The sequence below is a fragment of the Belliella aquatica genome (genome assembly GCF_014637795.1).
GTDB lineage: Bacteria > Bacteroidota > Bacteroidia > Cytophagales > Cyclobacteriaceae > Belliella > Belliella aquatica.
Genome location: NZ_BMFD01000007.1, coordinates 113,513 through 171,183, shown reverse-complemented (window position 1 = coordinate 171,183; position 57,671 = coordinate 113,513). Strand labels below are relative to the sequence as shown.

At 38.0% G+C, this 57,671-nt stretch carries 47 protein-coding genes (2 of these 47 running past the window's edge); 26 read left to right on the top strand and 21 right to left on the bottom strand.

What is annotated here, in order from left to right; genetic code table 11:
* The 5 genes from IEV57_RS11865 to IEV57_RS11845 all read left to right on the top strand — a co-directional run.
* Positions 1 to 1,009: the 3' portion of a 4Fe-4S dicluster domain-containing protein gene (locus tag IEV57_RS11865; protein ID WP_188443053.1), read on the top strand. The gene continues 326 nt to the left of window position 1, outside the view; 1,009 of the gene's 1,335 nt are visible here — the last part of the coding sequence; the start codon falls outside the window, past its left edge; the stop codon is at positions 1,007 to 1,009.
* Positions 1,010 to 1,092: 83 nt separating this feature from the next.
* Positions 1,093 to 1,884 (top strand): (Fe-S)-binding protein, encoded by a 792-nt coding sequence (locus IEV57_RS11860; RefSeq protein WP_188443051.1) that lies wholly within the window; start codon positions 1,093 to 1,095, stop codon positions 1,882 to 1,884.
* Positions 1,885 to 2,592: 708 nt separating this feature from the next.
* Positions 2,593 to 3,948 (top strand): ATP-binding protein, encoded by a 1,356-nt coding sequence (locus IEV57_RS11855; protein ID WP_188443049.1) that lies wholly within the window; start codon positions 2,593 to 2,595, stop codon positions 3,946 to 3,948.
* Positions 3,949 to 4,059: 111 nt separating this feature from the next.
* Complete coding sequence (locus IEV57_RS11850) at positions 4,060 to 4,551, top strand: hypothetical protein (protein WP_188443047.1); 492 nt, start codon at positions 4,060 to 4,062, stop codon at positions 4,549 to 4,551.
* 55 nt (positions 4,552 to 4,606) lie between these two features.
* Entirely contained in the window at positions 4,607 to 6,529 is a 1,923-nt protein-coding gene (locus IEV57_RS11845) for a CHU_0125 family OmpA-like outer membrane integrity protein (protein WP_188443046.1), read from the top strand.
* 299 nt (positions 6,530 to 6,828) lie between these two features.
* Here the strand turns inward: IEV57_RS11845 and IEV57_RS11840 are convergent, their stop codons facing one another.
* Complete coding sequence (locus IEV57_RS11840; protein ID WP_188443044.1) at positions 6,829 to 7,458, bottom strand: class I SAM-dependent methyltransferase; 630 nt, start codon at positions 7,456 to 7,458, stop codon at positions 6,829 to 6,831.
* Positions 7,445 to 8,356: a patatin-like phospholipase family protein gene (locus tag IEV57_RS11835; RefSeq protein ID WP_188443042.1), complete on the bottom strand. Its 912-nt coding sequence runs from the start codon at positions 8,354 to 8,356 to the stop codon at positions 7,445 to 7,447. The genes IEV57_RS11840 and IEV57_RS11835 overlap by 14 nt, the downstream gene beginning before the upstream one ends.
* A 62-nt stretch (positions 8,357 to 8,418) precedes the next feature.
* Between IEV57_RS11835 and IEV57_RS11830 the strand changes: the two genes are divergently transcribed.
* From IEV57_RS11830 to IEV57_RS11800, 7 genes are all read left to right on the top strand, one after another.
* Complete coding sequence (locus IEV57_RS11830) at positions 8,419 to 8,841, top strand: VOC family protein (RefSeq protein WP_188443040.1); 423 nt, start codon at positions 8,419 to 8,421, stop codon at positions 8,839 to 8,841.
* A gap of 12 nt (positions 8,842 to 8,853) precedes the next feature.
* The gene (locus tag IEV57_RS11825; protein ID WP_188443038.1) at positions 8,854 to 9,051 is read left to right on the top strand and encodes a hypothetical protein; all 198 of its coding nucleotides are present in this window, start codon (positions 8,854 to 8,856) and stop codon (positions 9,049 to 9,051) included.
* Positions 9,052 to 9,300: 249 nt separating this feature from the next.
* On the top strand, positions 9,301 to 10,131 hold the full coding sequence (locus tag IEV57_RS11820) for an alpha/beta fold hydrolase (protein WP_188443036.1): 831 nt from the start codon (positions 9,301 to 9,303) through the stop codon (positions 10,129 to 10,131).
* Entirely contained in the window at positions 10,128 to 11,210 is a 1,083-nt protein-coding gene (locus IEV57_RS11815) for an efflux RND transporter periplasmic adaptor subunit (protein ID WP_188443034.1), read from the top strand. The genes IEV57_RS11820 and IEV57_RS11815 overlap by 4 nt, the downstream gene beginning before the upstream one ends.
* Before the next feature lie 2 nt (positions 11,211 to 11,212).
* Positions 11,213 to 14,275 (top strand): efflux RND transporter permease subunit, encoded by a 3,063-nt coding sequence (locus tag IEV57_RS11810; RefSeq protein ID WP_188443032.1) that lies wholly within the window; start codon positions 11,213 to 11,215, stop codon positions 14,273 to 14,275.
* Positions 14,275 to 15,621: a TolC family protein gene (locus IEV57_RS11805; RefSeq protein WP_188443030.1), complete on the top strand. Its 1,347-nt coding sequence runs from the start codon at positions 14,275 to 14,277 to the stop codon at positions 15,619 to 15,621. The genes IEV57_RS11810 and IEV57_RS11805 overlap by 1 nt, the downstream gene beginning before the upstream one ends.
* 174 nt (positions 15,622 to 15,795) lie before the next feature.
* Positions 15,796 to 17,193 (top strand): MltF family protein, encoded by a 1,398-nt coding sequence (locus IEV57_RS11800; RefSeq protein ID WP_188443028.1) that lies wholly within the window; start codon positions 15,796 to 15,798, stop codon positions 17,191 to 17,193.
* Between the two features lie 73 nt (positions 17,194 to 17,266).
* Here the strand turns inward: IEV57_RS11800 and IEV57_RS11795 are convergent, their stop codons facing one another.
* From IEV57_RS11795 to IEV57_RS11775, 5 genes are all read right to left on the bottom strand, one after another.
* Positions 17,267 to 17,689 carry an organic hydroperoxide resistance protein gene (locus IEV57_RS11795; RefSeq protein ID WP_188443027.1) on the bottom strand — a complete coding sequence of 141 codons (423 nt, stop codon included), beginning with the start codon at positions 17,687 to 17,689 and terminating at the stop codon, positions 17,267 to 17,269.
* The gene (locus tag IEV57_RS11790) at positions 17,689 to 18,135 is read right to left on the bottom strand and encodes a MarR family winged helix-turn-helix transcriptional regulator (protein WP_188443025.1); all 447 of its coding nucleotides are present in this window, start codon (positions 18,133 to 18,135) and stop codon (positions 17,689 to 17,691) included. The genes IEV57_RS11795 and IEV57_RS11790 overlap by 1 nt, the downstream gene beginning before the upstream one ends.
* A 73-nt stretch (positions 18,136 to 18,208) precedes the next feature.
* Complete coding sequence (locus IEV57_RS11785; protein ID WP_188443023.1) at positions 18,209 to 19,246, bottom strand: ABC transporter ATP-binding protein; 1,038 nt, start codon at positions 19,244 to 19,246, stop codon at positions 18,209 to 18,211.
* A gap of 18 nt (positions 19,247 to 19,264) precedes the next feature.
* Positions 19,265 to 20,902 carry an ABC transporter permease gene (locus tag IEV57_RS11780; protein ID WP_188443021.1) on the bottom strand — a complete coding sequence of 546 codons (1,638 nt, stop codon included), beginning with the start codon at positions 20,900 to 20,902 and terminating at the stop codon, positions 19,265 to 19,267.
* A 9-nt stretch (positions 20,903 to 20,911) separates the two neighbouring features.
* A complete protein-coding gene (locus tag IEV57_RS11775; protein WP_188443019.1) occupies positions 20,912 to 21,943 on the bottom strand; it encodes a Fe(3+) ABC transporter substrate-binding protein in 1,032 nt (343 codons plus the stop codon).
* Between the two features lie 142 nt (positions 21,944 to 22,085).
* Between IEV57_RS11775 and IEV57_RS11770 the strand changes: the two genes are divergently transcribed.
* Together IEV57_RS11770 and IEV57_RS11765 are read left to right on the top strand one after the other, a co-directional pair.
* Positions 22,086 to 23,018: a hydrogen peroxide-inducible genes activator gene (locus IEV57_RS11770; protein ID WP_188443017.1), complete on the top strand. Its 933-nt coding sequence runs from the start codon at positions 22,086 to 22,088 to the stop codon at positions 23,016 to 23,018.
* A 62-nt stretch (positions 23,019 to 23,080) separates the two neighbouring features.
* A complete protein-coding gene (locus tag IEV57_RS11765; protein ID WP_188443015.1) occupies positions 23,081 to 24,217 on the top strand; it encodes a BamA/TamA family outer membrane protein in 1,137 nt (378 codons plus the stop codon).
* 1 nt (position 24,218) lies between these two features.
* Here IEV57_RS11765 and IEV57_RS11760 read toward each other — a convergent pair whose 3' ends face one another.
* The 3 genes from IEV57_RS11760 to polA all read right to left on the bottom strand — a co-directional run bounded on the left by IEV57_RS11760 (position 24,219) and on the right by polA (position 30,065).
* The gene (locus tag IEV57_RS11760) at positions 24,219 to 25,529 is read right to left on the bottom strand and encodes an ATP-binding protein (RefSeq protein WP_188443013.1); all 1,311 of its coding nucleotides are present in this window, start codon (positions 25,527 to 25,529) and stop codon (positions 24,219 to 24,221) included.
* Positions 25,530 to 25,690: 161 nt separating this feature from the next.
* A complete protein-coding gene (radA, locus tag IEV57_RS11755; RefSeq protein WP_188443011.1) occupies positions 25,691 to 27,070 on the bottom strand; it encodes a DNA repair protein RadA in 1,380 nt (459 codons plus the stop codon).
* Between the two features lie 172 nt (positions 27,071 to 27,242).
* On the bottom strand, positions 27,243 to 30,065 hold the full coding sequence (gene polA, locus IEV57_RS11750) for a DNA polymerase I (protein WP_188443009.1): 2,823 nt from the start codon (positions 30,063 to 30,065) through the stop codon (positions 27,243 to 27,245).
* A gap of 236 nt (positions 30,066 to 30,301) precedes the next feature.
* Between polA and IEV57_RS11745 the strand changes: the two genes are divergently transcribed.
* Positions 30,302 to 30,613 (top strand): hypothetical protein, encoded by a 312-nt coding sequence (locus IEV57_RS11745; RefSeq protein WP_188443007.1) that lies wholly within the window; start codon positions 30,302 to 30,304, stop codon positions 30,611 to 30,613.
* A gap of 80 nt (positions 30,614 to 30,693) precedes the next feature.
* On the opposite strand, the gene IEV57_RS11740 is transcribed toward IEV57_RS11745, so the two are convergent.
* From IEV57_RS11740 to IEV57_RS11730, 3 genes are all read right to left on the bottom strand, one after another.
* Positions 30,694 to 31,293, bottom strand: a complete 600-nt coding sequence (locus IEV57_RS11740; RefSeq protein WP_188443005.1) for a hypothetical protein — start codon at positions 31,291 to 31,293, stop codon at positions 30,694 to 30,696.
* Between the two features lie 205 nt (positions 31,294 to 31,498).
* Positions 31,499 to 34,018 carry a M14 family zinc carboxypeptidase gene (locus IEV57_RS11735; protein WP_188443003.1) on the bottom strand — a complete coding sequence of 840 codons (2,520 nt, stop codon included), beginning with the start codon at positions 34,016 to 34,018 and terminating at the stop codon, positions 31,499 to 31,501.
* A gap of 151 nt (positions 34,019 to 34,169) precedes the next feature.
* Positions 34,170 to 34,772: a DUF2179 domain-containing protein gene (locus tag IEV57_RS11730; protein WP_188443001.1), complete on the bottom strand. Its 603-nt coding sequence runs from the start codon at positions 34,770 to 34,772 to the stop codon at positions 34,170 to 34,172.
* 159 nt (positions 34,773 to 34,931) lie between these two features.
* Here IEV57_RS11730 and IEV57_RS11725 point away from each other — a divergent pair, with 159 nt between their 5' ends.
* Entirely contained in the window at positions 34,932 to 36,125 is a 1,194-nt protein-coding gene (locus IEV57_RS11725) for a serine hydrolase (protein WP_188442999.1), read from the top strand.
* A gap of 55 nt (positions 36,126 to 36,180) precedes the next feature.
* Here IEV57_RS11725 and IEV57_RS11720 read toward each other — a convergent pair whose 3' ends face one another.
* The 3 genes from IEV57_RS11720 to IEV57_RS11710 form a co-directional block, all read right to left on the bottom strand.
* The gene (locus IEV57_RS11720; protein ID WP_188442998.1) at positions 36,181 to 36,921 is read right to left on the bottom strand and encodes a 1-(5-phosphoribosyl)-5-[(5-phosphoribosylamino)methylideneamino]imidazole-4-carboxamide isomerase; all 741 of its coding nucleotides are present in this window, start codon (positions 36,919 to 36,921) and stop codon (positions 36,181 to 36,183) included.
* Between the two features lie 181 nt (positions 36,922 to 37,102).
* Entirely contained in the window at positions 37,103 to 38,143 is a 1,041-nt protein-coding gene (locus IEV57_RS11715; protein ID WP_188442995.1) for a WD40/YVTN/BNR-like repeat-containing protein, read from the bottom strand.
* Positions 38,144 to 38,161: 18 nt separating this feature from the next.
* A complete protein-coding gene (locus tag IEV57_RS11710) occupies positions 38,162 to 38,815 on the bottom strand; it encodes a Tll0287-like domain-containing protein (RefSeq protein ID WP_188442993.1) in 654 nt (217 codons plus the stop codon).
* Between the two features lie 179 nt (positions 38,816 to 38,994).
* Between IEV57_RS11710 and IEV57_RS11705 the strand changes: the two genes are divergently transcribed.
* The 4 genes from IEV57_RS11705 to IEV57_RS11690 all read left to right on the top strand — a co-directional run bounded on the left by IEV57_RS11705 (position 38,995) and on the right by IEV57_RS11690 (position 44,462).
* A complete protein-coding gene (locus IEV57_RS11705; protein ID WP_188443109.1) occupies positions 38,995 to 41,802 on the top strand; it encodes a YCF48-related protein in 2,808 nt (935 codons plus the stop codon).
* A 235-nt stretch (positions 41,803 to 42,037) separates the two neighbouring features.
* The gene (locus IEV57_RS11700; RefSeq protein ID WP_188442991.1) at positions 42,038 to 43,282 is read left to right on the top strand and encodes a cystathionine gamma-synthase family protein; all 1,245 of its coding nucleotides are present in this window, start codon (positions 42,038 to 42,040) and stop codon (positions 43,280 to 43,282) included.
* Between the two features lie 171 nt (positions 43,283 to 43,453).
* Positions 43,454 to 43,909 carry a helix-turn-helix domain-containing protein gene (locus IEV57_RS11695; RefSeq protein ID WP_188442988.1) on the top strand — a complete coding sequence of 152 codons (456 nt, stop codon included), beginning with the start codon at positions 43,454 to 43,456 and terminating at the stop codon, positions 43,907 to 43,909.
* Positions 43,881 to 44,462, top strand: coding sequence for a PIN domain-containing protein (locus IEV57_RS11690; protein WP_229744426.1), 582 nt, complete (start codon positions 43,881 to 43,883; stop codon positions 44,460 to 44,462). Before IEV57_RS11695 ends, IEV57_RS11690 begins: the two co-directional genes overlap by 29 nt.
* 19 nt (positions 44,463 to 44,481) lie before the next feature.
* Here the strand turns inward: IEV57_RS11690 and IEV57_RS11685 are convergent, their stop codons facing one another.
* Positions 44,482 to 45,021 carry a GNAT family N-acetyltransferase gene (locus IEV57_RS11685; RefSeq protein WP_188442986.1) on the bottom strand — a complete coding sequence of 180 codons (540 nt, stop codon included), beginning with the start codon at positions 45,019 to 45,021 and terminating at the stop codon, positions 44,482 to 44,484.
* A gap of 442 nt (positions 45,022 to 45,463) precedes the next feature.
* Here IEV57_RS11685 and IEV57_RS11680 point away from each other — a divergent pair, with 442 nt between their 5' ends.
* Positions 45,464 to 45,646, top strand: a complete 183-nt coding sequence (locus IEV57_RS11680; protein ID WP_188442985.1) for a hypothetical protein — start codon at positions 45,464 to 45,466, stop codon at positions 45,644 to 45,646.
* Between the two features lie 196 nt (positions 45,647 to 45,842).
* Positions 45,843 to 46,112, top strand: a complete 270-nt coding sequence (locus IEV57_RS11675; RefSeq protein WP_188442983.1) for a ribbon-helix-helix domain-containing protein — start codon at positions 45,843 to 45,845, stop codon at positions 46,110 to 46,112.
* A gap of 166 nt (positions 46,113 to 46,278) precedes the next feature.
* Here IEV57_RS11675 and prfA read toward each other — a convergent pair whose 3' ends face one another.
* Entirely contained in the window at positions 46,279 to 47,355 is a 1,077-nt protein-coding gene (gene prfA / locus IEV57_RS11670; RefSeq protein WP_188442981.1) for a peptide chain release factor 1, read from the bottom strand.
* A gap of 391 nt (positions 47,356 to 47,746) precedes the next feature.
* On the bottom strand, positions 47,747 to 50,569 hold the full coding sequence (uvrA, locus tag IEV57_RS11665; RefSeq protein WP_188442979.1) for an excinuclease ABC subunit UvrA: 2,823 nt from the start codon (positions 50,567 to 50,569) through the stop codon (positions 47,747 to 47,749).
* Positions 50,570 to 50,704: 135 nt separating this feature from the next.
* On the opposite strand from uvrA, the gene IEV57_RS11660 reads away from it, so the two are divergent.
* The 3 genes from IEV57_RS11660 (at position 50,705) to IEV57_RS11650 (ending at position 52,805) form a co-directional block, all read left to right on the top strand.
* Positions 50,705 to 51,217: an FKBP-type peptidyl-prolyl cis-trans isomerase gene (locus IEV57_RS11660; protein ID WP_188442977.1), complete on the top strand. Its 513-nt coding sequence runs from the start codon at positions 50,705 to 50,707 to the stop codon at positions 51,215 to 51,217.
* Positions 51,218 to 51,653: 436 nt separating this feature from the next.
* A complete protein-coding gene (trxA, locus tag IEV57_RS11655; RefSeq protein WP_188442974.1) occupies positions 51,654 to 51,962 on the top strand; it encodes a thioredoxin in 309 nt (102 codons plus the stop codon).
* Positions 51,963 to 52,037: 75 nt separating this feature from the next.
* The gene (locus IEV57_RS11650; RefSeq protein WP_188442972.1) at positions 52,038 to 52,805 is read left to right on the top strand and encodes an energy transducer TonB; all 768 of its coding nucleotides are present in this window, start codon (positions 52,038 to 52,040) and stop codon (positions 52,803 to 52,805) included.
* Positions 52,806 to 53,115: 310 nt separating this feature from the next.
* Here the strand turns inward: IEV57_RS11650 and IEV57_RS11645 are convergent, their stop codons facing one another.
* The gene (locus IEV57_RS11645; protein WP_188442970.1) at positions 53,116 to 54,864 is read right to left on the bottom strand and encodes a M14 family metallopeptidase; all 1,749 of its coding nucleotides are present in this window, start codon (positions 54,862 to 54,864) and stop codon (positions 53,116 to 53,118) included.
* A 21-nt stretch (positions 54,865 to 54,885) separates the two neighbouring features.
* Positions 54,886 to 56,502, bottom strand: coding sequence for a M14 family metallopeptidase (locus tag IEV57_RS11640; protein WP_188442968.1), 1,617 nt, complete (start codon positions 56,500 to 56,502; stop codon positions 54,886 to 54,888).
* A gap of 542 nt (positions 56,503 to 57,044) precedes the next feature.
* Between IEV57_RS11640 and IEV57_RS11635 the strand changes: the two genes are divergently transcribed.
* On the top strand, positions 57,045 to 57,671 hold the 5' portion of the coding sequence (locus IEV57_RS11635) for a pyridoxal-phosphate dependent enzyme (RefSeq protein WP_188443105.1). Its footprint extends 321 nt past the window's final position; only the first 627 of its 948 coding nucleotides appear in the window; the start codon lies at positions 57,045 to 57,047; the stop codon falls past the right edge of the window.

The following is a 57,671-nucleotide window of genomic DNA, read 5'->3' as shown; positions in this document are numbered from 1 at the left end:
AGCCATGAATATTTTTGAATTCTTGGCAATCGCTGTTTTAGTTTCTTGTGTGGCTTTTCTAATCAGAAGAAATGTCATGAAAGTGGAGCGATTCACCAAGCCTGAGATGAAAGGATGGCCGACATTAGATGCGAATTTGATCTTGGTAATTGAGATCATTCTGATGTTTGCAATCCTAACCATGAATGCTACTGATCAGATCTTAGCGACAAGAGGAGTTGAAGGCTATGCATTGTTGAACGGACTTTTCTTTAGCGATATGATTCAGCCTTTGTTTTTCAATATGGGAGATGGGGCTTTGATCATTATTGAAAGATTTGCTTGGTGGTTCCATATCATCGGGATTTTGGCATTTGCGATTTATGTAACTTACTCCAAACATTTGCATATTTTCCTAGCTTTCCCAAACACTTGGTATTCGAACTTGAAGCCAAAAGGGGAAATTAACAATATGCCTGAAGTGACGAATGAGGTAAACATGATGCTCGGAATTCCTGTAGAAGGAAGTCAAGAACCACCTGCAGAAATCAGCAGATTTGGAGCAAAAGACGTCAATGACTTAAGTTGGGTCAATGTGATGAATGCCTACAGCTGTACTGAATGTGGCAGATGTACTTCTGAATGCCCAGCAAATATCACCGGCAAAAAGTTATCACCTCGAAAAATCATGATGGATGTGAGAGATCGTGCAGAAGAAGTGGGTAAAAGTATCGATGCAGGCGGACCAGGTTTTGAAGATGGCAAATCACTATTGGGAGATTATATTACCAAAGAAGAAATCAACGCATGTACTTCTTGCAATGCTTGCGTAGAAGCTTGTCCAGTAAATATTGATCCACTTTCTATTATTCTTCAAATGCGAAGATACGTAGCGATGGAGGAATCAGGGACGCCAGCACAATGGAATGCCATGTTCCAAAACATGGAAACTTCCTTTTCCCCATGGAAATTTGCTCCAACAGACAGATTCAATTGGGCAGATTCAGTGAAAAATGAAGAAGCAAAATAAGAAGCAAGAGATAAGAGACAAGAGACAAGAAGGAAGAGCTTCTTAAATCTGAAATCAAAAATCTACAATCTAAAATTCTAAATATGTCAACATATAAAGTACCAACCATGGCCGAAATGGCGGCCTCCGGAGATAGCCCAGAAATTCTTTTTTGGGTAGGTTGTGCCGGTTCTTTTGATGAAAGATACAAAGCCGTAACACAAGCATTCGTGAAAATTTTGAATAAAGTAGGGGTAAGCTTTGCAGTGCTTGGTCCCGAAGAAGCCTGTACAGGTGATCCTGCAAGAAGAGCCGGGAATGAATTCCTTTTTCAGATGCAAGCTGTGGCGAATATTCAGGTGATGAATGGTTACAATATCAAAAAAGTAGTCACGGCTTGTCCCCACTGCTTCAATACCATCAAAAATGAATATCCTGCTTTGGGTGGGAATTATGAAGTCATTCATCACTCCCAATTTCTTCAGCAACTGATCAATGAAGGTAAAGTAGCCCTTCAAGGTGGTGGGGAATTCAAGGGAAAGAAAATCACATTCCATGATTCATGCTACCTCGGCCGCGCGAATGACGTGTATGAAGCGCCAAGAGAGGTTATCAAAGCCTTGGATGTAGAGTTGGTGGAAATGAAACGTTGCAAAACCAAAGGGCTGTGTTGTGGTGCAGGTGGAGCACAAATGTTCAAAGAACCAGAAAATGGGAAAAAGGATATCAATATCGAGCGAACAGAAGAAGCCTTGGCTACTGGCGCCTCAGCGATAGCAGTAGGATGCCCATTCTGCCTGACTATGATGACGGATGGAGTAAAAAATAAAGATCGAGAAGATGATGTTCAAGTCTATGATTTGGCAGAAATGATCGCTAAGGATATGGGTATTTGATTTTAGATAATTCCAGTTTATTAACTAGAGACCTGCCAGATTTTTGAAATCTGGCAGGTCTTTTCATTTTCATTAATAGGGCCTTAGTCTTGCTTTCTTTGTAGAAAAATTATGTGTAATCAATTCAAGAAGGCGCATAGTCTTGATTTTTTTATGTGTTTATAAAATTTATAATTGGGATCTAATCAATAAAATAAAAAACAGATTTCAGGGCTAAAGCCCCTAAAAATCAGGGTGGTTTACATTTTTCTACGAAGATATATGGGCTACGTCCTTATTTTGTAAACCTACTAGGATAGATTTAGTTGAACGATGTCTATGTTGCAATGGAGGAAATCTGTGATTTTGATTTTTAAGCGTAAATTCTAGGTTTGTTAAAATGATTTGGGATTTTGATTTTTACAAAAAAAGGGACGTTAGCTCTGCCATTTTCTTAGAATAAAGATTTCATAATCATTTAGAGAAGGGGCGTAGCCCTGATATCTATTTAAATTCCTTGATAGAAGAAATTAAGTAAAGCGATTAGTTGAAGGTTTTGTGCTGCTAAATCTTTTGAATATATCTAGTAATTTTCTAAAATGCCCTGACTTTGTTACAAGAATCGGCAAAATCTACCCTTACTTTGTTACAAAATTTTTAAAATCTACCCTTACTTTGTTACAATAAATTGAAAAAAATGCCCTTACTTTGTAACAAATATAGGATTTTATGAGCTTCAAAAGACATGTTTTCAGTCATTTAGAGAATTGGAAGTTAGACAAGGAAAGAAAACCTCTAATCATTAGAGGGGCAAGACAAGTGGGTAAGACCACCTTAATCAAGCAATTTTCCGAGTTATATCCATATTCTATTTTTATGAATTTGGAAAAAGAATCTGACAGATCATTTTTTAATGACTTTGATGATGTCCAAAGTATCATTGAGGCAAGTTTTTTAACAAAAAACTTAAAAATTGAGCATTTAGGAGATACACTTCTTTTCTTAGATGAAATTCAAGAATCACCCAAAGCAATAAAGTTACTCAGGTATTTCTATGAAGAGTTGCCCCAGCTTCATGTGATAGCAGCAGGGTCCTTATTGGAGTTCGCAATGATGGAGGTTTCCAGTTTTCCCGTAGGAAGAGTCCAGTTCCTATACCTTCATCCAATGAACTTTCCCGAATATCTTAAGGCAATTGGCCAAGATGCTGCATTAGAGCAATTAAATCAGTTTCCTGTTAAGGCTGTAGCTCACAAAGTTTTGATGGGCCTCTTTCATAGATATGCAATTATTGGGGGAATGCCCGAAGTAGTCAAAACTGATATCGAGAAAAATAACCTAGCAAATCTCACATCAACTTACGAGAGTATATGGGGAACCTATAAAAATGATATCGAAAAATACACTTCTAATGATACTGAGAGGAAAATCATCAAACACATTATGAATGCAGCCCCCTTGGAATTGGATCAAAGAATCAAATTTCAAGGTTTTGGAAACTCAAATTATAAATCAAGAGAAATAGGTGAATGTTTCAGGATTCTGGATGATGCAAGAGTAATTAAGTTGATCTATCCAACCACTGATCTCAAGCCACCAGTTCAGTATGACCTCAAAAAATCGCCTAGACTTCAGTTTTTGGATTCTGGTTTGGTGAATTATGCATTAGGGATTCAAGGTCAACTTTTGAAAATGGAAGATTTGAGTCCTGCATTCAAGGGAGCATTGATTCCGCATTTGGTGACGCAGGAGTTATTATCGATTCAAAATATAACAGATCATAAACCTAATTTTTGGGTAAGAGAGAAAAGGCAGTCCAGTGCAGAAGTTGATTTGGTTTACACATTTGAGGATAAGTTAATTCCAATAGAAATTAAATCTGGAGCAACAGGTTCCTTGAGATCATTGCACCAATTTATAGATGCAGCAGACCATCATTACGCTATTAGGATTTATGGCGGGAAATTATTGACCGAAGAGACTACTACTCCAAATGGAAAGCCCTATCGTCTATTGAATCTCCCATATTATTTGGGGACAAAAATTGGAGACTATGCTCAGCAGTTTATAGAAGGTAAGATTTAACTTTATCGAATCGCTCTAAATTTATACCCAAACACCAAATTTATCCGTTAAGAAAAAGAACTAAAATAAGATGAAAGTCCTTATTCTGAGGAATAACAAAATTGCCTAAAAATGTATTTAGAATTTCAAGAAATAGCTGCACACGCACGCATTTGGATTTATCAGTCAGATAGAAAATTCACTCAAGAGGAAATCTTTTGGGTTAAGGATCGTTTGAAAGCTTTCTGCGAGCAATGGAATACACATGGGGCATTGATGCCAACATCTTACGAAATCAAATTTGATCAAGTGATTATTTTGTCAGTGGATGAAAGCAACTTGGATGCGAGTGGTTGCTCGATAGATAGCTCAGTCAAAGCACTTCGAGAGATTGAACAAAGAATGGGTGTGAACTTAATTGATCAGGGAAAAATCGGGTTTTTAGCTTCTCAGGACGCTTTGACAGTAAATTCCGTCTTTGGAATCAAAGAAAGCGTCCTGTCAGGATTGTTGAATCCCGAAACACTTGTACTCAATCCACTTGTAAAAGAAAAAGCAGATTTAGAGAATAAGTGGCTTATTCCTGCTAAAGAAAGCTGGTTAAACAAATACTTTCAAAATTAATTATTATAATTATCCTATCTTTAAAAAATAAGCATTAACCCGATTAGCAATTGCAATGAAGCGAAGTCTCTTTTTTATTATTCTTTTTGGTTTGCTGGGTACAGCCTGTACTAGTTTGTACAAAAAAGGCCAAAAGCAATTCTCTTCAGGAGAATATCAATATGCTATCAGTACCTTTTCAAAGGTTTTGGAAAAGGATCCGGATAACAAAGAAGCTAATTTTTATGTGGCTGAGAGCTACAGGCTTTCAAATAGGATAGAAAAATCGTCCGCTTATTATGAAAAGTTGGTAGAAGAGGACGGGACTTTTGAAAATTATTATAGACTAGGTCAGAGTTATAAAAGTCAGGGAAAAACAGAAGAAGCACGCGAAGCTTTTGAGGAAGCAAAAGGATTGACTTTGGATGATACATATTTGAGTGAATTGAAGCGAGAAATCGGAAATCTTGAAAAATCAGAGAAAATAGAAGATTATTGGCCATACGTGGAGCTGGAGAATTACACTTTACTGAATACTGCTGGTCCAGATTACGCACCAGTCATCAATGAAGGATATTTTTATTTCACAAGCTCTAGACAAGCTACGGGAATCTATCCAGGCACTGGCACTCCTTACACCAAACTTTTTAGAACTAGAGCAGATGGAATCAAAGTAGACGTGCAGAATATACAGGCGCTTCCGGAATTCCGAAATGAAGAAGGACTAAATCAAGGTGCTATAGCAATCAGCCCTGATGGAAATACCATTATTTATGCAAGAGGAAACTCTACTTCCAACAAAGATTTACCAGATGTTCATTTATTTGCCTCTTACTTTAGAGGCGGAGGATTCACGCAGCCGATTTGGATGCCTTTGAATGAAGACGAATTTTGGTGGAATAGTACACCAGCTTTTAGTCCTGATGGATCGGTTCTCTATTTTGCTTCTAATAGACCAGGAGGATATGGTGGAACAGATCTTTATAAAGCTACAAAGCTAGCAAACGGAGATTTTGGGAACCCAGTCAATATGGGTCCAGAAATTAATACTTCGGGCAATGAAATGTTTCCGCGAATGATGCCTGACGGAAAGTTTTTCTTCGCTTCGGATGGACATCCAGGTTTAGGGAAGTTGGATTTGTTTGTTGCTGAGCCTTCTGAGAATGGTACGGTAGTCAAAAACCTTGGGCCAAAGATCAATTCTGTGGCAGATGATTTTGGGATTTACTTTACCAGATACCCTCAAGATGGTTTTATCACCTCTAACAGAGAGGGTGGCGCGGGAGATGATGATATTTATTATTTTGAAGACAAAACTCCAAAGCCTAAGCTTGTAAATATCTTCCTCAATGTAACCACAAAGGAAAAACAAGAAGACGGTTCGGAGGTAATTCTACCTCAGACAAGAGTAGCTTTATATGACTCAGCAAATAAAATGGCTGGAGGAGATTTCACCAATCAAAGTGGGAGAATAAGATTGACTTTGGCACCAAATGCAGACTTTTCTATGATAGCTTCGAAGAGTGGTTATTTCTCTAAAAGTATAACCTATACGACGAAAGGCAAAACACCGAGTCAGGAAGAATTGATTCAAGAAGTTACTAATATCACATTGGATACTATGATCGTTTTGGATGCTTTGATCTTAGAAAAATCGATTGTATTGGACAACATTTACTATGATTTGGATAAAGCAGATATCAGACCTGATGCTGCACTTGAGTTAGATAAGTTGGTAACTATCTTAAAAGACAATCCGACCATTTCGATTGAATTGAGTTCTCACACAGATGCTCGAGCAACGGATGCCTATAACGATGCACTATCACAAAGAAGAGCTGAGTCAGCAGTGGCTTATATCGTATCCAAAGGGATAGCAGCAGACAGGTTGGTTGCGAAAGGCTACGGCAAGCGACAGTTGATCATACAAAATGCTCAAACGGAAGAAGAGCATCAAGTCAACAGAAGAACAGAATTTAAGGTGATTGATATAAAGTAGGTTTTGAACTTAACTTATTCTTCTTTAAAATCAATTTCAAAATACTTAAGAACAGATTTATAATTGTCTTGAGCTGTAAGACAGGTATCTGATAAATAATCAGGTACCTTTTTCCACTCCTGTAATAAATGCACCTTTAATTTTACCTTGAGCACAATAATTTCTTATTGTCCTTTCAGGCATTTTCCATTTTTTTGCAAACTCACTTACTGAAATATAATTCATATCAAATTAAAATTCGGCCGATATCGGCAAGATACGATTGAAAATAGTAATAAATGTGGTTTTTGGCCGATAAATTAATCTTCTAAAATTGATTTTTCCCACACAAATACCCCCATTGCTCTTTGACCATGAACCAAGACACTTTTGGGGGTTTCAAGATTTTTTAAGCCATATTTCGACTCAACTTTTTCTAACAACTCTTTGCTAAGAAGAAAGCGCTCACTTCCATCTGGAAGTGCATATACCCCATCGCCTAGATTAGGAGAGGATTCTTGAATCCCGCCAAACCCCGTGGTCATTCTTAGAAAAAATATTCCATCATTCTTTAATACACGCATCATTTCATCCATCATTTTGAAGAAATCCAATTCACTCGTTGCAAAATGTAAGACTGCTGAGCTGATGACTACATCAAAAGCACCTTTGTGAAAAGGCAAATCCTGAACCGTCGCTGTTTGGAATCTATAAATATCATAAGTGGGCTGAATCGTCTGAGCATAGATTCTTGCCATTTGGATTGCGATAGGATTGGCATCTACGCCAAAGATCTGATAGTTTTGATTGAGAAAATAGATGCAATTCCGGCCTTCACCACAGCCGGCATCTAAAATCTTCATGTCTTTGCTAAACCTTCCCTTGAGAATCTGATCGAGTAGATAAATATCAATATTCCCTAAAAGTTCATTCAGTTTATTTACTTCCATTTTCAAGGATATTTAGCGCTTCTATAGTTTTTTGTTTTCCTATCTCGATCAATTCACTTGCCCTGTGAAACTCCAATGTTCCTGCTTGGATTCTGGAGATTTCAATTAGGACATCCACCTTATATTTGTCAAGAATCACCGAAGAAAGCTTGTCTTGAAGTAGGTCAAAGGAGAAATTTAGTATTTCTAAGGAGCTCATTCCTTTATACTTTTCTTCCTTTAAATTTGAATTAAAGTATTTAGAGGCTTTTGCTTTGTATTCTGAGACCCACTTTGGTATTTTTAATCTGCTTTCAGAATCCATCGAGGTTATCTTTTGCGTTTGGGAGTTGACTAATTTTTCCTTTGGACCATTCAAATCAACAGCAATCACTAAATCACCTCTATTCTTTTTAGGTAAAAGGCTTAATGGTATAGGGTTGATAATTCCTCCGTCCACATACTCTCTTCCATGAATTTTAGCCGGTGTCAAAACGGTGGGAATGGATACGGAAGCTCTGATTGCATTGAAAAGTGAACCTTTGTCAAAAATTTTTTCTTTGCCTTGTGGGATTTCCACCGCTGTGCAAATAAATGGGATCGATAGATTTTCAATTTGGTAATCCTTGATGATTTTTTTTATTTCATTAAAGACCCTGTCCCCCTTGATGAAACCTCCGCTTGAAAAGGTAAAGTCCATCAGTGAAAACACATCTATTCTATCCAGATTACAAATCCAATCTTTGAAAGCCGGGAGTTCACCTGCTGCATGAATCCCTCCCACAAGTGCACCTGCTGAAGAGCCTGCAATGGAAACGATTTCATAGCCAGCTTCCTCAATAGCCTCAATGACACCAATGTGTGCCATTCCTCTAGCACCACCACTCGAAAGAACCAACGATACAGTTTTTTTACACATGGTATAAAATTGACATATTTATTTAAATTTGTGCATTAAATTTATCAAAAAAATCAAGCGTTATGAATCAATTTAAGCCATTTCACCTCGCCTTTCCCATAAGAGATATTGAAGAAACGAGAAGTTTTTATGGAGATTTGCTGGGCTGTGAAATAGGAAGAAGTACCGAAAAATGGATTGATTTCAATTTTTTTGGTCATCAGCTTTCCGCTCATGTGAAGCCTGATGAATTGGCTCAAGCTAAAAGGAATGAAGTGGATGGGAAAAATGTCCCTGTACGACATTTTGGAGCAATTTTACCTTGGGAAGAATGGCATACACTTGCTGATAAGCTTAAAGCTTTTGGAATTGAATTTGTCATAGAACCCTACATCCGATTCAAAGGTGAAGTGGGTGAACAAGCCACGATGTTTTTTCTGGATCCTGCAGGAAATGCCTTGGAGTTCAAATCTTTTCAAGACCCTAGCCAGATTTTTGCTAAATAAACAAACTCTGTAATGAAAAAGACACCTTTAATCCTCAGTGGAATCTTGCTTATAATAGCAGCTTATATTATACATTCTTTCACATCAGGAAGGGAGCCTATTGTTGATCTTGATATCATACAGTTATTTTCGGGGATTTGTTTTGGAGCAGGAATTGGACTTTTGATTGCAGTGTTTTTTGGTAAAAAGACACAAAAACAAATGAATTGAAGAAACATTATTTTTCAATAATTCTGTAAAATTTCATTAAAAATAGATTGAAGTAATTCTATCCTTCTCTCTGCTTTATAGAACACTTTTGTCTTACGAGTGGAAAAATAATTGAGATAGAAAACGAATACAAAACCATTGATAGATTACAGTTGCCATTGGTATCTTATATGATTTTTTTGGAGGAGTATTAGATTTAGTTTTACCGAAAGTAACTTTATTTGGTTCTTTTGGGTTATTACCAATACTATGACGAAAAAAGAAATTCTATACTACAAAACTTACGAGCACCCTACCAGTAAAGAGTGGGTAGTTTTTATTCATGGTGCAGGAGGTTCTTCGTCTATTTGGTATAAGCAAATCAGAGAATTTAAGGAAGATTTCAATCTCCTATTGATTGATCTTAGAGGTCATGGGAAGTCTGCTAATTCTATCAAGAATTTGTGGAATGATAAATACACTTTTCCCAATGTCACCAAGGATATTATTGAAGTATTGGATCATTTGAATATTCCGCCAGCGCATATTATGGGTGTTTCTTTAGGGACCATATTAGCTAGGCAATTAGCCGAAATGGAGCCTGAGCGTGTGAAATCTATGATCATGGCGGGAGCAATCACAAGACTGAATTTTACATCACGGATTTTGGTTTTTCTTGGAAATACTTTTAAGAGTGTACTTCCATATATGTGGTTATATAGTCTTTTTGCTTTTATAATCATGCCGAGAGGTCATCATGCCGAATCGAGAAATCTATTTATTCGTGAAGCCAAAAGATTGTGTCAGAAAGAATTTATTCGCTGGTTTAAACTTACCAAAGACATCAATCCGCTTTTGAAATATTTCAAAGAAAAGGATCTTTCTATACCCACTTTATATATCATGGGAGAAGAAGATGTTATGTTTTTGGCCTCGGTTAGAAATATTGTTAAAGATCAAAAAAAATCATTCTTAAAAGTTATCGAGGCTTGTGGCCATGTGGTGAATGTAGAACAGCCTGAAGTATTTAATAAACTATCATTAGACTGGTTGAAAAACCAAAACAATTCTCTTCAAAATTCTTTGGAGCATACGCAATGAAAAAACAAACAAAAACAATTCTTGGTGTAGTCATTATATTGGTTGTCGCCATTATTTTTATTTATCCCAGATTAGGACAATATATTAGTAAGGATGATGCTCCAGTTAGTGAGGCAGGAACCTCCGCTCAGAGAAGTGAAATCCCAGTGAATGTAGTAGAAATCCGATCAGAGAGACTGGAGAATAATCTAAATATCACAGGTACAGTCATTCCAAACGAAACTGTAAACCTCAGGTCAGAAATTTCAGGTTTAGTAGAACGGGTTTCATTCAAAGAAGGAGAGTTCGTCAAAAAAGGAACTCCTCTTTTGTATCTGAATGATGATGAACTTGAAGCGCAGTATCAGAGACTAGATTATACAAAAAAGCTTTATGAAAGTCAGGAAAATAGGCAAAAGCAACTTTTAGCCAGAGAGGCGATCAGTCAAGAAGAATATGACATTTCACTCAATCAATTCAATACCAATTTGGCTGATTTGAGATTAGTTGAGGCCCAATTGCGTAAGACAGTGATTCGGGCACCATTTGATGGTGTGCTTGGCTTAAGACAAATATCAGAGGGGTCTGTCATCAGCACTTCGGATGTGATTGCAAGCATTGTCAACATTGACCCAATCAAAATTGAATTTTCTATCCCAGAGCGCTATGCCAATGAGGTGAAAATAGGTTCTAAAATCTCTTTTTCTAATGATGGGGGAGGTGTAGATGGCGAAGGAATAGTGTATGCTTTCGAGCCGACGATTGATGCTGCTACGAGAACTTTGAAGTTAAGAGCTCAAAGTCCAAATAAAGAGAGAAGGTTCTTGCCAGGAATGTTTATTAGAATCAAATACACCTTGGGAATAGAAGAAAATGCGCTATTAGTTCCAGCAGAGTCTGTTATTCCTGAGCTTAGCGGATATAAAGTATTTGTGGTAGACAGTGAAAATAAGGCAGAGGAAAGAATTGTAAGTATAGGTACAAGAACCGATAAAGAAGTACAAATCTTGGAAGGTCTCAAAGAGGGAGATTTGGTTTTAACTACAGGTATTTTGCAAGTCAGAGTAGGGTCACCTTTGAACCCCACTAAAATTAATTAATCATGGCAAGTTTATCTACCATTAGTATTCGAAGGCCAGTTTTGGCAATAGTAATGTCTTTGACAATCACTTTGTTTGGGATTATTGGTATCAGTTTTTTAGGTGTAAGAGAATTTCCAAGCGTAGATCCTCCAATCATTAATGTCAGAACTACTTACGTTGGGGCAAATGCAGACGTCATTGAAGCGCAGATTACTGAGCCTTTGGAAGAAGCGATCAATGGTATAGCAGGAATTAAGTCATTGACGTCAACGAGTAATGACGGTACGAGTAATATCACTGTTGAGTTTGATGTCGGTGCTGATTTGGAAGCCGCCGCAAATGATGTGAGGGACAAGGTTTCTGGGGCGCAAAGAAATCTTCCTCCGGATACTGAACCTCCCGTGGTTTCAAAAGCAGATTCTGATTCACAGCCCATCGTATTTTTGAATGTTCAAAGTGATAGACGCTCTTTGTTGGAACTGTCAGAGATAGCTAATAATATTTTCAAAGAAAGGCTCCAGACTATCCCTGGAGTGAGTACAGTTCAGATTTGGGGAGAAAAAGAATATGCCATTCGTCTCAGAATGGATCCATTGAGAATGGCCTCTTACGGAGTTACTCCTTTGGATGTGCTGAGCAAGGTACAAAGTGAAAATGTCGAACTTCCTTCTGGAAGAATCGAAGGTTCTTCGATTGAATTGTCTGTAAGGACAAAGAGTAGATTGAGTTCCCCACAAGAATTCAATGATTTGATAATCAAAGAAGATCAAAACAACATCGTTAAGTTTCAAGATATAGGAAACGCAGAATTGGCAGCTCTGAACGAAAGGACGGTTTTGAAACGAGATGGCATACCTATGGTAGGTGTAGTGCTCGTGCCTTTGCCTGGATCAAATAATATTGAAATTGTAGATGAGTTTAATAAGAGGTTAATTTCCATTAAGAAGGATCTTCCTGAAGATATATTACTAGATATTGGTTTTGATTCCACCAGATTTATCAGGTCTTCCATAGCTGAGGTGCAGGAAACAATCATTCTTGCCTTTATCCTTGTGGTATTGATCATCTTTTTGTTTTTGAGAGATTGGAGGACCACATTCATTCCTGTGTTGACCATTCCAATTTCCTTGATTGGGGTGTTTTTCATCATGTACATAGCAGATTTCTCTATCAATGTATTGACATTGCTCGGTATTGTTTTGTCCATAGGCCTTGTAGTGGATGATGCCATTGTAGTATTGGAGAATATTTACACTAGAATAGAAAAAGGTGAAACCCCTGAAAAAGCTGCTGAAAAAGGAGCTGAGGAGATTTTCTTCGCTGTAATTGCGACAACAGTAGCTCTTGCGGCAGTGTTTTTACCAGTAATATTTTTGACGGGAACGACAGGGAGGCTATTTAGAGAATTTGGTGTTGTTGTGGCAGGTGCTGTGATCATTTCATCTTTTGTGGCTTTGACAATGACTCCTATGCTGAGTTCGAAATTGCTCAAAAAAAGAGAAAAACAAAACTGGTTCTACAATAAGACTGAGCCAATTTTTTTATGGCTAAATGAGAAATATAGTGATGCTTTGGATGGGTTTATGAAGGTAAGATGGGTAGCTTTCTTGGTTGTCGTTTTGATGGCTTTCGGAATTTATCAGCTTTTCCAAATCATTCCAACAGAACTTTCTCCAATAGAAGATAGAGGTGAAATGAGAGTCAATCTCAGTGGTCCTGAAGGAGCCACTTTTGAATATATGGATCAGGTTATTGATGAGATGACTAAAGAATTTCTCACTGAAATTCCTGATGATGAAAGAGCAGGAATTATCACAGTTACCTCTCCAGGCTTTGGAACCTCTAGTACCAACTCTGGTTTCCTAAGATTGATTCTCAAGGATGCAGAAGAAAGAGAAAGATCGCAACAGGAGATTTATGATGAAGTTTCTAAGAGGCTAACAAAATTCACTTCAGTCAGAGCTTTCGCAACTCAAGCACCATCGATTGGAGATAGAAGAGCAGGTCTTCCTGTTCAATATGTCTTACAGGCACCGACTTTAGAGAAACTCAAAGAGGTTATTCCTGAATTTATGAGTCAAGCGAATCAAAGCGAAACATTTAGCTATGCAGATATCAATCTTAAATTCACCAAGCCTGAAATAGAGGTTGAAATCGACAGAGAGAAAGCTAGAAATGTTGGTGTTTCTGTGCAAGAAATTGCAAGAACCTTACAATTATCCTATTCAGGACAGCGATTTGCATATTTCATCATGAGCGGTAAGCAATATCAAGTTGTAGGTGAAATGCAAATTGAAGATCGTAACGAACCTATTAACCTGAGAATGCTCTATGTGAGGGCTGAGAATGGTAATCTTGTCCAATTAGATAATCTTGTCAGGATCCGAGAGAAAAGTACACCGCCTCAACTCTATCGATTCAATCGATTCGTAAGTGCAACAGTATCGGCAAATCTTGCACCTGGATTCACGATAGGAAATGGTCTTGATGAAATGGATAGGATTGCCTCTGAAGTTCTCGATGAGTCATTCAGTACTGATGTTGCAGGATTATCCAAAGAATATCGAGAAAGTTCTAATAGCTTAATCTTCGCGTTCTTGTTTGCACTTGTACTTATTTACCTCGTGCTATCTGCACAGTTTGAAAGCTTCTTAGATCCCCTTACAATCATGTTTACGGTTCCGTTGGCATTGTTTGGGGCTTTAGCTTCTTTGTGGATGTTTGACTTTACTTTAAATATTTTTAGTCAAATAGGAATTATCATGCTGATAGGCTTGGTGACCAAAAATGGTATTTTGATCGTGGAGTTTGCCAACCAAAGAAAAGCACAAGGGATGTCTATCGACGAAGCCATCATCGGAGCAGCAAGTGCAAGATTTCGACCTATTTTAATGACTAGTTTATCCACTATTCTGGGGATACTTCCTATTGCTTTGGCACTTGGTGCTGGTTCAGAAGGTAGAGTTCCGATGGGTGTAGCAGTCATTGGTGGATTAACTTTCGCCACCATATTGACCTTATTTATAATTCCAGCAATTTATACTTTCCTTACCTCCAAAAAAGGAAGACTAGCAAGAGCATAATGAAAAAACTTCTTTTAATAATATTCTTTTTGTCCCAATGGTCATTATTCTCTTTCGCTCAAGAGAGTGAAATGCTGAATCTTGAAAAGGCTATTATGATCGGTCTGGAGAAAAATTATGGAGTGAAAATAGCCGTGAATAATGTGCTCTTAGCTGATTATGACAAGCAAATTGGTTTTGGAACTTCCTTTTTGCCCGTCGTTAATGCGGTTTATACTCAAAACTATAGTAAGGAAGATGTTGAGCAACTATTTGCAACTTCCTCTTCTCCTAACGAAATATCAGGTGCTAAATCTGATACAGAGAATTTCACCGTTTCGGCAATCTATGGATTCAATCCTGAGGCTGTAGTTACATTAAGAAGATTAGGAAAATTAGCTGAAATAAGTGAGTTGGATGCGAAGGTTGCTGTAGAAAATCTAGTTGCTGCTGTATCTTCTTCTTATTATCGGTTGGTTTTGGAGCTCCAAAGGCAAAAAGTACTGGAGAAGACACTTGAGTTTTCAAAATCTCGTTTAGAAATTGCTGAAGCACGCTATGAACTAGGGGGAGCAGGAAAGAGAGATTTTCTTACCGCACAAGTGGATTACAATACTGATTTGTCTCTTTCAGTCAATCAAGAACAGATAATTCAGACTGCTAGAATTAATTTAAATGAATTATTGGCTTTATCACCTGCTGATGAATTTGTTGTCAAGGATACCATCGTTATTACGGAAAATTTAAGGCTTGAAGATTTATTGGAGAATGCATATCTCAACAATAAGCAGTTTCTAGTAACTCAAAGGCAAGAGAATGTAGCTTTTCTTCAATTGCGGGAATTGCAGGCGCAGAGATTGCCATCATTCAATTTGAATGGTGCTTACGCGAATAATACTTTGAATTCTCAAGCAGGTTTCCTTCTTCAAAATCAAAGGCAAGGTTTCAATTACGGAGCAAATATCACTTTGAATTTATTCAGTGGATTTACTTTGAATAAAAGAATTCAAAGTGCTAAAGTAGCCAGATATAACTCTGAGTTAGCCTTAGATCAGTATGAAATTCAAATGACTTCAGACATTCATCGAGCCTATACTGCTTATGAAAATAGTAAAAAGTTGTTAGAAATTGAAAGGAAGAATTACGAAGTAGCTGTTGAAAATACTGACATAGCTTTGGAAAGATTCAGACTAGGAATCGCAAATTACCTTGAATTTAGAGATGCTCAAGTCAATTTACTAACAGCTGAAGATAGATTGATTTCCTCCCTTTTCAATATTAAAGAAAGTGAGATTGAGTTGTTGAGGCTTTCGGGCAAGATTTATTTTCAAAATAGTGAAGAACGACTTGGATTACTAGATAGATAACTGACTAGTGATTAGAAAAATTATAAGGAAAGCCTCTCTGTGTCCAACAGGAAGGTTTTTTTATTGTATGTAGGTTAAGCTGTTTTTACTCATTTATTATTGGTATATTATTTGCTAAATGTGGTGATTGATACCAAGTTATCAAGAAGTGTTCAGCTTTTTGAACCATGATACATGAAAAAAATATTAACAACAATCCTATTTACTTTGCTTTTGATCACTTTTGGTGTTCAATGTACATTTTTAGAAAAAAAGAAAGAAACAGCTTTTTGGGAAGACCCTGTAACCCTTGACTTAGAGGAAATCAAAAAAAGAGGGTACATCAGAGCCGTTGTGGATAATTCTTCTACGAGTTATTATATCTACAGGGGAAGAAGGATGGGCTATGAATTTGAACTTTTGAGGAATCTAGCGAGTAGTCTTGGAGTTCGTCTTCATCTGATTATCAAATCGGATATTGATGAAGCTTTTATTTTACTCAACAACGGGAAGGCAGACATCATCGCCATGAATCTCGAAATCTCTGAAGAACGAAAGAAATTCGCCAATTTCAGTGCACCTATTGGCGAAGTAAGTACAGTTTTGGTGCAAAGGCGTCAGGGAGATTTAATTAAAGATGTAGAGCAACTTCGTGATCATACCATTTACATTCCTCAAGGTGCGATTTACAAGTCTCAACTCCGTAATATTAGTCAGGATAGTACTTTTTCTTTATATATCATTGAAGTGAGAGATGGACGGGAGCAGTTGATTGCTAAAGTTTTAGAGAGTGAAATTGATTATACTGTTGTGGATAAAGATTTAGCATTAGTTAATTCCACCTATTACGATGATTTGGATGTCAGTTTGGAAATTAGCGAGAAATCTCCAGTAGCGTGGGCAGTCCGAACCAATGCCCCTGATCTTGAAAAATCTATTAATACTTGGATAGCTAAGCGTTCAAAGTCAGGATATTTGGCGACTCTATATGCTAAATATTTTCTCAATTCAAAAAATAATTATTTCAGAACAAATAGTGCATTTTCATCATTGGGAGGAAATAGGATTTCTGTGTACGATGAAATTATCAAAACTGCAGCTGAGAATTTAGGTTGGGATTGGAGATTATTAGCTTCATTGGTGTACAAAGAGTCAGCATTCAATCCCGAAGCTACATCTTATGCAGGGGCAACAGGATTGCTTCAACTCATGCCTGTGACCTTGGAAAGGTTCGGCGTAGAAGATGCGAATGATCCTTATCAAAGTTTAATGGGTGGAGTTAATTTCTTAAAGTACTTGGATAAATTTTGGAGGGAGCGAATTCCTGAGTCCAATGAAAGAATTAAGTTTATTCTAGCTTCATACAACATAGGCCATGGTCATGTGGAAGATGCGTGGAAATTAACTATGAAATATGGAAAGAACCCCCAATATTGGGAGCATGTATCTCATTTTCTAAAACTTAAAACAGATCCTGAATACTACCGTGACCCAATCGTCCGAAGTGGCTACGCCAAAGGCCATGTTGCAGTCAATTATGTAGAGGATATTTTGATATTGTATAACTCATACCGGATCTTAGTGGAGCCATAAAAAAAGGTGCTCTTAGAAAAAATATACAATTCATAAAAAAAGAGCCATCAAATACGATGGCTCTTTTCTAATTTTAAGCTATTGCTTTCACATTTACTTCAATATTACCCCTAGTGGCTTTGGAGTAAGGACAAACTTCATGAGCTGCTTCTACGAGTTTTTGTGCTTCTTCTAAAGATCCAGCTTGAGGTATCTTGCAATGAATATCTACAGCGAGTCCAAACCCACCTGCTTCGGTTTTGCCAAGGTGTGCTTTCACAGTAATCTCCGCATCATCCAATTTCACCCCTTTGGCTACTGCACCTAATGCTCCTCCGAAACATGCGGCATATCCTGCTGCAAAAAGTTGCTCAGGATTGGTCTTTCCTCCCGGTCCACCAATTTCCTTAGGCATAGCCACGTCAAAATCCAATTGGCCATCTTCAGTTTTTACATGACCTTTTCTTCCACCCGTATTTACTGCTGTTGCAGTGTAATCAATTGTTATTTTTTCCATTACATTGGTTGGTTTAAAGTATTTACTAATTTATTTATTTCTGTTGTAAGTATATCTAACTCTTTTGGCTCCCAGCTGTTTAGTCGCTCCATTATTTTTTCAGGAACCTTCTCCGCTTTTGATTTCATCGATTTTCCTTGGAAGGTCAATTCAATTTCTACTTTTCTTTCGTCTTGATCACTTCTGACTCTTTTGATAAGATTATTTGTCTCTAATCTTTTGAGCAGAGGTGTCAAAGTACCAGAATCCAGCAGTAGTTTTTTCCCTATCTCATTGACCGCTTGCCCATCTTTCTCCCAAAGTACAAGCATGACCAAGTATTGAGGGTAGGTGATTCCTAACTCTTCCAAAGGCTCTCTATAGGCTTGAATGATTAGTCTTGAAGCGGCATAGAGCGGAAAACAGATTTGATTTTCTAACAAAAGGGATTTTTGTTCTTTTGACATCTCCTAATTAATTGTAAACAATTAAATTTAATACAATTATATTAGAAAAAGAAGGATTCCTCTTGTTATTTAGTTAAAAAGCTTCTTCGATATCGTATTTCCAAAGGTAGAAAAAGGCTCTCTCCACTTCATCGAAGACTCTACCAGGGTTCGTTCTGATGGTAACGCGAAAACCTTCATCATCGGAGATTTTGACTAATTGATGACTTCCGAAATATGAGACTTTCACAATTCTTCCACTGATTTGTTGCCCTTTTCTTTGAACGACCTCACCGTGTTCAGGTCTAAAAAGTAGTTTTACTTTAGTTTTATATTTTCTAGCTTCTGGGTCATTAATAAAGCCAAATGAAGTATAAAATCCTTCTTCGCTTGGAGTAGCAAGAATTTCATTTCGCTTCCCAAAAAAGTTTGCCACATAAGGATTCACAGGGTTTTCATAGAGTACTTTGGGAATATCAAGCTGTTGTAAAAAACCTTTATGTAAGATTGCTACGCGATCGGCGGTTGATAAGGCATCCTTGGTATCATGTGTTACAAAAATCGCCGTAATGCCTGTCTTTTTGATGATTTGACGGATTTCTTCTCTAACCTGATCTTTGAGCATGGCATCCAAATTACTGAATGGCTCGTCCATCAGGAGGATTCTTGGATTCGGTGCAATGGCTCTTGCTAAGGCAACTCGTTGCTGCTGTCCTCCTGAGAGTTGATGGGGGTATTTGTTATGGTCTTCTGTCAAACCAACAAGTTGTAATGTGTCTTTTGCAATTTGATCACGATTTCCTTTTGATTTTTGAATACCAAAGGTGACATTTTCCAATATGGTCAAATGAGGAAATAAGGCATAATCTTGGAATACCATACCGACTTTCCTTTCATGCGAAGGCACCGATTCACTGCCTTCGACGATGATTTGTCCAGACAGTGATATACTTCCCTGATCAGGATGTTCAAGTCCAGCAATCAACCTCAGTAATGTCGTCTTACCAGATCCACTTTCTCCAACTAAAGCTAGGATTTCACCTTCAGTAACATCGAAGGATACATCATTGACAGCAAAGTCTTTTGCTTGACCGTATTTCTTGTTGATATGTTGGAGTGATAAGATTGGCATCTTCTTTTTTCTTTAAACTTATAATTCTCTTTTTTTGATCATTCTATTTAAAAAAATTATCGGGATAATTCCTGTTAAGATAATGATCATCGCTGCATTGGCAGATTCAGCGATCATCTCGTTAGTAGCCATATCAAAAGCTTTGGTGGCCAAAGTCTGATAATTGAAAGGACGAAGAATCAATGTTAAAGGTAACTCTTTCAGTACATCTACAAAAACCAGTAAAATGCCAGAGAATAAGCTTGATTTGATCAAGGGAAGATCGATTTTCCAAAGTGTTTTTGTACTCTTCACTCCAAGGAGTCTGCTAGCTTCATTGATATGTATTCCGATTTTCTGAAACCCTGCTTCTACAGGATTATAGCCTACGGCCATAAATCTCACGATATAAGCAAAGGTCAAAGCAAATAAAGTTCCTGATAAAAACAGCCCTGCAACCCTTGAAGAGAAAATGGCATCATAAATCCATTTGTCGAAAGCCAATAAGGGAATCATGACTCCAACGGCAATTACAGCGCCCGGAATGGCATAGCCAAGTGTTGCAATTTTAGTAATACTTTTTACCCATTTGAAGGGGCTTAATCGGAGCGCATAGAGTAAAATCACGGAGAAAATAACGACCAAAATCCCAACCAATGCGGCTAATCCAAAACTTCTAAAAATCAATAGAAAGAAATCTTGATTGACAACTTTCATATAAGTCATACTTACCCATTGGAGAAGTTGGAGAAATGGGATGAAGAAACTCACCAAAAACACAAGTGTGCAAATGGTTGTGTATAAGATCTTATTTTTTGTTGAAACTTGTATTCTAGCAGTAGGTTTATTGAGTCCGTTGACTGAAGAATATTGTCGATTTCCTCGCTGTATGGATTCCAAATAAAGTATAGCAAAAACGAAAATCATCAAAATTGCTGCGAGATAGATGGCCGTCGTGGAGTCTCCCATTGAAAACCAAGCTCTGAAAATTCCTGTCGTAAAGGTGTTTACGCCAAAGTATTTGACTGTTCCGTAATCGTTTAGAACTTCCATGGAAGCCAAGGCGATACCGGCCACAATCGCAGGTCTAGCCATTGGCAAGGCTACTTTGAAGAAAGTTTTTGTTCTATTTACACCTAATAGAAATGAGGCTTCCTGCATCGTTTTCGACTGTTGTAAAAATGAAGAGCGGGCAATGAGGAAAACATACGGGAATAAAGTGATTGATAGAATGAAAATTGCTCCAGGTAGGTTCATGATATCTATTAGACTTCCTTTGACCTGAATATCAAAAGTATTCCTGAGAAAGGTTTGAATAGGACCTGTATAATCTAAAATACCAACATAGGTGTAAGCCATGATATATCCTGGAAAACCTAATGGTAAGATTAATAGCCATTCGAAATATCTCCTTCCTGGGAATTCATAACTGGAGACTAACCATGCTGTACTTACACCCAATAAAAAAGTACTGAACGCTACCCCTAACAAAATAAGGAGCGTATTTTGAAAATACCCAAAAAGGAGGTTGTTGGCAATATGTGACCAACTACCTCCCGGGCTTGTAAATAATTTGAATAAAATAGTGAATAATGGCGTCGCTACAAACAAGAGTATAAGTAGCGCAAAACCAGTCCATTTATTCCACCAGTAATACTTTCTTTTTATTATGTCCAAAGCTTTTGCTTATTTCCACCCTACACGATCAAAAATGACAACTGCATCTTTGTTTCTTTTTCCAAGTTCTGACAAGTTGATTTCGTCAGCTTTGAAATTCCCCCATTCTTTCAGTAAGTCTGAAAATTCCGCGCTTGGATTGACTGGGTATTCAAAATTAATGCTTGCAAGAAAGTTTTGAGACTCTACTTCAGAAAGGAATTCAATTAACGCTGTCGCATTGTCTTTGTTTGGAGCATATTTCGTTACTGCAGCACCAGACACATTGATATGCGTACCGCGATCATCTTGATTTGGGAAGAATAGTGCAATTTTTTCAGCAGCTTTTCTTTCTTCTTCATTGGTATCATTTAGCATGATTCCGATATAATATGTGTTTACAATGGCGACATCTCCTTCACCTGATGCAACAGCTTTTACTTGATCTCTATCACTCCCTTTTGGACTTCTTGCCATATTAGCCAAAAGACCTGCAGCCCATTCTGTGGCAGCTTCTTCACCATGGTGTGCAATGATAGAAGCGAGTAAAGATTGATTGTAAATGTTCTCAGAGGATCTCGTTAATACACGACCTTTCCATTGTTCTTCAGTAAGCGCTTCATAAGTTGATAATTCAGATGGATCAACTCTTTCTTTACTGTAAGCAAAGATTCTGGCTCTATAAGTTAATCCAAACCATTTGTTCTCTGGGTCTCTGTATTTAGAAGGAATATTTGTATTCAAAGTTTCAGACTCGATAGTTTGAACAAGATCTTTTTCTACAGCTCTATTTAATCTACCTGCATCCACAGTGATGAGAACATCAGCTGGAGAATTAGCACCTTCTAATTCCAGTTTTTGAATCAATTCATCAGCACTTGCGCTGACTACATTGACTTTGATTCCTGTTTTTTCTGTGAACATATCAAAAAGCTTTTGATCTGCCTCGTAGTGCCTGTGTGTGTAGACATTTACTTCTTCTACGCTTTCGGTTGTTCCACCACAAGCGTAAAGAGATAGTGCAGTAATCGCTATTAAACCTGTTTTTAATAAGTTTTTCATGACGTTTTATTTAATTAACGAGGCAAAATTAATCATTATTTAAATCAAATCTAAATAAAAAGAAAAAGATTTTTATATTTGCAACGCTCCATTGATAGGAGGTTTTGGTTTTATTTTTTCGGGGAATTATTGACATTTGAATATGACTATCCAACAATTAGAATACATCTTAGCTATAGATAAATTTAGGCATTTTGGTCAGGCGGCAGAATCCTGTTTTGTGACGCAACCTACTTTGAGTGCTCAAGTGAATAAACTAGAAAAGGAATTGGAAGTTATTCTTTTTGATCGGTCAAAAATGCCTGTAATTCCAACAGAAACGGGTGCACAAATTATCGAGCAAGCCAAGAAAGTGGTCTCTCATAGTAAAGGAATTTATGAGTTAGTCGCTCAGTTAAAAGGGGATGTCAGTGGTGTCGTAAAATTGGGAATCATACCAACACTAGCTCCATATCTCTTACACAGGTTCATAAGAAATTTTCTAGAAAAATATCCGAATGTACAGCTTCAAGTGGAGGAAATGGTCACAGAAGATGTGATTCGGAAGCTTAAAAATGATGAGCTTGATCTTGGTGTTGTCGTGACACCCTTAAACGAAAATGGTCTGGTAGAGAAACCTATGTTTTACGAGAAATTCTTCGCCTACCTTTCAGAGAATCATCCTTTACTTGCAAAAGAAAAAATAAGTGTTGAAGATTTTGAGACTACAGATATGTGGGTCCTTCAGCAAGGACATTGTTTTAGAGATCAGGTATTGAATCTCTGTAACAGAGTCAAATTTCAGAAGATGAACTTTCATTATGAAAGTGGGTCTTTGGAGGGATTGAAAAATATGGTTAATGAATATAAAGGAGTCACCCTGCTACCTGAATTGGCCACATTTTCGATGAATTCAGAGGAAAAGAAGAGGTTGAGAACTTTTGAAGGCGAGCAGCCAACTCGAGAGGTCAGCATTATAATTTCTAGAAGTTTTCTTAAAAGTAAGCTTGTTGAACTACTGTATAAAGAAATTACAGCATCAATTCCCCATGAGATGACTTTAAGAGCTCATGGTAAAATAGTCCGATTTAAATAAAAAGATTCACTACTTTTATTCTAAACCGAGAACTTACTCTCCATTTTAATGTTTTTGCTCTTATGGCAAATAAACTTTCAATCATTTTATTCCTTGTTTTTCTTTCAAGCTTTGGAAATGCTGTCCAATCTCAGTCTTTTGTAAAAAGGTATTTCAACAATTTGTTGAATGACTCGTCTGATATCAGTAAGCCGCAGTTTTTAATTTACCCAACCTTAGCCTATGCCCCCGAGACAAGTTGGGAGATTGGTTTGTCATCGCTCTATGTTTATTATGCCAAAAGAGATACATCTAATCGACTCAGTGAAATCAATGGGTTTACCTTTGTTACCTTAGAAAATCAATATGGAATTTGGTTTGATCATGCTATTTATACCGATCAGAGTAAATGGTTTTTCTTAGGTCGGTTAAGGTTACAAAGCTTTCCCCTCCAATATTATGGTATTGGTATGGATTCGCCTTCAGATTATCTTGCTTTGGTAGATGCCAATCAGATTCTAATCAAAGAAAGGGTATTGAGAAAAGTTAGAGAAAACCTATTTTTTGGCTTAGAAGTCGATTTCCAAAGACTTGCACAAATAGAATTTAAGTTGGCACCTGAAAGCCCTACTTTTGAATTGCCGAGAGGAAGTCAAGGGTCTACCAATTTGGGATTTGGTGCTGGGTTAGTGTATGATGATAGACACAATGTCTTAAATGTTAGAAATGGATTCTTTTCAGAACTAGCGTACATCAGATATTCTCCAGCAGTAAGTACTTTTGGATTCAATTCTGTTATTTCTGATACTCGAATTTATAGACCGGTTAGTAAAAATACTGTTTTTGCAGCGCAATTGCTTGGTCAATTTAACTCAGGTGATGTTCCCTTCAATCAACTTGCCTTGATGGGAGGAGAGTCGATGATGCGGGGATATTATACCGGTAGATTTCGCGACAATAATCAGATAGCTACACAAGCGGAGTTTAGATTTCTGCCACTTCCTTTGGGATTTACCAATAGAATCGGAGCTGCTGTATTTGGTGGAGTGGCGACAGTTTTTCCAAATTTTGAAAACCTAAATCTGAACAAAATAGCTTGGTCAGCAGGTGGTGGTTTGAGGTTTTTATTGTTTCCAAAAAAGGATATTTACACACGAATTGATTACGCTTTGACCAAAGAAGGGTCAGGCTTTTATTTCTTTATCGGGGAGGCATTTTGATTTATAAATCTTCAAGCGAAAGCGCTAGGTATGTTGGGCTGTAGTTTGGCAATTGAGATAGAATGAATTTGGATTTCATTTCCAAAATGGGAATGCTAATTTTTTGTTTGTTCAATTTCACCTCTGCAAAAGTTACAGTTTTTTCAATTTCATTTATTGCTACAATATCTATTTCATCTTGATTATCCTTTGACCAGTAGGAACCGATTTCGGTAAATGAATTTGTTGCTTTTAATTTTTCTATAAAATACTTTTCTAAGATTGGGCCAACAAAGGTCGGGTAGTCTCTCAGAATTATTTCTTTAACAAGTTGGTAATTTTCAATTTCTACAGCACTTCGGTATTTATAGATAAATCGGAACCAAAACGAAATGAAATTATCTTCAATTTTATATTTTATTTTTCTACTTGAGGGTTTTGATAAAATCGGTTTGATCTTTTTAATGATGCCAAAATCTCTTTCTAATTTATCTAAATAAACGCCCGCACTCACATCTAAAATTGATTCAATCTCAGGTCTTGAAGTTTTGGAGGATGCTATTAAAGAGAGAATTGAAAAGTATGTGCTATAATCTTTACCAAATTCTTCAATCAAAACATTTTTCCCCTCCTCTAGCAATAAAGAACTTGTTTTGAATATTTCTTCTAGCATACTTTCTAGTGTAAAAGCCTCTGCTAAAACAAAAGTCTCTACATATTTTGCAACTCCTCCGGTGAGTGCATAAAATGCCAAGAGATTTTTGGGTGTAAAACTTGGGGTATTATCAGCAAGGATTTCTTTTAACACTGAAACTTGAAATGGTTTGATATGCATTTTTGCAGTTGCTCTGGCAAATAGCGGCTCTTTGGCATTTTCAAATATCTTTGTCATTAAGGAATAGACAGAACCACAAAGAATTAAGTTGATTTTACTTTGAGCTTTATTCGTGTCCCAAATATTTTGCATGTCACTGAAAACAGATGGGTTGATCTGATAAAACTCTTGAAATTCATCTATGATCAACATGAAGTTTCTTTCTTTTGAAAGCTCCACTAACCAAGCAAAAACACTTTTGAATTGGCTGATTTCACCATATGCAGTCACTCCAAGCGTTGTCTGTATTATCTCTACAAACTCCTTGCATAGTAAAGGCTCACTTTTTTTTGCTACAAACAGATAGATGGACTCCTGATTATCGCTTGCTTTCCTCAATAGACTAGTTTTACCAATCCTCCTTCTCCCAACAACCATAGTCATTTGTGCCTGTTTTTTTGACTTAAGGATCAATTTATCAAGTACAGCTAATTCCTCTTCTCTATTATAAAATTTCATTTCCTTAATTATTGTAATACAAATTACAGTAATTATTTTTACAATAAAAACAGCTTAGGAAAAATAGCACTATCGTGGAATTCTACTGAATAGCGTTTGAGAATTTTTTCAACAATAGTCACCAACTATTTTTGACCACATTGCCTCAAAAAATAAAGGATCTACTTAGAAAACAATCCCTGATACATTTCCTCTAGCTTGCTGACTTGAATGACTTTGATCTTATATTTTCCGACATCCATTCCTTTGACTGCATACTTAGAAACCATGATTCTTTTGAATCCCAACTTCTCGGCTTCTGCAATTCTGTTTTCAATCCGATGAACAGCGCGAATTTCACCGCCTAAGCCTACTTCTCCAGCAAAACATAAGTCCGCAGGAACGGGCGTGTCTTCATAGGACGAAATCAAAGAGGCACACACAGCCAAGTCCAAAGCAGGATCATCTACTCTTAATCCTCCAGCAACATTCAGGAAGACATCTTGCTGACCTAAACGCATCCCACCTCTTTTCTCTAACACAGCTAAAAGCATATTCAATCTCTTGGCATCGTGTCCCGTACTGCTTCGCTGTGGAGTTCCATAAGTCGCAGGGCTTACTAAGGATTGGATTTCAATCAAAAGAGGTCTATTCCCCTCCATCATCGCGCCGATAGCTACGCCATTGAGTAGTTCTTCCCTCTGAGTCAATAAGATTTCAGATGGATTAGCGACAGGACGAAGCCCCTCTGCACGCATCTCGTAGATTCCCAACTCGTGAGTAGAACCAAATCTGTTTTTGGAAGTTCGAAGGATTCTGTAAGTCAAATGCCGATCACCTTCAAACTGTAAGACGGTATCCACCATGTGTTCCAATACTTTTGGGCCTGCAATCGCACCATCTTTGGTAATATGTCCAACGAGAAATACGGGTGTACCAGTTTCCTTGGCAAATTTCATCAGTTCGGCAGTACATTCCCTGACTTGACTCACAGATCCAGCAGCGGATTCTACATGCTTACTATGGAGGGTTTGGATTGAATCTATCACCAAGATATCTGGATCAAGTGCTTCTATTTGCTGAAAAATAGCCTGGGTATTGGTTTCAGAAAGCACATAGCAATTCTCTGACTTGAGAGGCATACGCTCTGCTCGCATCTTGATCTGTGATTCACTTTCTTCTCCTGATACATAGAGGACTTTTGTCTGATTGAGCATCAGTGCTATTTGAAGCATAAGGGTAGATTTTCCTATGCCAGGCTCACCACCAATCAAAACCAATGATCCCGCAACAATTCCGCCTCCGAGAACACGATCTAATTCTGCATCATGAGTGATCAATCTAGGCTGATCTTCAAAGTTGATCTCTTGTAATCTTTTTGGAACACTGGCTCTTTTTTCTTTGGTACCCCCTTGTTTCCATGATCCACGTCCCACTTCTTCTTTTTGGACCACTTCTTCTACGTAGGTATTCCATTCTCCGCAAGAAGAACATTTACCCAGCCATTTAGGACTTTGTGCGCCACAGTTTTGGCAGAAGAAGGTGGTTTTGGTTTTGGCCATTTCTATTTTAGATTTTAGAGGGTAGATTTTAGATTGGGTGATTTGGAAAGAGTGATGTGGTGGATGGTAGGAGTGGTTTTGTAAAGTTTAGGTTATAGTTTTTCTTGACTCTTATCTCTTTTGCCTAGATTTTTAAATTTCACCTTTACTCCTTCTTCCTTCACCCTTCCTCTTAGTGTGCTTCTAGCCAATCTTTGCCTAAGCCAACCTCTACTTCTAGAGGAACAATGATTTTGACCGCATTTGCCATGATCTTAGGGATTTCACTTTTCAATAATTCCACTTCGTCCTTGTGCGCATCGAATACCAATTCATCATGTACTTGAAGGATCATTTTTGATTTCAAGTTTTCTCGGATCATCCAATCATGAACCTGTATCATCGCTACTTTGATCATATCAGCAGCAGAACCTTGGATAGGTGCATTGATCGCGTTACGTTCTGCAAATCCTCGCATCGTTTGGTTTCGGCTATTGATGTCTCTGAGGTATCTTCTTCTACCTAGGATAGTCTCTACATATTCGTTTTTCTTTGCTTTTTCGATACAGCTATCCATGTATTCCTTTACTGCTGAGAACTCTTTGAAATAGGAGTCGATGATTTCTTTTGCTTCCGATCTCGGAATATTGAGTCGCTGAGAAAGTCCAAAAACCGAAATGCCATAGATGATTCCGAAGTTAGCTGTCTTGGCTTTTCTTCGCATATCAGTGGTTACTTCATCTAGCGGAACTTGGAAGATTTTTGCTGCTGTGGTGGCGTGGATATCCCTTCCATTTCTGAAAGCCTCAATCATAGATTCATCCTTCGAAAAAGCAGCCATGATTCTCAATTCAATTTGCGAATAATCCGCAGCTAAGATTACATAATTCTCGTCTCTTGGTACAAATGCTTTTCTAATCTCTCTCCCTCTTGCTGTTCTGATAGGAATATTTTGGAGGTTTGGGTTATTAGAAGAAAGTCTTCCAGTAGCAGCGACAAATTGATTATAGGTCGTATGGATTCTTCCTGTTTTGGGATTGATCATCGTAGGAAGTGCATCTACGTACGTAGACTTGAGTTTCACCATTTGACGGTATTCTAAAATAGCCGCCGCGATTTCATGTTCGCCTGCCATTTTGCTTAATACTTCCTCTCCTGTAGCAAATTGGCCAGTTTTGGTTTTTTTTGCCTTTGGATCCAAATTAAGTTTCAGGAATAAGATCTCTCCGAGCTGTTTCGGTGAGGCAAGGTTAAACACCTCTCCAGCGAGTTCGTACACACGCTTTTCTATGGCTTTGCTTTCTTCTTCCAGGACTTCCGACAATTCAGCCAAACTTTCAGTATCTATCCTTACTCCTTCAAATTCCATGGCAGCCAGTACGTTGATCAGAGGATTTTCTACTTCGTGAAGTAATTTCTCAAGACCATTTTCTTTGATCATCGGATCAAAAGTCTGCTTAAGCTTCAAAGTAATGTCAGCATCTTCAGCAGCATATTTACTTACTTCGTCTTCATCCACATCACGCATATTCCCCTGATTTTTCCCCTTTTTTCCAATCAGGGATTCTATAGAGACAGGCTTATAATTCAAGTACTGCTGTGCCAACCAATCCATCGAGTGTTTGCCTTCAGGCTCGATCAAGTAATGGGCTAACATGGTGTCATAGAGTTTTCCTTTGACTTCCATGCCGTAATTTTTCAACACCAAAATATCATACTTTACATTTTGACCGATTTTGATGATATTTTCATTTTCAAAGATGTCTTTGAACAGTGCTAACTTTTCTTTCGCTTCTTTTTGATCAGAGGGGAAAGGGATATAAAAAGCCTCTCCAGCGATGTATGCAAATGATAAACCGACCAATTCAGCTTCGTTTGGATTGAGGGCAGTTGTTTCAGTATCAAAACAGAATTCGTCCTGCTTCTCCAAGTAGCTGATCAATTCCTTAATCGCGGCCTCTCCATCTACCTTATGATAATCATGGGCAGAGGTAAGGATATTGTCATGAAGTTGGATGGCTGGAAGTGGATTATCCTCTGAAGATAAATCCAAGTCCTCATCTTCCTCAGACTGTGGAGGGCCTGTAAATAGACCCAGTTGTTCACTGACTTTAATTTTTGGTTTTTTGATCGCTTCGCCAAAGACACGTTGGGTAAGTGTTCTGAATTCCAATTCAGCAAAAAGTGCCTTGAGTTGCTCTTCTTTTGGTCCATTATATTTAAGAGATGCCTCGTCAAATTCAACGGGTACTTCAAGACTAATTGTTGCTAGTTCTTTAGAAAGCAGCCCTTGCGCGCCAAAATTTTCTACATTTTCCTTCTGCTTGCCTTTAAGATCTTGTGTGTTTTTTAAGATTTCTTCAATGGACCCATATTGCTTCAAGAGTTTTACTGCTGTCTTTTCTCCAATACCTGGAATCCCAGGAATATTGTCAACGGCATCACCCATCAAGCCTAAAATATCTCTGACTTGATCTACATTTTCGATATCCCATTTAGCGCAAACCTCTTTGGGTCCCATGACGTCCACAGCATTGCCCATGAAGGCTGGCTTGTATAAGAAAATATGTTCTTCCACCAATTGCCCATAATCCTTGTCAGGAGTCATCATAAAGACTTGGAAGCTAGTTCTCTCTGCTTTTTTGGCGATCGTCCCGATGATATCATCAGCCTCAAAACCATCTAGTTCTAAAATCGGAATATCAAAAGCTTCTACAATTTGCTTCACCCACGGAATACCGATTTCGATATCCTCTGGCTGCGCTTGTCTATTTGCTTTGTATGCTTCAAATTGGACATGTCTGAAGGTTGGTGCTTTGGTATCGAAGGCAACAGCAATATGCGTTGGTCTCTCTTTTTCTAAAACTTCCAATAAGGTATTGGTGAAACCCAACATAATCCCCGTATTGAGGCCTTTGGAATTGATACGTGGGTTTTTACTGAATGCAAAATGAGCTCTGTAAATGAGTGCCATAGCATCAAGTAAGAAAAGCTTTTTATCTCCTTTTGGGGACATAGGAAGGTGAATTTTAATTTGAAGTATTTTCGTCTATCAAGATTTTCGATAAAATCCGAAAAGCTAAATTACAAATAATAATGAAAAGGGCTGACTCTATTATTCTCATTTACGATTATAATAACTACATTATTTCGGGATTTCTTACTTCTGGTCTAATTCTTGGTAATATGACGTGTAAGGACTGAATCCTTACTCATTATTCTTAATTTATTTACTAACTAAAACAAATCACTATGAAAAAGATCGCGTACCTTTTATCAGTAATGTTTTTATTCCTAGCCTATGCACCCGTTGCAACTGCTGGTGAAACAAAAAAAGAAAAGACTGAACTTACGGCTGAAGAGCAAGTGAGATTAGATGAAATCAACAATAGAGTTGAAGAAATCAAAGCCATGGACTTTGCTGACATGAGTAAAGCAGAGAGAAATGAAGTGAAAAGTGAATTGAAGGAAATGAGAGCAGAAGCGAAAGCTTTAGGAAATGGTGTTTACATTTCAGTAGGTGCTATTATCATCATTCTTTTGATTTTGATACTTCTGACCTAATCGGTTTAGCAAAAATTAAATATAAAAAGCCTCTCATTTCTGGGAGGCTTTTTTTGTGCTTTTAAGTTTTGAATAGAGGATCAGTTGGATTTACCATTGAGCGCATCTACAAGTTCTCTTTTTAATTTTCTTTCCCTGTCTAGTGTGTTTTTACGGTGTTGCTCAAATTCCTCTACCGTTTCTTCTAGATCTTTTCTCGCTGTTTTAATTACCTTGTGGCTGCGGCTGAATTTGTATAAGAAAAACAAAAATGCACCCAATAAACCAGCTACAATGGCCCACATAATTGTGTTGTAAAGACTTTTGTGAATCGGGATTCCTAAAAAGAAAAAACTATCTCGAGCTTGCAAGGCATCCTCTAATTCAATTTGCGTACTGGCAACTTGAGATTCAAGTTGGTTGATTTTTTCCTGTTGATCTTTTACTGTTTGTTGTATAGCTATCAAATCCTTTTCAAAGACGCTTAATGAATCTAAAACATTAGATTTGATTTTATCTAAATTGGTTTTTTTGACAACCTTGTATTCTTGAAAATTATTGGAAATTTGATTCAAATAATCAAACTGACTCGAGATTGTGCCACTATTAAGTGATCCAGTTTCTTCTGAAACTTCTTGCGCGTGACTTGTACTGATAAAAAATGAAAAGGCGATCAATGCAAGGAAAATGGTTTTATTCATGGGGAAATTGGTGTTATTTGTTTAATCTAGTTAATAATTTTTACAGTTAAATCCTAATTTTATTGTCGGAACAATAACTGTGCCTTACAAGTCTTGAAAAAGTATTAAAGAAACTCGTTCCAATTCTAAATATGTAAATATCAAGAAGTCTGTCCTAAGCGTAGAACAGACTTCTTGATTGATTTAACTTGACTTTTTAAGTTTATTATTGGCCAACAAAGAAAATTGCATTTGCCATGATCAATTTTCCAGATTCCCAGAAACTTCTGAACATCGGATTATCAACCATATACACAATTTGACCTCTTCCTTGATTTTCCATTCCATAGACCATGGATTGATTCATCTGTGGTTTTAATTTATTTCCTATGAATCCGAAACGATAATGATCTAAACTAGGGATAATACCTGCATTGACCCCGTTGGTGAGGTAGGCATATCTTCTGCCATTATTTTTGAGCGTGTAGTAATTTTGACCTACTCCAAACGAAAGAGGATGCGTTTGATCCATTTTCACTTCAAAGATTGCTCCCGCGGCAGTAGTCGAAATCCCCATTCTCTCACGATCTTGATAGGGTTCTATTCTTGCAGACTTTTGGAATTCAGCATCTGTTTTTTGCTGTGCTTTTTTCTCTTCATCTGTGTCAAATCTACTCAAACTGAAACCTTCCTTATCTGCAAACATCCCCAAAGATCCTTCGATAGCAATCGCTTTTCCGCCTGCTCTTACCCAATCCATCACTTTAGTGAAATTGCCACCATTTAAGTAGTTTCCAGAAGGAAGAATCAGTACATCATATTTGCTCAAATCAAATCTACCCAACATATCAGCTTCCAAAATGCTAATTGGGTAATCCAATTCCTGCTCGAAGAAATACCAGATTTCCCCGAAATTTAAAGAGGAAGTGCCCGATCCACCTACAACAGCTACTCTTGGAGCTTTGATGACTTTCACATCAGAAGAGCCAAAATCTTTCCCTTTGTCCACATAAGAGGAGTTTGAGGTTGCTAAAGTGATTTCGAATTTATTAGCAAGATCTACTATCTTTTTGTCATAATCGGCAACATACTGATTGCCATTTCTCATCAAGAGGATTGTACCCGCAGGATACGATTCTCCATTGATTTCAAAAGCAAATTCTGTTACTCTTGCTCTGATTCCTTCTTTCAGCAATGCTGCAAGAAACTTAGCATGGATGGTAGCATTCCATGGAGCGATATAGGCTAGCGGAGTTCCGTTTACTACATTTTTTTCAAAAGCTGATTTTACATAAGGTTTTGCAGCATCCAATCTTGTCTCTAAAGCATAAGCTTGCAAGCCATAAGCAAATGGCAAAGCCCAGCTTGTGATGTCATAAGTGATACTGTCTTCCAAAATAGCTTCTGGCTCAAACAAAACCTGAGTCAAAACCGATTTTACTTGATATGCATTGACTATAATATCTTTCTCGGTAGTGGAAAAAGAAGCCGATTTACCAGTGTTGTAATCCAGACCTCTAAGTCCAGAGCGATTTCCAGCAAAACCATAAGTAATCTTATTTTTGTCGAGCAAAGTAAGTAAGGCTTTCAATCTATCATCATTTCCTTCTCCCTTGATGACAAAGCTTTTGTATTTTGCTTTTGGATTTGCTCGGTTATTTTTGAAATAATTCGCAAACTCATCAGCTAATCTTTCTGCATTTCTCGAAGTGACTTCAACAGCCGAGATCCCTGCAGCATGCTGATGTATGATTCTCTCTTCTAAGGTTACAGTATCGCCAAGTGCGTTAAGCATTCCTAAGCCAGCTCTTCCAGATCCACCTTTTTCGATTGTCATTCCAATCGCTCCGTTGTACATGGGATAGGTATCACCGTAGGAAGGATAAAGTAAATCAAATCTCTCTTTGGTGAAATACTGCCAATTGTTGGCATCAAACTTTGCTGCTGTGTTTTTTCCGTAAATCTCCTGAAATTCATGCTGGAAAGGAGAAACTTGCTCGTGAACAGGCTTGGCTGCTGGAGCAAAATAAAAGGGATCATTGATACCCTGCTCATGGTAATCCACAAATAAATGTGGCATCCATTCGTGATAAAGTTTGATTCTTTGCTCGGTTTCTGCTTGTGTTTGCCATGCCCAGTCTCTGTTCAAATCCATCAGGTAGTGATTTGGACGACCTCCCGGCCAAGGTTCTGAATGCTCTGTTGATTGCGGATCAGGTTGTAAAATTTTATTACCTTTTTGATTGTACCAAACGGTGTAGCGCTCTTTTCCGTCTGGATTTGCACAGGGATCTACGATCAAGACTTGGTTTTGCAACCATGATTTTGATTCGGAGTTGTTTGGATTAGCTGCTTCCCAAAATGTCATCATTGCAGCTTCTGTAGCTACAGCTTCATTTCCGTGCACATTGTATTGCATCCAGTTGATGGCAACTTTGGTACTTGGGTTTCCTTCTAGCAGACCTGTTCTTTTCAAGTTGTCGGTTCGGATTTGCTCAAGATTTTGCATATTTTCAGGAGATGAGACGATCGCCACGAATAAAGGGCGATGCTCTACAGATTCTCCATAATACACCAACTCGACATTGGGTAAGGTACTTGCGAGATGTTCGAAGTAGTCGACGACTCTATGATGAGGCGTGAATCTTTCACCAGCTTTATAGCCCAAAAATTCATCGGGACTTTTTTGAGCTAATGAAGTCCCTACAACCAATAGCGCGAGGACAAGAGTATAAATTTTTTTCATGTATGATGTGTTTAAGCTTTTTAAATTTGGACAGGTAATTTACACGCTTTGCTGAAAGGATTCAAACCACGCTTGTAATTTATCCAAGAAATATATGGGTGGGAAGGAAAGTCAAATGGAGAAATAACATTTGTGAATTTCAAACTCAAACTTATTTCCTGATTCTACTCCAGAGTTTGGTGGTAAATCTTGGCCGGTCTTCCATTACATTCAATTCATCTTCGCTGACGCGTTTAACACTTTCTATGGTATAAAATGCCTTGTCATTGAATGCTTTAACTTTACCAACAAATTCCGTCAAAGCATCTCTTTTCATGACTGTAAAGAGCAAATTAACTTTGCCAAACCTGCCTTCAGCACCAACAGAAGTGAATCTGAAGTTTTTTTCCTTCATATATTCTATCAATTCTGGCATAGGTGTAGGAGTGATTACACGAACAAGCACTCGGCCTAAAGCTAATTTCTCTTCGATCGTCATGCCCACAAATGTACCCATCGCAAATCCCCCAGCGTAAGCAAGATAGGACATAGGATTATTGATATTTTGAAAAATTTGCCCAATTGCCAGCAACCAAATCAATGCTTCAAAAAAGCCTAAAATGGGCGCAATTTTTTTCTTGCCATTGAGCATAAACATAATTCTCAAAGTATTGATAGAGACATCTGTAACCCTAGCGAAAAAGATCAATAATGGCATAATGACATAATTGAAGAGCTCTACGGATATTCCAAATGACTCAAAGTAAGCTTGCATAATGATGGGGTTTTATATTCTTTTAGTTTTACAAAGGTAGTGAAAATAGGCCTGTAGTTTTTTTGGCAACGGATTATTCAGGAATATTATTCTGCGGAATTTCCTTAAATTCGATATGTCGTAGCAACTACCCAAGGATTTTATCGAAATTCAAGAGATATGAATAAAGTATTTATTTTTTCGCTTATCCTGATGATTTCTTCTTGCCAAGAGAAATCAAAAATGCCATTTGAGAATATTGGAGATCAATATCCTATTTTAAAAGAAGTTTTGGAAAATCAAGAGGATTATCAAGTTCAGATTGTCTATACTCAAATCGATAGAGATGAAAACCTCAAGCCAATTTTAAAGAATTTCGATTTTAATCTGAATGAAGAAAAATACTTTTATCCAGCAAGTACCGTAAAGCTTCCTGTAGCAATTTTGGCTTTGGAATGGTTGAATGAGCAGAATATCGAAGGACTTACTGCTAACGTAATCATGCTTACTGATTCTATAAGAAGTTCGCAAACGCATGTACTTTCAGATAGTTCTGCCCAAAATTTTCTTCCAAGCATTGCCCATTATATCAAAAAAATCCTGTTGGTTTCAGATAATGATGCATACAACAGACTCTACGAATTGCTTGGTCAAAACTATATCAATCAAAAGCTCAAGAAAAAGGGTTTGAATAATACTATCATCAATCAAAGATTGAGCTTGGCAATGAGCCCAGAAGAGAATAGACATTTTAATCCGATCAGATTTCTCAATACTGAGGGTGAAACTATTCTTGAAATTCCAGCAAGAGAGACAATTTCGATTTATAAAAACACAGGAAATCCCCAATTGGCCGAGGCTTATCAAAGTGGAGGCGAATTGATCTCTGAACCGATGGATTTCACTTTTAAAAATAGATTTTCAATTTCCGATTTTCATGGAGTAGTTCAGCGTATAATATTTCCTGAGCTTTTTGCAGAAAAAGAAAGATTCCATATTTCCGACTCAGATCGTGAGTTTATTCTAAAATACATGTCTATGTACCCTGGACAAAGTGATTATCCCGCTTATGACTCTAATGAGTTTTATGACAGTTATTCTAAGTTTTACAAGTTTGGAACGAGTAAAGAACCTATTCCATTAAGCTTCAAAATCTATAACAAAACCGGTCAAGCCTATGGTCATTTGTTAGATGGGTCATATTTTGTGGATGAGAAAGAAGGTGTGGAATTTTTTGTGACTGCGGTAATTTATGTCAACAAGAATAAAGCGCTCAATGACAATCAGTATGAATATGATGAAATAGGCTTCCCGTTTTTTGAAGAATTGGGCTCTTACTTGTATAAACTAGAATTAGAAAGAAAGAAAAAATAAAAAGTCTATCAATCTTGAGACCGATAGACTTTATTCAATTGAATTTTAGAGGGGATTAATTCCCGTGTTCCGCCATAAACTTATCCAAGTCTTGAAGAGATATTTTTCCTTCATAGAAAGCCCTTCCGAAAACTACAGCAGTCACGCCGATATCTTTCAATTCTTTGAAATCAGAAATATTTCTTACTCCGCCATTTGCAGCTAGATGGATAGTGGGGAATTTCTCTACAACTTCTTTATAAAGTTGGAAATTTGGGCCTTCCATCACGCCATCTCTAGTTACATCGGAGCATTTGAGGTATTTGAGTCCTCTTCCGTAGAAATTTTCTATGTGATCAAAGAGATCAACCTCAGTTTTTTTGGTCCAACCTCTTGTCTTGATTTTATGATCTGCAGGATTGGTATCAGCAGCTAAAAATATCTTTTCTCTTCCATAAGACATGATCCATTGTGCGAATCTTTCGGGATAGGTTACTGCTACAGAAGCGGCTGTAATTGCATGAGCTCCATGTTCAAAGGATTTGATTACATCTCCATCAGTAGAAATCCCTCCAGTAAAGTCTACATTGAGGTTGGTGTAGCCAGCTATAGCTTCTAAAATGTGGTAATTTTTTGGCTCGCCTCGACGCGCACCGTCCAAATCCACCAAGTGCAGCCACCTGATTCCATGGTCTTCGAAGGCTTGTGCGATCTCTAATGGATTATTAGAAATCACTTCCTCAGTAGCAAAATCTCCTCTTTTTAAGCGGACGCATTTTCCATTGATGAGGTATATAGATGGTATAATATCAAACATGGTTCAGTAGGCTTTTGATTAAAATTTTAATGCTTGGGTCGAATTACGATATCAAAATCATTTGTTAATTTTTTTGATTTTCGTTTTCTAAAGATAATAGAAGAACCCATTATTTGGCAATACTCTCCGAAAATCTTTAAGAAGATGTACCAATAATATCCAAATAAGATCCTTTATAAATTCAATAGACCAATCGTGCTATTTTTCCGTCAAGTCCTGATGCCCAAATGCTTCCTTGAGCCTTGTCCATAAAGACAGCATGAAAGCCTTCATCCGAAAATTTTTGCCAATTGATTCCACCGTCAACTGAATAGTCGGAGCCATTGGTGCCTACAGAAATAGCCCAATGAAATCTTGGGAAATAGGTGACTCCTGATCTATAGCCACTTGGATAGGAAGAAGATACTAACTCCCAATTTTTTCCCATTTCTTTAGAGTAAATCGTATTATTTAAGGCTAAGTCAGGTTGCAAATAATCCCCACCGACTGCGATAAGGTTACTATTATCAAGTTTTGTAATTGAGAAAATACCTTGAGAGGGTTCTCCTTGGATAATTGGAGTCTCTGAAATTTCCCAATCATGTCCGCCATCTGTAGACATATATACCTTACTTTTGATTCCACCACTGGCAAACCAAATATGGTCCTGATCAGCCAAAATCGTCGATCCACTTGCGGCAAATGATCCTTCTCCGGGCTCAGCCATAGGACTTGATTCTATCCATGTCCACGTTTCCCCAGCATCAATTGTTTCCAATACCATCCATTTTCCATCAATTGGGTCTCCTATGACGTAGCCTTTTTGATCTTTGTGAAATGCAATTCCATCCAAAAAAGCAGTTTCTGGACCTTCAAATTTCTTTTGCCAGGTGGCACCACTGTCTGTCGTTTTATAAATCACAGCAGGTTGGCCTGCAGCTATTGCAATGGCTGTATTGGCATCAAGTCCTTCAATGTCTCTAAAGTCTACTGAATCTAGACCTGCGATGATGCCTGTTGACCAAGATTGCCCCCCATCTATTGTGAGCAACCAAGTTCCCCCTGATCCACTTGCCCAGATGATTTCAGAAGTGAGAGGTGAAAGGCCTCGGATCGAAGCATTGACTGGAGTTTCTACAATTTCCCAACCTGTGGGTTCGGTAATTATTTCTCCTTTTCTTTCACTATTGCAGGCTGCGAAGGATGAAATAATTCCTATTGCTAACAAAAACTTAAATTTCATAAATTGGCTTGGGGGGATTTAAAGTCTCTTAATAACTTCTGATTTTGGGATTTTGATGCTCCACATGCCGCGAAGATCGCCAATTTTATGTCCTTTAGCTTTATCATCAGGATATAAACTTTGGATTTCTTTTAGCGTTTCTTCAGAAATATCAATTCCAACCTCTCCGTGACAACTTAAGCAAAAACTATTTGGAATTTGGATGGCTTTGGTGTAAAGCAACACTTCTCCATTTTCTAATTTTTGAATGTTGGGTTCGTTTTTTATGTCATTTTCGGCATTGTATGCATAAGCATCCAAAATAGCTGCCTCGTACTCCGATGGCTTATCAGCGGGATTTCTGTAAGCAATAGATGCTCTTTTGATGGTTACATTGTGTTTTGAACTTACTTCTTGGAGAATAGGCAATGCTTCTACATTGCAGAATCCGATTGCTTCGGGAACACCTTTTTCTGCTATTGCTTTCTGAAGGGTAGATATTAGTTGATTTTGAGCTTCTGTACTGATCTCTTCGCCCCAAGCCATCGCTTCATCAAGTATTTCCACTTCACTCAACTTCTTTACTTCCATGCTTTTGTTGACTTCTTCAAAAATATCTTTGCTGATTTTTTCATTAGAATTACAGGAAAAAAGAAAAGTGATGAGACAGAGCGTATATATTAAATTTTTCATCTGATTTTTTTTTCTTAAAAATAGAAGGAAAAAACCATTTCTTAAAAGGTAAAATGCTGTTTGTTTGATTTGCAAAAGAAACCCTTGTTAAGTTCCATAGAATCAGCATAAAATAACTTTATTTTATGGTATATAATCCTAATTTTGTAAATAACAATTGTTGAAACTGACGCTATATGATGAAGATGCTTTTATTTTTATCGCTGTTTTTACTCTTTCTTGACACCCTATCACATGCTCAGACTTGGAGAAGGGTAGGGGCTTGGGGGAATGAATTGACTGGGATTTCCTGGGTCAATGATGAAGTAGGATACATGTCTGGTGATCAAGTTATCCTAAAAACAATAGACGGTGGCTTGAGTTGGATAGAGCAAGCGGCACCTTCCAAAGCAAAAATGCATGGAGTGGATTTTTTCAATGAAAATATCGGCTTAATGGTAGGAGAGAATGGACAAGTTTTCCGTACCGAAAATGCGGGGAATACTTGGACACTGATCACTTTGAATACCTCACAAACGCTAAGAAAAGTAAAGTTTCTCAATCAGATTAGAGCATATATTGTCGGAGATAATGGGGAAGTTTATCGATCGACCAATGGTGGGCAATCTTGGGCAAAGCAGAATGTAGGAACTACAGCCAATTTGACTGGACTGACTTTTTCCAACGTCGATACAGGTTATGTGTCTACTTCTAGTGGAGCGATTTTAAGAACAGTCAATCAAGGAAATAACTGGACTACGCTGAATACGCAAAATACACGTCCTTTGAATGATGTGTATTTCACAAATGGTAAAACAGGATATGCAGTTGGTGACAATGGTACAATCTTAAAAACTGTAGATGCTGGGGCTAATTGGGAAATAGTAAATTCAGGTACAGAAAGGAATTTAACCGGAGTTGCCTTCAATAGATCCAATATAAATTTGGGTGTGATCGTTGGAACAAATGCAACTTTGCTTCGGACAACGAATGCAGGACTAACTTTTGACGGAATTAATGTAAATAACACTCAAAATTACCTAGCAGCAAGTTTCAGAGCTACATCTAATCTTGTATTTGCAGTAGGAACCAATGGCTTTCTTTTATCATCTACGAACTCAGGTGGTTCTTGGACACAGAGATTAGCGGGTGTGGATAGTGATTACACTGCGACTCAATTTAGAACAGAAAATCTTGGTTATATCGTCGGTCCGATCGGAAAGTTTCTAGTTACGTCCAATGGCGGAAATAGCATTGTTGATCGGTCTAGGCCTCTTACGATAGATTTCAACAACCTATTTTTCACGACCAATGCTTTCGGATATATTATTGGTAAAAATGGAACAGCCCTGCGTACTTCCAATTCAGGTTCCAATTGGACTTCCTTAAACTTGAACACAGAAGTAGATTTGAAGGGGATTTATTTTTTCAATAATAACACAGGATATGTGGTAGGGAATAATGGTTTTATAACAAAAACAGACAATGCAGGGGTCAATTGGGATGTAGTTCAAGCGAGCAATACGACTGCTAATTTGAACGAGATTCTTTATTTTGACTTTGCTTTTGGGGTCGTAGTTGGAGACGGAGGATTTGTCGGAAGGACCTTCGGTGGTCAAGAATGGGGAAAAATCAACGTGCCGACTACGGAGGATTTGGTAGACGTTACTCAGCTAGATGACTCTACCGCTGTAGCAATTGGGAAAAAGGGGACTATTATAAAAACAACAGACAAAGGATTAAGCTGGGAAAGAATCAGCACTTCCTTTACAGAAGATTTTACAGGAGTTGATTTCTTAGATGAATCTGTAGGATTTATTTCCGGAGGAAAAGGCCTCATCTTAAAAACACTTGATGGGGGTGAGACTTGGGAAAAAATGACAACCGGTACTTTTCAAGACCTTACAGATTTAAGCTTTGGTTCACTCAGTATTGGTTATGCAGTAGGGGAAAGAGGGACGTTGTTTCAATACAGTTGTGCTGTGCCACCTACGCCAACCTTAATTTTTGGAGAAGCGAATATCTGCCTTAGTCAACAAATTTATAGTGTACAGACCACAGGGATAGGTGAGGTGTTTGACTGGAGAGTGGATGGTGGAACTATTTTAGAGGGGCAAGGCTCAAACAGAATTGTCGTGAGATGGGACACACCTGGAAGAAACGCTGTCTTGGTAAGAGGACAAAACGAATGTGGAAATGGAGGCACCAAAGGCCTTGAAGTATTGGTTTCTGTTGAGCCACAGGATATTCCAGAAATCAACGGAGAAGGGGTTGTTTGTACAGGTACTTTTGTTGATTATAATGTAGCGGATGTGCCAGGAACAGAGTTTGTTTGGCAAGCTACAGGGGGCTTGATTAGAGAAGGTCAAGGAACCGCAAATGTGAGAGTAGAGTGGTCAGGAATTGGTGCTCAAAATCTCACCGTAACGCCTAGAAATCCTTGTGGAAATGGAACGGTATTCACCAAACCAATCGCAATTCAAAATCCTCCTGAGGCACCATCTGAAATCGAAGGTAGCGAAATGGTGGGGCTTGTTGAACAAGATTATCAAATCATAAATGTGCCAAACACCAATTATATCTGGTCAATTTCAGGAAATGGAGGGACAATCATAGAGGGACAAGGAACCAACAGGGTAAGAGTTAGATGGACGCGTGAGGGCAACTTCAATCTTACAGTGACCCCAATGAATAGCTGTAATACTGGTCCTGCAAGCACGATGTTGGTCAATGTAAATTTGATAACAAGCATTGAAGAAGAGCGAATTGTAGATACGTACATTCAAGTTTATCCAAATCCATCGAAAGGTAATATCACCTTGTCAACGTCAGGTCTGACAGATATTAGAGAAATCTCAATCATCAATAGCCTAGGACAAAATCTCCAACAGGTCAAACCAAGTCAAGGGATATTTGAATATCGAATTCAAGGATTGCCGAGGGGAGTTCATACGATTATCTTGAGAACTAGAGAACGAGAATTCTACAAGAAAATAATTGTCGAGTAAGTATAAATGGGACAAGAATTTATCAAAAATTCTTGTCCCATATTTTTTGAATTTATTTTTAAATTTCACCAGTCTTAACAAAATTATATTTTGTTTTTTAGTAATACCATCATTTTAATATCATTAATCAGAATAATGATTAAAATATTGACCCATTTACAAAATTATATTTTTATACTTTTTTTGATAATGATCTAGGATTTTTGCTGTTTTGCAGTCATAAACCCAGATAGATATGATGAATAGAGAATTTCATCCAGAGAGTTTGATGATGACTCATGGATACAAGCCCGAACTTTCAGAAGGAGCGATCAAATGTCCGATTTTCCAAACTTCAACTTTTGTATTCAAATCTGCGGAAGAGGGCAAAGCTTTTTTTCAGGTTGCCTATGGGCAGAGAGAAAAGGAGCCAAATGAAGAGTTAGGATTGATTTACAGTAGACTCAATAATCCAGATTTGCAGATTTTGGAGGAACGACTTTGCTTGTGGGACGAGGCGGATGAATGTGCTGTTTTTGAAAGTGGCATGTCAGCTATCTCAACAGTGATGTTGGAATTTTTAAGGCCGGGAGATGTCATGCTTTATAGTAAGCCTGTCTATGGTGGTACAGATCATTTTGTCAATAAAGTACTTCCAAAGTATGGCATCAAAGGAATCGGATTTACAAGTGTGCAGACAAAAGAGGAAATTTTGGAATTGGTCAAAGGGCAAGAGGGAAATGTTAAAATGGTCTATGTAGAGACTCCTGCAAATCCTACCAACGCACTTTTCGATCTTCAAATCTGTCGTGAAGTAGCGGATACTCTAGCTACTGAAGAAAAAGAAGTCATAGTCTGCGTTGATAATACCTACATGGGGCCATTGTGGCAACACCCACTGAAGCATGGTGCTGATCTGATTGTATATTCAGCAACAAAATATATCGGCGGACATTCTGATTTGATCGCAGGTGCAGTTTTGGGGAAATCCAAGCATATGGTAAGGGTGAGAACACTCAGAACTTTTCTTGGCAATATGGCTGGACCTTGGACAGGTTGGTTGTTGATGCGAAGTCTTGAAACACTCAAAGTCAGAATGACAAAACAAGCTGAAAACACCATTCAAGTTGCTGATTTTCTTCTTAAGCATCCAAAAGTGGAAAAAGTTTATTATTTGGGACATCTGGAAGAGGGAACTGTTCAACATGACATCTTCAAAAGACAACTCAATTCCGCTGGAGCGATGATTTCATTCGATGTAAAAGGAGGAGAAAAAGAAGCATTTACCTTCTTGAACAACCTCAAATTAATGAAACTGGCTGTTTCCCTTGGAAGTACAGAATCTCTTGCTGAACATCCTGCGACTATGACTCACAGTGATGTGTCTGCGGAGGACAGAGCATTGCTTGGGATTTCTGAAAAACTCGTAAGAATATCTGTCGGCGTGGAGCATTACTCTGATATCATTTGGGATATAGAGCAAGCTTTGGAAAAGGTCTAGTTTTAACTTTATTAAAATGAAAAAGCCATATTTATTAATATAGGTATGGCTTTTTATTTGAATTTTGAGATGTTTAAAGATTATATTGAATCAATTGTTTAAAAGTTTACCATAGAGAAAACATTTTTCGTTTATTTCGTTTATAATTGTATATTAAAAATATCAAGGAATATGGAAACATTCAATATTATAAATAGACCATCAAAAGAAGATCAAAAATTAGCATTAGAATCTTACGATGCTTTGGTTTCTGTAATAGGTCAATTGAAATCAGAAAACCCAGAAATTGAAATCGAAGAGACGCAAGAAAGGTTTAAAATCCCTTTAAGTGCATTGATATTTTTGAAAGACATATTAAAGTCAATGGGAGATGGGAAACCATTTTCACTTGTACCAATTGCCACTGAAGTCACTACTCAGAAGGCGGCTGAAATCTTAGGATGCTCAAGACCTCATCTAGTGAAATTACTTGAAGAAGGAAAAATGCAATTCACAAAAGTCGGTAGGCATAGGAGAGTCAGGTTTGATGAAGTCATGAATTATAGAAAAAAGATGAAAGAGGAGCAGAAAAGGAAGATAATTGAAATTATGAGTTCGGATGAAGATTTGGGTTTGTATGATACATAGTGTGAGATTTATTTGCGTATTGGATACTAATGTAATTTATCCCATTGAAATTAGAGATTTGCTGTTTTGGTTTGCTTATTACGATATGTACACTCCAAAGTGGAGTGATCATATTTTTGATGAATGGAAAGATGTGATGAGACGAAAAGGAATTGGTGAAAAAGAAGCAAATAGAAGAGTGGAAAATGCTAATAAGGCATTTCCCGATGCATTGGTATTGAATTATTCTGGGTTAATTGATGGTTTGACTCTTCCTGATCCAAAAGATAAGCATGTATTAGCTGCTGCAATAAAAACGGATGCAAACATCATTGTAACTAATAATATTAAAGATTTCCCTGATAAATATTTAGCCTCGTTTGGTTTAACAGTGAAATCAGCGGATGATTTCTTAACAGATGTCATTGACCTAAACCCTGAAAAGGCTGTAATGGCATTTAAAGAGATGGTTTTGAATAGAAGAAAACCAAGTTTAGATGAATATGAAGTTTTGAATATTTTAAGAAATAGAGGATTAAAGCAAGCAGCTGATTACCTTCATTCCTTATTATAAATGTCTAAATCTTAAGTTATCATTCCACCTTCTCAACCTCAGACCTAATGATCACATATTGAAAAAGGTCGCCAACTTTACCATGTTTGATATAGGCATCTTTAAGAATTGCTTCGGCAACGAAACCTGCATTTTCTAAGACTTTCATAGAGGAGGTGTTGAAGTCGAATACTTGTGAATAGATCCTTTTGATTTCGGGGAATCTGACTAAAATATATTCAGTATACATTTGAATCGCCTCTGTGGCAATTCCTTTTCCCCAAAATGGCTCGGCAACCCAAAAACCTATTTCCAGATTCGTTCTCAACTCGTCTTTCCCAATTTCTCCACCCACTGAACCAACCAATTGGTCATTATATTCAATCGCAAAATTTTGTGGAGGGTTAAATTTGATATTGTGTTCTATCCAATGCCTTGCATCATGAATCGTGTAAGGACTAGGAAAAGTATCCCTTAGATTTTTTGCAATGTTCGGGTTGTTGGCAATTGGATAAAGGTTGTGAAAATGACCTTCATTCCATCGGACTAGGGCAATATTTCCTTTTCCAGTGATCTTCATAAGTTTATGGCTTGGTTAGCATAAGTTAAGCTCCTTTTGTGAGGAAGACAAATTTTTTGTTGCCCATAATAAGGTTCAAGAATAGAGCCGCATTTTATTTTGTTTAGAAATCAGTTATTAATAATCTGTACAAGGGTTAGTTAAGTTAATTTAGGGTGAGCATTTTATGATTTGAAAAATAGTATTAGTTTTAATAAAAATAGATAGATAGTAAAAACATCTATTGGTTCAATACTGAAAATCAATTCATAAATGCAGGTTGATTTACTAGTGATACAAGTGAATTGGAGGCATAATAAAGAAAAAGAAAGGAGAGTTAGGGATTTAATTTTACAAATCATTTGACGATCAATAAATTATTTCCGTAAACTGAGTAGAAAAAGCATAGGAGCCAATATTGAAAATAAGATGTTTACTTATAACTATATACCAATGCGAAATTATGAAATTAGATTTTGACTTTATTTTAGGTATTATTATATCCATGGGTGGCCTTTTACTTTTAATCCTTTCTTTTAGAAATGAACCAAGTAAAGCTAAAAGTGAATCATCTAAAGCTGCAAGTATTCAAATAAAAATCCTTGGACTCGGACTTTTTATTGGAGGATTAATTTATGCTTTCTAAGAAGGAAACTACCCAACATCACCTTGCCTGTGGGCGGTTCTGTGTAAATATCAAAATCAGTATCTTAAGAAGTTTGGAATAAGCTCGAAGAATTTGGCTCCAAATGCCCGCCTTCTCCAAGCTGAATCCGGTTGCAACAATTACTATCATTGTAAATAATTCGTAATTGGTGTATATTAACATCAAACTTCAAATTATGGCACGGCAAAGTAAATCATTTTCAAAACCAAATGACGAGTGGTTAAAATCCCAAGTCGACAATCAAGAATATTCAAGTAAAAGTGAATTAGTTAATGATCTAATCCGGCAAGCAAGGAACCAACAGAAAGAAATCGACTGGATCAAAGCAAAACTAGAGCAAGCTGAGAATAGTGGTTTTAAAGATGCGACTAAAGAGCAGATTTTAGAGGAATCAAAAGAGACGATTACAAATAAAGAGTCTAGAGGATTCGTTAGAAGATTTTAATAAGATAGAGTTTGATTTTATATCGAACAATCGAGATATCTCCTTTCGGTCGATATGACCATCTAGTACTTATTGTCCTATTTCATTCAGCGCTATAAAATTTCGCTCTCATTTATTTCTTGGTACTTCATACTTTGTACTTGGTACATTATTTCCTCCTTTCCCCTTACTCTTCCATCCCAGAAGTCTTCATCTTCTCTACATTTTCGGCAAAACGAAGGGCAGAAATAAAATCTTCAATATTCCCTTCCATCACATCAGGAAGATTATAAACAGTTTTGTTGATTCTATGATCAGTGACGCGACTCTGAGGATAATTGTAGGTTCTGATTTTGTCAGATCGGTCACCACTTCCTACCATAGACCTTCTCTGTGCGCCAACGGCATCATTGTGCTTGGCGAGTTCGATTTCATACAACCTTGAACGCAATACTTTCAGCGCTTTTTCGAAGTTTTTGATCTGGGACTTTTCATCCTGACAGGTTACCACAAGTCCAGAAGGAAGATGCGTCAGTCGAACAGCTGAATAAGTCGTGTTCACCGACTGACCACCTGGACCGGAAGAACAATAAGTATCTTTTCGAACTTCATTCATATCAATGTTGACCTCTACTTCGTCCATTTCAGGAAGGACAGCTACAGAGGCCGCAGAAGTATGAACTCTTCCTTGGGTTTCGGTCATCGGTACACGCTGAACACGGTGTACGCCCGATTCAAATTTCATCATACCATAGACATCCGCTCCAGTAATGGTGCTGATAATCTCTTTGTAGCCGCCCGAAGAGCCAAAAGTCAAATCGAGAACAGTGAGTTTCCAACCTTGTTTGTCACAAAAGCGCTGATACATCCTGAACAAATCTCCAGCAAAAATCGCGGCTTCATCACCACCTGTTCCACCTCTAATTTCCAAAATACAGTCTTTGGAATCATTTGGGTCTTTAGGAATCAGCTGCTGTTTCAAGTCTTCCTCCAGTTGAATCTGACGATCTTTTAATTCGTCTAATTCCGTCTTGGCCATGTCCCTAAAATCAGGGTCTTTTTCCTTTTCGAGGATTTCCTTAGAACTTTTGATGTTGTCCAAGACCAAAGAGTACTCATCTAAAAGTTCAACTACTTTTTCTAAATCTTTATATTCTTTAGAAAGTTTGGTGTATTTGCTCATGTCAGACATGGCATCCGGCTGGATGATCAACTGTCCGACTTCTATAAATCTATCTTTTAGCGCTTGTAATTTGTCAAGCATAGGGTTTCGTTTTTTTGATAAGAATGGCAAAGATAGCTTGTCTAAGCCTAGGAATAAAATATTTTAAAAATCAGTATTCGCAATGTTGTGCATTGTGCTAAAAGACACTCAATTGCATGCGAATACTTGTCAACGGACGACAGTCCATTCTTGTGCGCCGTGGCGTAGTCCACAGAACATCAAATCTTTCATCCAAGAGTTTACTGAATGGCTACCTGAAAAAAATTAGATAATTGTCGACTACGCCGTGGCGCACAAACAGTCGAAAGACTACAGATCACAGATGATTGTAATAAGATAAGTAGATTTTTTGCTTCATCGTTATTGAGAACAATCAAAGCATTCGAAAATCCGAAATTGTAGCTGAGTAAATGGTGGTTATTGGAAAAACTCAATTCCCATCAAAGGCTTCTCGCAAATACTTGGCTGTATAGTTATCTTTCACTTCCATCAGAGCCTCCGGCGTTCCTTCAAAGGTGATATTTCCACCTCTTTCTCCACCTTCCGGCCCAATATCAATCACCCAGTCAGCAGATTTAATAACCTCAGTATTGTGCTCGATGATGATAACTGTATGTCCCTGATCAATCAAGGCATTGATAGAGTGAAGAAGTTTTTTGATGTCGTGGAAATGCAAACCCGTCGTAGGTTCATCGAAAATAAATAAAATATGCTCCCCGGATTTATTTCCTCCTTTACCAAGGAAAGACGCTAATTTCACTCTTTGCGCTTCGCCACCTGAAAGGGTGTTAGAGGATTGGCCCATCCCGATGTAGCCAAGGCCTACTTCTTGAAGTGGCTGAAGTTTATTGATGATCTGGTTTTTTCCTTGGAAAAATTCCATCGCCTCATCAATCGTCATCGCAAGAATATCGGAGATATCTTTTTCTTTGTACTTGGCATCCAAAATCTCAGCTTTGAAACGCTTGCCTTTGCAAGATTCGCAAGTCAGGTGAATGTCTGCCATAAACTGCATTTCAACAGTTTGCGTACCCTCGCCCTGACAAGCTTCGCAGCGACCTCCATCGACATTGAAAGAGAAAAATGCTGGTTTGTAACCTCTTTGTTTGGAAACAGGGAGTTCGGAGAATAAAGCTCTTATCGCATCATAAGCCTTGACATAAGTTACTGGATTCGAACGGGAAGACTTTCCGATTGGATTTTGATCGACAAATTCAATCTGAGTGATTTTCTTGTAATCTCCTTCCAGCTTGTCAAATTTCCCAGTTTCGTCGATGACGGTTCCATGGATTTTCCCCAAAGCAGGATAGAGTACTTTTTTAATCAAAGTTGACTTTCCAGATCCACTTACGCCTGTGACAACGGTAAGCGTGTTGAGAGGGAATTTAGTCGTGACGTTTTTAAGGTTGTTCTCTCGAGCACCTCTCACCACAATGCTGTCTCTCCACTTTCTATTTGCCTTTTTGATATTGATTTTTTCCTCACCTTTCAGGTACTTTGCTGTGTAGGTATCAGAACTTGCTAGCAATTCTTCAAGATTTCCCTGGAACATCAAATTACCGCCTTTCACTCCTGCATCAGGTCCAATATCAATGATCTCATCAGCAGCTTTCATGATTTTTTCCTCGTGTTCTACCACGATGACGGTGTTGCCCATATCGCGAAGTGCTTTGAGAACTTCTATTAATCGATCTGTATCCCTTGGGTGAAGTCCTATGCTCGGTTCATCCAAAATGTACATGGATCCCACCAAGGCAGAACCCAAAGATGTCGCCAATTTGATTCTCTGAAACTCACCTCCCGAGAGGGAAGAAGTTAGTCGATTGAGCGTGAGATAACCCAAACCCACTTTGTCAATATACTCCAAGCGATTCAGAATCTCTTTCAAAAGCCGATTGGCTACTTTTTGCTCAGCAGGACTGATGTCAAGGGTTTGAAAGAACGGAAGTGCTTTTTCTATCGGCATCAAGACAATATCAGTGATAGAATGTCCTGCAATTTTGACAAAAGAAGCATCTTTTCTCAAGCGAGTTCCTCTACAATCCGGGCAAGTGGTTCTCCCACGGAAGCGGGATAGCATCACCCGATACTGAATCTTATGTGTTTTACTTTCTAATTCTTTGAAAAACTCATTCAAACCCTTGAAATGTGAATTCCCTGTCCAAAGCAATTCTTGCTCTGCTTCAGAAAGATCTTCGTATGCACGATGAATAGGGAAATCAAAATAAATACCTTTTTTCACCAAAGGTTCGAGCCATTTTCCAGTCGTTTCACCTCTCCAAGGCGCAATTGCCCCTTCATAAACAGACATGGATTTGTCAGGGATAACCAAATCAGGATCAAGTCCCAAAACAGAACCAAACCCTTCGCAAGTTCTACACGCTCCATACGGATTGTTGAAGCTGAAGAAATTTACTGAAGGCAGCTCGAATAAAATATCGTCCAACTCAAATTTATCAGAAAAAGTCCTTTTATCCTTTTCAGGAATCATAATGGTACATTCGCCATGCCCTTCAAAAAAGGCCGTTTGGACAGAATCCGCAATCCTAAATTGATTGTCTTCGTCTTCTTTTTGTACTGTTGCTCTGTCAATTAAAATTTCATAATGCCCTTTTGGCATTTTCTTTTCAATGACCAAGTCTTCTACAAAGTAAGCTTCTCCATCGATAAGGATTCGAGTAAATCCCTTTTGTAGAAGTAGTTCTAACTCTTGTTTGATAGATCGATCATTCAAAATTTGTAAAGGACAAGAAATCATCACCCTGTCACCTTCTTCAAAAGAATGGATGAAGTCCACCACATCGGTCACCGTATGATGCTTGACTTCTTCGCCACTGACTGGAGAAAAAGTTCTCCCAATTCTACTAAAAAGCAATTTGAGGTAATCGTAAATCTCTGTGGTCGTCCCGACAGTTGATCGGGGATTTTTGGTACTTACTTTTTGCTGTATGGCGATGGCTGGGGAGACACCTTTGATGTATTCCACATCTGGTTTTTCCATTCTGCCAAGAAATTGTCTTGCATAAGAACTCAAACTCTCCACATACATTCTTTGACCTTCAGCAAAAAGTGTGTCAAAAGCCAAAGAGGATTTTCCAGATCCAGATAATCCTGTGACCACCACCAATTTATTCCTTGGAATGGCTACGCTGAGGCTTTTCAGATTGTTTACCTTGGCATTTTTGATGATAATATATTCCTTGGGATCAAGGTCGTCTATAGAAATTTTCTGAACAGTGTGGCTTGAATTCATAAAGCGCAATTTACCCAACTAACCTGTATAATGATAATTTGTTGGAGATTTTAGCTTTGTATTTTCCATAAAATCGAATTTTACTCTTAGAATTTTGTTTTCTTTGGATCAGTGAAAGTCAACCAGTCAATCAAAATGAAAGCAGAGAAAAATAAAGTGCTAGCGGTAAGCTATGAACTCCATGTAGATGATGGAGAAAATGGAAAAGAGTTTTTCGAAAAGGTAGAAAAAGACAAACCTTTCCAATTTCTGTTTGGAACAGGGCATGTTTTGCCAGCCTTGGAGGCTGCGATAGAAGGAAAAGCAGCAGGCGAGAGTTTTGAGGTATTTATAGACTTTGAAAATGCCTATGGAGATTACGATGAAAGCAAAAAAGCGATCGTTCCAAAATCCAATTTCAAGGATAATGGCAAAAAGAATGCGGATATGCTCAAAGTGGGCAAAGTCATTCCTATGAAAGATGACCAAGGAAACCAACTTCGAGGCGAAATCACCAAGATTGATTACAAAGGAGTTCACATGGATTTCAACTCCCCTTTAGCAGGTTTAGATCTTTATTTCAAAGGAGAAATTATCTCCATCCGAGAAGCCGATCCAGAAGAAATCGACCACGGACATGTACACGGCCCTGGAGGACATCAGCACTAGTGGAGATTTGAGACGTGAGATATGAGATATTAGATTCAAGAAACAAGAAATTAGAAACAAGAAACAAGAGGCGAGAAGCGAGAGTAGTGATTTTAGAAAATGACAAATAGACAAATAAAAACCACGAAGTGGTTAAACTTTGAATACTTGTCGGCCGTGGCTGAACCCCGTATGAAATGCGGGGAATAAAGGTGATAGTACAGAAACAACAACCCTGAAAGGGTTGAACTTCTCTATTTGAAACAAAAAAGTGTCAACTATTTTCAGGATCTGACTAAGTAATCTTCAGGTCGATTTCTTCCAATTTTGCAATTTTGTAATCCGCCACGGCGGACAAGTTCTTTCAATTTTACAATAACTCATTCCACTAATCTCCAATCCACCATTAACTCAATCAACTATTCCCTAATCACATAATCAACTAATCCCCAGCCCCATGGCCAAGAAAAAATTCAAAGAAGTAATTCAGAAAAGTGAGGAAGCCATTTTGGTGGATTTTTATGCGGATTGGTGTGGGCCTTGTCAGACGATGAATCCCGTGTTAGAAGAAGTTATTGCTGAATTGAATGGGAAAATCAAGCTATTCAAACTCAATATTGACAAAAATCCACAAGCAGCGCAACAGTTTGGAGTGCGCTCTATTCCTCATTATATTCTTTTCAAAAGAGGCAAAATCCTCTGGAGAAAAGGAGGCTACATGACCAAAAGAGATTTGCTCCAGGCGATGAAGGGCTTTGTGGGGTGAGTTTATGCATAAATAAGTAAGATGTTTTTGGTTAGTTATCAGTTTTTTTTAGTTTTAGAGATAATCCTAATGGCAATGAAAAAAACAATACTCCTATTATTTCTATTAAATTCTGCTTTCTCATACGCTCAGAGTAGAAAAATAGTGAAACTGACAGCGCATAAAATTGATGTAAGTTTATCAAATGATAAACATTTTTACAATAAAATAATCAATCCTAAGATTGACACCATTCAAATAGTCAGAATCTTGGATTTGGAAAATAGAACTGTGGAATTGATAACAAACCATTTTGATGAAAATGACAATTTAACCAAACAAGTCACCGAGAATTTTGATGAATCTGGAAAAATATTAATCAGGAACATATATGATGCAGGGTCAAAATCAAATCAATATTCATTTTTCAGAAACGATTCACTACTGGTTCAATTCAATACATTCCCAAAATCAAGTGCAGGAATCAAGTATGTTAAGGGCAAAGAGTTTATGGTCGAAAGGAATGAATTTCAGCCTTATTTTAATCATGAAAAGCTTAGTATTGCGGAATTGGCAAAAGTAACTATGATAATGCCTAGGATAAATCCACAGGGTGAGTCAAACAATAAAGCAATACTTGCATTCTTAATTGATGAAACTGGTGGTGTTGAAGATTTTAAGTTGCTTAATAACAAAGGCAATAATTTTGTTTTGAAAAAGAATGCGCTGAAAATTTTACAGAAATATGATTATGCATTTGAACCAGCTATTGACCTCGATGGAAAACCTACCAAAAAATGGCTCTACGTCACCTTAAACCAAAAAGTAATATCAAATAAAGACACATTTTATGGGATGAATTAATTTTGAAAAAACCATGAAAAGGGAGTTTTTATCAATAATTATTAGCCTTATATTTTTAGAATTGGGGCTTTATTATTTCACTTTGAGATGATAGGTACGGGTTGTCTTTTTTTCGTAGTGATTGAACCATTTGTTTATGGTTTCTCGAAACTCATTCACACAAAAAAACCTCCCCTAAATTTCTCTAGAGGAGGTTTTACTATACTTACTAAATCATTTTATTACCGACTTAATTCTCTAATCACCAATAACTGATAACCAATCAATTCAACTTTCCGTTGACCGTCGTCTGTCGTCTGTTGACCAAAAATCACTTCTTCCAACTCGCTTTCCCACCTTTGGCTGAATCCACAGTGATGCTGTAGTTTCCACCTCCGCTGACAATCCATCTTACTTTCACTGCTCCCATTCCAGGGATATTAGCTACTGAAATTTTCTCAGGATTAACTTTTTGTTCGGTCACATTGTTGAAGTCTTCATTTTCTACGATGAATCCAGTAACTACCTTCGCTCCAGTAATGGTAACGTAATCAGGTCTTTCGATTTTGTATTTCAAATCCTGACTAGAGTGTGTAGGGATCAATCTTTCATTGTAAATCGTAGCAGTGATTTCTTTTAACCCACCACCCAAATCAACTTCTTTAACATCCATTACACTCAATTTTGGTGTATGGTAAGCATGAAGAATGGAGAAGGCTGCATTTCTATGCGCATCCTGCTCTAGCAAGAAACCTGGATGTAACCTCCCGAAATTTTTCTTAAAACCACCGATTTCAACTGTTCCGAATTGTGGGTGTTCATATTCTTTCCACTTCACGAATGCATCGCCAAATGTCAAATACTTGTCTACGTCCATTTGCTCGTCTTGATTGCCTCTACCCGCATTTTTATGAAAATAAAGGTATGATGTCATCAATTCATTGGAGTAAGTGAAGATTCCTCTACCACCGTAGAACCAATCCAACTGACCACCAAATACAGAATAAAGATCTTTGTAAACTACCAAGTATCTGTAACCTGGCATAAACTCTTCCCCTTTTTTGGCAATAGCATCATAGATTCTCACATCACTCGCATTGTAAGTTCCCAAATCCTCTTCAGCTCCAGGACCTCTCAAGATCATTCCACCATAGTTGTGGTAAGATTGTGCTGCAGCGATATTTGGTCTCTTCATCACAAAATCAACTACTGCACGGTTTTCAGGAACTGAGAATGGATATCTCAATGCTCCACTTTGTACATAATCAGGCTGCCAATTCCAACCCCAATCTCTATTAGGATCGTAATAGCCAATACCATCACTGTTCACTCGTCCATCACCATCTCTGTCGAGACCTTCTTGACCGAGCATTTCATATTCTCCTTTTTCATCAATGCCAACACGGATCAATTTTCTTGGATCCATTGGGTCTTTAATAAAGTTTCCTGTTGGGGATTTTCTGATCATGGTCGTGATACTGCCATCTCCATCCAAATCATCCATAGGATCTTCTCCGTATTCTCCATCACCATTGTTATCAAATACCATCATCCCTGATCTTGGAGAACTTCCAGTATTTGGACCAGTCATAAAGTAATCATGTGCATCAGGATTGATCGTAGGAGCGAAGTAGAATGTTTTGTCTTTCAAGATTTCTGTGATGAAATCTAACTCTCCATACATCTCCATCAAATACCAAGCAGTGTAAAGTGTGAATTCAGTTCCTTGAATCTCGTTGGAGTGGATGTTTCCATCTATCCACATCGCAGGCTTGTCTTCAGCTTTTCCAGCCTTGAAGTCTGTTACAGTAAGAACCCAGATGTCATTGTTTTGGTAAGATTTTCCAATACTTTCCAATTTCACCAAATTAGGATGTTTGGCGACCATATCTCGCATGATTTCAAGCAAAGCCTTGTTGGTGTGGTATCTATTCCAAGAAACTTGCACCTTAGGGTTGTGTGGGGTTCCGTTTGCACGGAAATAGCGTTCTGCAGCCACTTGAGCATCAGAAGTCTGTGTAGCTCCAAAGCACATCGCAGCGCTGAGAGCCGTTGTATATATCCAGTTTTTGAATTTCATAATTTCAATTTTTCGATGTGATTAGAGTTTTACATTCAAGGTAGCAAAGCCAGTATGCGCAGCACCTGCCTTGATGTCCACGTTTCCGCCTCCTTTGACAATCCAGCTAACACTGGCTTTATCGAAAGCACCGATACTTCTGATCAGTTGCTTCTTGTCTCCAGCTACCAAATCCTTGGCATCTTTGGAGATGTCAACCCTCACTTTTCTCAACCATCTCGATCTCTCTCCCAATTGTGAATGAGTAGGAAGTGGTGAGTTATTGAAAAGATCTGCGGTGATTCTGGTCAAGCCATTACCAAGTTTCTCTGTTTTCACATTCAAAAACTCAAGTTTTGGCTGCATATCTGCCAGTTTGAGGATAAATGCAGTATGCTCATCCGCAATCTCACCTACTTTGCTGAAAGGTGGGTTGTACATGGCAAATGGCTTAATACCTCCAACTTCTACTTTTTGACCTGGAAAATCCGGGTGATCGATGCTCGTCCAAGGAACAAAAACATCATTCATTCCTTCTTGCTCTGCCCACGCTAAGAAATTAGCTTCTGCATTGCCTATGCTTTTTCCATCTGCATCTTTCACTTCTGGAGCCCACCATCCTGGCGTGCTGAAACTCATTCTTGCAAAGTGGAAATACGCCCATTGGAAGAAATCACCATCAGTTCCTTGATTGGTTTGGTTGTATGCTTTTTGAGTTACAGTTTCATTGTAAATACCAGAAACCATGCTGTTGAGAGCGACATCTTTGTCCAACATCGAAGTTAAAATCCTCTTTCTTGCATCTGCTGGATTATATTTCAATGGAGCTGAAAGATTATTCGAAGGGCTGAAGGATACAAAAGCAAAGATATTCCACTGCTCAAACAAGTAATCCAATAATACTCTTGTTTCTACTTGAGAAGCTGCAAAATCACCAGCCAAAGGTTCGAAAATCGGGAATTTGTAAGTCAAACTCTTGTTGAAAGCGATTCCTTCTGTAAGGTCTTCACCAAAAGAGCCGTCCTTGTCTTTGTCTCTGCTTTCTGGAAACATCATGTAGCTTCCTTTTTGGCCTTTAGATCTGTCGGCTTTTACCAATACACGTGGATCTTTTTCATGTGGGATATAGTCACCTAAAGGGCTTTCTACACGCATCATGGTGATCATCCCATCTTTATTAAGGTCTTCATAGCCATCTTCGCTAACCATGCCGTCACGGTCATGATCGATTTTGGCTGCATTTCCTCTTCTTTCATACTTCAACGAAGCATGATATTGCTCGTAAGCATCGGGGGACATGTTTGGGAAAATGTAAAAAGTAGTGTTTTCCAATTTGGCAGCATGCTCTTTTACCAATTTCTCGGCAAACTGAAGTGCTAACTCTACACTTAACACATGGAAGCCTTCGATACCACCGACTACGGCAATTGCAGGCTTGTTGTCTAAGTCTCCAGTGCCCACTTTGAGCACCCAAATGTCTTTACCTCCTTCAGTCTTGGTGAGGGAAGTGAGTTTGGCAGGACTTCCACTACCGGAAATCGCTTGTAGCCTTTGGTTGACCTGACTGAGGGTAGGATAGTCTCCCTGAGCCAGCGTGGTTGAAGTAAGGGAAAAAAGCAATCCCGCTCCTGCAACCAACGACAGATAAATCTTCTTCATAAAGTCTTTAAGGTTTAAATCACACGCCATCGTAAATTGTACTTGGCGCAACTATGATACAAAAAATACTTGGAACTATGAAGGTTCTTTCGTTGTGCTGATTTAAGGATTTTTGAAAGGTAGAATAAAAGGATAGATAATGACATAAGCTCTACCTTTTGGAAGACAGGTTCGCGATATAAATAGAAATAAGCCTTCGGCGATATATTTAGAAACAAGAGGCAAATAAAAACAATGAGTCATATCGAACAGCGTGAGATATCTCCCATGCGGTCGATATGACTAGTAAGGGATAAGAAAAAACCACAGATAAACACAAAAGACACGGTTTTGAATTGATTTTATATTTGGGAAATTCACTCTGCGCATTCTTGCGTACCTCAGCGGTTCAAAATTTTTTGCATCGGAAAAATGCGAAGAACCATGAAGGAATGCTCTTCGGTAGAGAAAATAGTGTTCATTCGTGTTCATCTGTGGTAAAAAACTTCCAATTCCCAAAACTTACTAACTTTACAACAAACAATTCAAGAACTGACCTCTCCATGTACACTTTCCCTACTTTAGAAGAAATCAAATTGGCTCATAAGCGTATTCAGCCTTTCATTCATCGAACACCAATCCTAAAGTCCGAGGCAATTAACGAAATGGCTGGTTGTGAGGTGTATTTCAAATGTGAAAACTTCCAAAAAGTAGGGGCTTTCAAAGCACGTGGCGCGGCTAATGCTGTCGTCAAATTAACAGAGGAGCAAAAGAAAAATGGCGTAGCTACACATTCCTCGGGTAATCATGCCGCTGCCCTCGCTAGAGCGGCAACAGTCGCGGGAATCAAATCTTACATCGTCATGCCTTCTTCCGCACCAGAGATCAAAAAGAAAGCAGTAAAATCCTATGGGGGAGAAATTATCGAATGCGAACCCAATCTAATGGCTAGGGAAACTACACTTCAGGCAGTGGTGGACAGGACAGGGGCAACTTTTATTCCTCCTTACGATTATTTTGACGTAGTGGAAGGTCAGGCAACTTGTGCGCTAGAAATGTGGGAGGAAGGAATTGATTTTGATACAATCTTGGCACCCGTTGGCGGTGGAGGATTGTTAGGAGGTACTGCCTTGACGACAAAGTATATTTCACCTCGCACCAAAGTTATCGCAGGAGAACCTGAAGGAGCT

Coding starts and splice junctions, on each gene's coding strand:
- IEV57_RS11860 (WP_188443051.1), top strand. CDS start 1,093: ATGTCAACATATAAAGTACCAACCATGGCCGAAATGGCGGCCTCCGGA.
- IEV57_RS11855 (WP_188443049.1), top strand. CDS start 2,593: ATGAGCTTCAAAAGACATGTTTTCAGTCATTTAGAGAATTGGAAGTTA.
- IEV57_RS11850 (WP_188443047.1), top strand. CDS start 4,060: ATGTATTTAGAATTTCAAGAAATAGCTGCACACGCACGCATTTGGATT.
- IEV57_RS11845 (WP_188443046.1), top strand. CDS start 4,607: ATGAAGCGAAGTCTCTTTTTTATTATTCTTTTTGGTTTGCTGGGTACA.
- IEV57_RS11840 (WP_188443044.1), bottom strand. CDS start 7,458: ATGGAAGTAAATAAACTGAATGAACTTTTAGGGAATATTGATATTTAT.
- IEV57_RS11835 (WP_188443042.1), bottom strand. CDS start 8,356: ATGTGTAAAAAAACTGTATCGTTGGTTCTTTCGAGTGGTGGTGCTAGA.
- IEV57_RS11830 (WP_188443040.1), top strand. CDS start 8,419: ATGAATCAATTTAAGCCATTTCACCTCGCCTTTCCCATAAGAGATATT.
- IEV57_RS11825 (WP_188443038.1), top strand. CDS start 8,854: ATGAAAAAGACACCTTTAATCCTCAGTGGAATCTTGCTTATAATAGCA.
- IEV57_RS11820 (WP_188443036.1), top strand. CDS start 9,301: ATGACGAAAAAAGAAATTCTATACTACAAAACTTACGAGCACCCTACC.
- IEV57_RS11815 (WP_188443034.1), top strand. CDS start 10,128: ATGAAAAAACAAACAAAAACAATTCTTGGTGTAGTCATTATATTGGTT.
- IEV57_RS11810 (WP_188443032.1), top strand. CDS start 11,213: ATGGCAAGTTTATCTACCATTAGTATTCGAAGGCCAGTTTTGGCAATA.
- IEV57_RS11805 (WP_188443030.1), top strand. CDS start 14,275: ATGAAAAAACTTCTTTTAATAATATTCTTTTTGTCCCAATGGTCATTA.
- IEV57_RS11800 (WP_188443028.1), top strand. CDS start 15,796: ATGAAAAAAATATTAACAACAATCCTATTTACTTTGCTTTTGATCACT.
- IEV57_RS11795 (WP_188443027.1), bottom strand. CDS start 17,689: ATGGAAAAAATAACAATTGATTACACTGCAACAGCAGTAAATACGGGT.
- IEV57_RS11790 (WP_188443025.1), bottom strand. CDS start 18,135: ATGTCAAAAGAACAAAAATCCCTTTTGTTAGAAAATCAAATCTGTTTT.
- IEV57_RS11785 (WP_188443023.1), bottom strand. CDS start 19,246: ATGCCAATCTTATCACTCCAACATATCAACAAGAAATACGGTCAAGCA.
- IEV57_RS11775 (WP_188443019.1), bottom strand. CDS start 21,943: ATGAAAAACTTATTAAAAACAGGTTTAATAGCGATTACTGCACTATCT.
- IEV57_RS11770 (WP_188443017.1), top strand. CDS start 22,086: ATGACTATCCAACAATTAGAATACATCTTAGCTATAGATAAATTTAGG.
- IEV57_RS11765 (WP_188443015.1), top strand. CDS start 23,081: ATGGCAAATAAACTTTCAATCATTTTATTCCTTGTTTTTCTTTCAAGC.
- IEV57_RS11760 (WP_188443013.1), bottom strand. CDS start 25,529: ATGAAATTTTATAATAGAGAAGAGGAATTAGCTGTACTTGATAAATTG.
- radA (WP_188443011.1), bottom strand. CDS start 27,070: ATGGCCAAAACCAAAACCACCTTCTTCTGCCAAAACTGTGGCGCACAA.
- polA (WP_188443009.1), bottom strand. CDS start 30,065: ATGTCCCCAAAAGGAGATAAAAAGCTTTTCTTACTTGATGCTATGGCA.
- IEV57_RS11745 (WP_188443007.1), top strand. CDS start 30,302: ATGAAAAAGATCGCGTACCTTTTATCAGTAATGTTTTTATTCCTAGCC.
- IEV57_RS11740 (WP_188443005.1), bottom strand. CDS start 31,293: ATGAATAAAACCATTTTCCTTGCATTGATCGCCTTTTCATTTTTTATC.
- IEV57_RS11735 (WP_188443003.1), bottom strand. CDS start 34,018: ATGAAAAAAATTTATACTCTTGTCCTCGCGCTATTGGTTGTAGGGACT.
- IEV57_RS11730 (WP_188443001.1), bottom strand. CDS start 34,772: ATGCAAGCTTACTTTGAGTCATTTGGAATATCCGTAGAGCTCTTCAAT.
- IEV57_RS11725 (WP_188442999.1), top strand. CDS start 34,932: ATGAATAAAGTATTTATTTTTTCGCTTATCCTGATGATTTCTTCTTGC.
- IEV57_RS11720 (WP_188442998.1), bottom strand. CDS start 36,921: ATGTTTGATATTATACCATCTATATACCTCATCAATGGAAAATGCGTC.
- IEV57_RS11715 (WP_188442995.1), bottom strand. CDS start 38,143: ATGAAATTTAAGTTTTTGTTAGCAATAGGAATTATTTCATCCTTCGCA.
- IEV57_RS11710 (WP_188442993.1), bottom strand. CDS start 38,815: ATGAAAAATTTAATATATACGCTCTGTCTCATCACTTTTCTTTTTTCC.
- IEV57_RS11705 (WP_188443109.1), top strand. CDS start 38,995: ATGAAGATGCTTTTATTTTTATCGCTGTTTTTACTCTTTCTTGACACC.
- IEV57_RS11700 (WP_188442991.1), top strand. CDS start 42,038: ATGATGAATAGAGAATTTCATCCAGAGAGTTTGATGATGACTCATGGA.
- IEV57_RS11695 (WP_188442988.1), top strand. CDS start 43,454: ATGGAAACATTCAATATTATAAATAGACCATCAAAAGAAGATCAAAAA.
- IEV57_RS11690 (WP_229744426.1), top strand. CDS start 43,881: ATGAAGATTTGGGTTTGTATGATACATAGTGTGAGATTTATTTGCGTA.
- IEV57_RS11685 (WP_188442986.1), bottom strand. CDS start 45,021: ATGAAGATCACTGGAAAAGGAAATATTGCCCTAGTCCGATGGAATGAA.
- IEV57_RS11680 (WP_188442985.1), top strand. CDS start 45,464: ATGAAATTAGATTTTGACTTTATTTTAGGTATTATTATATCCATGGGT.
- IEV57_RS11675 (WP_188442983.1), top strand. CDS start 45,843: ATGGCACGGCAAAGTAAATCATTTTCAAAACCAAATGACGAGTGGTTA.
- prfA (WP_188442981.1), bottom strand. CDS start 47,355: ATGCTTGACAAATTACAAGCGCTAAAAGATAGATTTATAGAAGTCGGA.
- uvrA (WP_188442979.1), bottom strand. CDS start 50,569: ATGAATTCAAGCCACACTGTTCAGAAAATTTCTATAGACGACCTTGAT.
- IEV57_RS11660 (WP_188442977.1), top strand. CDS start 50,705: ATGAAAGCAGAGAAAAATAAAGTGCTAGCGGTAAGCTATGAACTCCAT.
- trxA (WP_188442974.1), top strand. CDS start 51,654: ATGGCCAAGAAAAAATTCAAAGAAGTAATTCAGAAAAGTGAGGAAGCC.
- IEV57_RS11650 (WP_188442972.1), top strand. CDS start 52,038: ATGAAAAAAACAATACTCCTATTATTTCTATTAAATTCTGCTTTCTCA.
- IEV57_RS11645 (WP_188442970.1), bottom strand. CDS start 54,864: ATGAAATTCAAAAACTGGATATATACAACGGCTCTCAGCGCTGCGATG.
- IEV57_RS11640 (WP_188442968.1), bottom strand. CDS start 56,502: ATGAAGAAGATTTATCTGTCGTTGGTTGCAGGAGCGGGATTGCTTTTT.